Origin of the sequence: Streptomyces sp. SID5643 (assembly GCF_009872555.1) — a bacterium.
GTDB lineage: Bacteria > Actinomycetota > Actinomycetes > Streptomycetales > Streptomycetaceae > Streptomyces > Streptomyces iakyrus.
This window is the reverse complement of the sequence record NZ_WWIC01000228.1, coordinates 1-56,054: the sequence shown is the minus strand read 5'-3', so window position 1 is coordinate 56,054 and position 56,054 is coordinate 1. Positions and strand designations below refer to the sequence as shown.

General features: G+C 72.2%; 53 protein-coding genes and 1 pseudogene (1 of these 54 running past the window's edge). 26 read left to right on the top strand and 28 right to left on the bottom strand.

Going from position 1 to position 56,054, the window contains the following annotated elements; all coding sequences use genetic code 11:
- The 3 genes from GTY56_RS25940 to GTY56_RS25930 form a co-directional block, all read left to right on the top strand.
- A protein-coding gene (locus GTY56_RS25940; RefSeq protein ID WP_161367735.1) for a tetratricopeptide repeat protein crosses the window boundary here: on the top strand, positions 1-32 show its end. It extends 1,474 nt beyond the left edge of the window; the window shows 32 of its 1,506 coding nt (coding positions 1,475-1,506); the start codon falls outside the window, past its left edge; its stop codon occupies positions 30-32.
- Entirely contained in the window at positions 29-1,609 is a 1,581-nt protein-coding gene (locus GTY56_RS25935; protein ID WP_161367734.1) for a HoxN/HupN/NixA family nickel/cobalt transporter, read from the top strand. The genes GTY56_RS25940 and GTY56_RS25935 overlap by 4 nt, the downstream gene beginning before the upstream one ends.
- A gap of 114 nt (positions 1,610-1,723) precedes the next feature.
- Entirely contained in the window at positions 1,724-3,361 is a 1,638-nt protein-coding gene (locus tag GTY56_RS25930) for a serine/threonine-protein kinase (protein WP_346345578.1), read from the top strand.
- Positions 3,362-3,365: 4 nt separating this feature from the next.
- Here the strand turns inward: GTY56_RS25930 and GTY56_RS25925 are convergent, their stop codons facing one another.
- Positions 3,366-4,172 carry an SGNH/GDSL hydrolase family protein gene (locus GTY56_RS25925; protein WP_161367733.1) on the bottom strand — a complete coding sequence of 269 codons (807 nt, stop codon included), beginning with the start codon at positions 4,170-4,172 and terminating at the stop codon, positions 3,366-3,368.
- Positions 4,173-4,509: 337 nt separating this feature from the next.
- Here GTY56_RS25925 and GTY56_RS25920 point away from each other — a divergent pair, with 337 nt between their 5' ends.
- The 7 genes from GTY56_RS25920 (at position 4,510) to GTY56_RS25890 (ending at position 11,330) form a co-directional block, all read left to right on the top strand.
- Positions 4,510-5,715 (top strand): S8 family peptidase, encoded by a 1,206-nt coding sequence (locus GTY56_RS25920; protein ID WP_161367732.1) that lies wholly within the window; start codon positions 4,510-4,512, stop codon positions 5,713-5,715.
- 495 nt (positions 5,716-6,210) lie between these two features.
- A complete protein-coding gene (locus GTY56_RS25915) occupies positions 6,211-7,032 on the top strand; it encodes a glycosyltransferase family 2 protein (RefSeq protein WP_161367731.1) in 822 nt (273 codons plus the stop codon).
- Positions 7,029-8,027: a glycosyltransferase family 2 protein gene (locus tag GTY56_RS25910; RefSeq protein ID WP_161367730.1), complete on the top strand. Its 999-nt coding sequence runs from the start codon at positions 7,029-7,031 to the stop codon at positions 8,025-8,027. Before GTY56_RS25915 ends, GTY56_RS25910 begins: the two co-directional genes overlap by 4 nt.
- Positions 8,020-8,820: a polysaccharide deacetylase family protein gene (locus tag GTY56_RS25905; protein WP_524540146.1), complete on the top strand. Its 801-nt coding sequence runs from the start codon at positions 8,020-8,022 to the stop codon at positions 8,818-8,820. Before GTY56_RS25910 ends, GTY56_RS25905 begins: the two co-directional genes overlap by 8 nt.
- Before the next feature lie 75 nt (positions 8,821-8,895).
- Positions 8,896-9,990: a DUF5925 domain-containing protein gene (locus GTY56_RS25900; RefSeq protein ID WP_161367729.1), complete on the top strand. Its 1,095-nt coding sequence runs from the start codon at positions 8,896-8,898 to the stop codon at positions 9,988-9,990.
- Positions 9,991-10,106: 116 nt separating this feature from the next.
- A complete protein-coding gene (locus GTY56_RS25895; protein WP_161367728.1) occupies positions 10,107-10,502 on the top strand; it encodes a hypothetical protein in 396 nt (131 codons plus the stop codon).
- Between the two features lie 51 nt (positions 10,503-10,553).
- Positions 10,554-11,330 carry a DUF72 domain-containing protein gene (locus GTY56_RS25890; RefSeq protein WP_161367727.1) on the top strand — a complete coding sequence of 259 codons (777 nt, stop codon included), beginning with the start codon at positions 10,554-10,556 and terminating at the stop codon, positions 11,328-11,330.
- 7 nt (positions 11,331-11,337) lie between these two features.
- Here GTY56_RS25890 and GTY56_RS25885 read toward each other — a convergent pair whose 3' ends face one another.
- Positions 11,338-11,706: a GntR family transcriptional regulator gene (locus GTY56_RS25885; RefSeq protein ID WP_062925982.1), complete on the bottom strand. Its 369-nt coding sequence runs from the start codon at positions 11,704-11,706 to the stop codon at positions 11,338-11,340.
- A gap of 71 nt (positions 11,707-11,777) precedes the next feature.
- On the opposite strand from GTY56_RS25885, the gene GTY56_RS25880 reads away from it, so the two are divergent.
- Both GTY56_RS25880 and GTY56_RS25875 read left to right on the top strand, forming a co-directional pair.
- Positions 11,778-12,707 carry a GNAT family N-acetyltransferase gene (locus GTY56_RS25880; protein ID WP_161367726.1) on the top strand — a complete coding sequence of 310 codons (930 nt, stop codon included), beginning with the start codon at positions 11,778-11,780 and terminating at the stop codon, positions 12,705-12,707.
- The gene (locus tag GTY56_RS25875; RefSeq protein ID WP_161367725.1) at positions 12,688-13,188 is read left to right on the top strand and encodes a ribonuclease FAU-1 family protein; all 501 of its coding nucleotides are present in this window, start codon (positions 12,688-12,690) and stop codon (positions 13,186-13,188) included. The genes GTY56_RS25880 and GTY56_RS25875 overlap by 20 nt, the downstream gene beginning before the upstream one ends.
- On the opposite strand, the gene GTY56_RS25870 is transcribed toward GTY56_RS25875, so the two are convergent.
- Positions 13,147-13,779 (bottom strand): class I SAM-dependent methyltransferase, encoded by a 633-nt coding sequence (locus GTY56_RS25870; protein WP_161367724.1) that lies wholly within the window; start codon positions 13,777-13,779, stop codon positions 13,147-13,149. The genes GTY56_RS25875 and GTY56_RS25870 overlap by 42 nt on opposite strands.
- Positions 13,780-13,917: 138 nt before the next feature.
- On the opposite strand from GTY56_RS25870, the gene GTY56_RS41195 reads away from it, so the two are divergent.
- Positions 13,918-14,052 carry a hypothetical protein gene (locus GTY56_RS41195; RefSeq protein ID WP_107308287.1) on the top strand — a complete coding sequence of 45 codons (135 nt, stop codon included), beginning with the start codon at positions 13,918-13,920 and terminating at the stop codon, positions 14,050-14,052.
- A gap of 30 nt (positions 14,053-14,082) precedes the next feature.
- Here the strand turns inward: GTY56_RS41195 and GTY56_RS25865 are convergent, their stop codons facing one another.
- Complete coding sequence (locus tag GTY56_RS25865; protein WP_161367723.1) at positions 14,083-14,532, bottom strand: GNAT family N-acetyltransferase; 450 nt, start codon at positions 14,530-14,532, stop codon at positions 14,083-14,085.
- 181 nt (positions 14,533-14,713) lie between these two features.
- Between GTY56_RS25865 and GTY56_RS25860 the strand changes: the two genes are divergently transcribed.
- Entirely contained in the window at positions 14,714-15,721 is a 1,008-nt protein-coding gene (locus tag GTY56_RS25860) for a lytic polysaccharide monooxygenase (RefSeq protein ID WP_161367722.1), read from the top strand.
- A gap of 127 nt (positions 15,722-15,848) precedes the next feature.
- Here the strand turns inward: GTY56_RS25860 and GTY56_RS25855 are convergent, their stop codons facing one another.
- On the bottom strand, positions 15,849-16,709 hold the full coding sequence (locus GTY56_RS25855) for an esterase/lipase family protein (protein ID WP_161367721.1): 861 nt from the start codon (positions 16,707-16,709) through the stop codon (positions 15,849-15,851).
- A 171-nt stretch (positions 16,710-16,880) separates the two neighbouring features.
- Complete coding sequence (locus tag GTY56_RS25850) at positions 16,881-17,327, bottom strand: MarR family transcriptional regulator (RefSeq protein WP_161367720.1); 447 nt, start codon at positions 17,325-17,327, stop codon at positions 16,881-16,883.
- 78 nt (positions 17,328-17,405) lie between these two features.
- On the opposite strand from GTY56_RS25850, the gene GTY56_RS25845 reads away from it, so the two are divergent.
- On the top strand, positions 17,406-17,780 hold the full coding sequence (locus tag GTY56_RS25845) for a cupin domain-containing protein (RefSeq protein ID WP_161367719.1): 375 nt from the start codon (positions 17,406-17,408) through the stop codon (positions 17,778-17,780).
- Between the two features lie 18 nt (positions 17,781-17,798).
- Here the strand turns inward: GTY56_RS25845 and GTY56_RS25840 are convergent, their stop codons facing one another.
- Together GTY56_RS25840 and GTY56_RS25835 are read right to left on the bottom strand one after the other, a co-directional pair.
- A complete protein-coding gene (locus GTY56_RS25840) occupies positions 17,799-18,782 on the bottom strand; it encodes a DNA polymerase Y family protein (protein ID WP_161367718.1) in 984 nt (327 codons plus the stop codon).
- Complete coding sequence (locus GTY56_RS25835; RefSeq protein WP_161367717.1) at positions 18,779-22,273, bottom strand: DNA polymerase III subunit alpha; 3,495 nt, start codon at positions 22,271-22,273, stop codon at positions 18,779-18,781. Before GTY56_RS25835 ends, GTY56_RS25840 begins: the two co-directional genes overlap by 4 nt.
- A 153-nt stretch (positions 22,274-22,426) precedes the next feature.
- On the opposite strand from GTY56_RS25835, the gene GTY56_RS25830 reads away from it, so the two are divergent.
- Positions 22,427-23,446, top strand: a complete 1,020-nt coding sequence (locus GTY56_RS25830) for a DUF3533 domain-containing protein (protein ID WP_161367716.1) — start codon at positions 22,427-22,429, stop codon at positions 23,444-23,446.
- A 302-nt stretch (positions 23,447-23,748) separates the two neighbouring features.
- Here the strand turns inward: GTY56_RS25830 and GTY56_RS25825 are convergent, their stop codons facing one another.
- The 3 genes from GTY56_RS25825 to GTY56_RS25815 form a co-directional block, all read right to left on the bottom strand.
- Positions 23,749-24,831, bottom strand: coding sequence for a S1 family peptidase (locus GTY56_RS25825; protein ID WP_161367715.1), 1,083 nt, complete (start codon positions 24,829-24,831; stop codon positions 23,749-23,751).
- Positions 24,832-25,204: 373 nt separating this feature from the next.
- The gene (locus GTY56_RS25820) at positions 25,205-26,110 is read right to left on the bottom strand and encodes a S1 family peptidase (RefSeq protein ID WP_107458101.1); all 906 of its coding nucleotides are present in this window, start codon (positions 26,108-26,110) and stop codon (positions 25,205-25,207) included.
- Between the two features lie 210 nt (positions 26,111-26,320).
- Entirely contained in the window at positions 26,321-27,586 is a 1,266-nt protein-coding gene (locus GTY56_RS25815; protein ID WP_346345577.1) for a DUF5685 family protein, read from the bottom strand.
- A gap of 289 nt (positions 27,587-27,875) precedes the next feature.
- Here GTY56_RS25815 and GTY56_RS25810 point away from each other — a divergent pair, with 289 nt between their 5' ends.
- Complete coding sequence (locus GTY56_RS25810; protein WP_030850887.1) at positions 27,876-28,316, top strand: cell division protein SepF; 441 nt, start codon at positions 27,876-27,878, stop codon at positions 28,314-28,316.
- Between the two features lie 49 nt (positions 28,317-28,365).
- Here the strand turns inward: GTY56_RS25810 and GTY56_RS25805 are convergent, their stop codons facing one another.
- Both GTY56_RS25805 and GTY56_RS25800 read right to left on the bottom strand, forming a co-directional pair.
- Positions 28,366-29,556, bottom strand: a complete 1,191-nt coding sequence (locus GTY56_RS25805) for an acyl-CoA dehydrogenase family protein (RefSeq protein ID WP_161367714.1) — start codon at positions 29,554-29,556, stop codon at positions 28,366-28,368.
- 206 nt (positions 29,557-29,762) lie between these two features.
- Entirely contained in the window at positions 29,763-31,367 is a 1,605-nt protein-coding gene (locus GTY56_RS25800; protein ID WP_161367713.1) for an MFS transporter, read from the bottom strand.
- A gap of 263 nt (positions 31,368-31,630) precedes the next feature.
- Between GTY56_RS25800 and GTY56_RS25795 the strand changes: the two genes are divergently transcribed.
- A complete protein-coding gene (locus GTY56_RS25795) occupies positions 31,631-32,818 on the top strand; it encodes a mannosyltransferase family protein (protein ID WP_161367712.1) in 1,188 nt (395 codons plus the stop codon).
- Between the two features lie 227 nt (positions 32,819-33,045).
- Positions 33,046-34,029, top strand: coding sequence for a phosphatase PAP2 family protein (locus GTY56_RS25790; RefSeq protein WP_161367711.1), 984 nt, complete (start codon positions 33,046-33,048; stop codon positions 34,027-34,029).
- Positions 34,030-34,104: 75 nt separating this feature from the next.
- On the opposite strand, the gene GTY56_RS25785 is transcribed toward GTY56_RS25790, so the two are convergent.
- Positions 34,105-34,320 (bottom strand): I78 family peptidase inhibitor, encoded by a 216-nt coding sequence (locus GTY56_RS25785; RefSeq protein WP_161367710.1) that lies wholly within the window; start codon positions 34,318-34,320, stop codon positions 34,105-34,107.
- Between the two features lie 430 nt (positions 34,321-34,750).
- Between GTY56_RS25785 and ctaD the strand changes: the two are divergent.
- Positions 34,751-36,322 (top strand): annotated as a pseudogene (gene ctaD, locus GTY56_RS25780) (aa3-type cytochrome oxidase subunit I); the annotation flags it as partial.
- On the opposite strand, the gene GTY56_RS25775 reads toward ctaD, so the two are convergent.
- From GTY56_RS25775 to GTY56_RS25765, 3 genes are read right to left on the bottom strand one after another with little or no spacing between them, the layout of a single operon-like run.
- Positions 36,321-37,361, bottom strand: a complete 1,041-nt coding sequence (locus GTY56_RS25775) for a helix-turn-helix transcriptional regulator (protein ID WP_161367709.1) — start codon at positions 37,359-37,361, stop codon at positions 36,321-36,323. The pseudogene ctaD and the gene GTY56_RS25775 sit on opposite strands and share 2 nt — an antisense overlap.
- A gap of 38 nt (positions 37,362-37,399) precedes the next feature.
- On the bottom strand, positions 37,400-38,686 hold the full coding sequence (locus GTY56_RS25770; RefSeq protein ID WP_161367708.1) for an ABC transporter substrate-binding protein: 1,287 nt from the start codon (positions 38,684-38,686) through the stop codon (positions 37,400-37,402).
- The gene (locus GTY56_RS25765; protein ID WP_202510729.1) at positions 38,661-39,224 is read right to left on the bottom strand and encodes an MTB12 C-terminal domain-containing protein; all 564 of its coding nucleotides are present in this window, start codon (positions 39,222-39,224) and stop codon (positions 38,661-38,663) included. Before GTY56_RS25765 ends, GTY56_RS25770 begins: the two co-directional genes overlap by 26 nt.
- Before the next feature lie 145 nt (positions 39,225-39,369).
- On the opposite strand from GTY56_RS25765, the gene GTY56_RS25760 reads away from it, so the two are divergent.
- Genes GTY56_RS25760 through GTY56_RS25750 form a run of 3 tightly spaced genes read left to right on the top strand, consistent with a single transcriptional unit; the run spans position 39,370 to position 43,498 of the window.
- Complete coding sequence (locus tag GTY56_RS25760; protein ID WP_161367707.1) at positions 39,370-39,846, top strand: hypothetical protein; 477 nt, start codon at positions 39,370-39,372, stop codon at positions 39,844-39,846.
- Positions 39,846-42,860, top strand: coding sequence for an ABC transporter permease subunit (locus GTY56_RS25755; RefSeq protein WP_161367706.1), 3,015 nt, complete (start codon positions 39,846-39,848; stop codon positions 42,858-42,860). Before GTY56_RS25760 ends, GTY56_RS25755 begins: the two co-directional genes overlap by 1 nt.
- On the top strand, positions 42,857-43,498 hold the full coding sequence (locus tag GTY56_RS25750; RefSeq protein ID WP_161367705.1) for an ATP-binding cassette domain-containing protein: 642 nt from the start codon (positions 42,857-42,859) through the stop codon (positions 43,496-43,498). The genes GTY56_RS25755 and GTY56_RS25750 overlap by 4 nt, the downstream gene beginning before the upstream one ends.
- 72 nt (positions 43,499-43,570) lie before the next feature.
- Here the strand turns inward: GTY56_RS25750 and GTY56_RS25745 are convergent, their stop codons facing one another.
- On the bottom strand, positions 43,571-44,203 hold the full coding sequence (locus tag GTY56_RS25745; RefSeq protein ID WP_161367704.1) for a LysM peptidoglycan-binding domain-containing protein: 633 nt from the start codon (positions 44,201-44,203) through the stop codon (positions 43,571-43,573).
- A 543-nt stretch (positions 44,204-44,746) separates the two neighbouring features.
- Here GTY56_RS25745 and GTY56_RS25740 point away from each other — a divergent pair.
- Positions 44,747-45,544: a DUF8842 C-terminal domain-containing protein gene (locus GTY56_RS25740; RefSeq protein ID WP_161367703.1), complete on the top strand. Its 798-nt coding sequence runs from the start codon at positions 44,747-44,749 to the stop codon at positions 45,542-45,544.
- A gap of 85 nt (positions 45,545-45,629) precedes the next feature.
- A complete protein-coding gene (locus tag GTY56_RS25735) occupies positions 45,630-46,019 on the top strand; it encodes a hypothetical protein (RefSeq protein WP_161367702.1) in 390 nt (129 codons plus the stop codon).
- A 61-nt stretch (positions 46,020-46,080) separates the two neighbouring features.
- On the opposite strand, the gene der is transcribed toward GTY56_RS25735, so the two are convergent.
- The 5 genes from der to aroH form a co-directional block, all read right to left on the bottom strand.
- On the bottom strand, positions 46,081-47,574 hold the full coding sequence (gene der / locus GTY56_RS25730; protein WP_161367701.1) for a ribosome biogenesis GTPase Der: 1,494 nt from the start codon (positions 47,572-47,574) through the stop codon (positions 46,081-46,083).
- Positions 47,575-47,638: 64 nt separating this feature from the next.
- Positions 47,639-48,301 carry a 1-acyl-sn-glycerol-3-phosphate acyltransferase gene (locus GTY56_RS25725; RefSeq protein WP_161367700.1) on the bottom strand — a complete coding sequence of 221 codons (663 nt, stop codon included), beginning with the start codon at positions 48,299-48,301 and terminating at the stop codon, positions 47,639-47,641.
- A complete protein-coding gene (gene cmk, locus GTY56_RS25720; protein ID WP_524540145.1) occupies positions 48,298-48,960 on the bottom strand; it encodes a (d)CMP kinase in 663 nt (220 codons plus the stop codon). The genes GTY56_RS25725 and cmk overlap by 4 nt, the downstream gene beginning before the upstream one ends.
- A 134-nt stretch (positions 48,961-49,094) precedes the next feature.
- Entirely contained in the window at positions 49,095-50,180 is a 1,086-nt protein-coding gene (locus tag GTY56_RS25715; RefSeq protein ID WP_161367698.1) for a prephenate dehydrogenase, read from the bottom strand.
- Entirely contained in the window at positions 50,177-50,539 is a 363-nt protein-coding gene (aroH, locus tag GTY56_RS25710) for a chorismate mutase (RefSeq protein ID WP_161367697.1), read from the bottom strand. The genes GTY56_RS25715 and aroH overlap by 4 nt, the downstream gene beginning before the upstream one ends.
- Before the next feature lie 179 nt (positions 50,540-50,718).
- Between aroH and GTY56_RS25705 the strand changes: the two genes are divergently transcribed.
- Positions 50,719-51,159, top strand: a complete 441-nt coding sequence (locus tag GTY56_RS25705) for a Rieske (2Fe-2S) protein (RefSeq protein WP_161367696.1) — start codon at positions 50,719-50,721, stop codon at positions 51,157-51,159.
- 24 nt (positions 51,160-51,183) lie between these two features.
- On the opposite strand, the gene GTY56_RS25700 is transcribed toward GTY56_RS25705, so the two are convergent.
- The 5 genes from GTY56_RS25700 to GTY56_RS25680 all read right to left on the bottom strand — a co-directional run bounded on the left by GTY56_RS25700 (position 51,184) and on the right by GTY56_RS25680 (position 55,773).
- Positions 51,184-52,203: an ADP-ribosylglycohydrolase family protein gene (locus GTY56_RS25700; RefSeq protein WP_161367695.1), complete on the bottom strand. Its 1,020-nt coding sequence runs from the start codon at positions 52,201-52,203 to the stop codon at positions 51,184-51,186.
- On the bottom strand, positions 52,200-52,919 hold the full coding sequence (locus tag GTY56_RS25695) for an NUDIX hydrolase (RefSeq protein WP_161367694.1): 720 nt from the start codon (positions 52,917-52,919) through the stop codon (positions 52,200-52,202). Before GTY56_RS25695 ends, GTY56_RS25700 begins: the two co-directional genes overlap by 4 nt.
- Positions 52,920-52,982: 63 nt before the next feature.
- Positions 52,983-54,101, bottom strand: coding sequence for a pseudouridine synthase (locus GTY56_RS25690; RefSeq protein ID WP_161367693.1), 1,119 nt, complete (start codon positions 54,099-54,101; stop codon positions 52,983-52,985).
- Complete coding sequence (gene scpB / locus GTY56_RS25685; RefSeq protein ID WP_161367692.1) at positions 54,101-54,784, bottom strand: SMC-Scp complex subunit ScpB; 684 nt, start codon at positions 54,782-54,784, stop codon at positions 54,101-54,103. The genes GTY56_RS25690 and scpB overlap by 1 nt, the downstream gene beginning before the upstream one ends.
- Positions 54,781-55,773 (bottom strand): segregation and condensation protein A, encoded by a 993-nt coding sequence (locus GTY56_RS25680; protein WP_346345579.1) that lies wholly within the window; start codon positions 55,771-55,773, stop codon positions 54,781-54,783. Before GTY56_RS25680 ends, scpB begins: the two co-directional genes overlap by 4 nt.
- Positions 55,774-56,054 lie beyond the last annotated feature (281 nt).

The following is a 56,054-nucleotide window of genomic DNA, read 5'->3' as shown; positions in this document are numbered from 1 at the left end:
CCGCACTCAAGGACCTGGAGGGGAACCGGTGACCCTGCGCCGGCTGTTCGCGTCCGGCGCCGCCGTCCTCACGGCCGCCTGCGCGCTCACCCTGCTGCCCGCCGCCGCGGCGAGCGCCCACCCGCTCGGCAACTTCACGGTCAACCGCTACGACGGTCTGGTCGCCGCCCCCGGCGAGCTGCGGGTCCACCATGTCGAGGACCTCGCCGAGATCCCGGCGACCCAGGCGGGGCCGGACATCGAGCGGCTGGGCATCGCCCTGTGGGCGCGCGAGCGGTGCGCCACGGCCGCCGAGGACAGCCGGGCGACCGTCGACGGACGCGAGGTCGCCCTCACCGCCGGGCGCAGCAGGGCTCGCGTGCGGCCCGGGCAGGCGGGGCTCGACACCCTGCGGGTGGAGTGCGAGCTGACCGCTGCTCTGCCGGCGGGCGAGAAGACCGTGTCCCTCGGCTTCCGCGGTGCGGGGGCCTCCGGCGGCCCGGGCTGGCGGGAGATCACGGCGCGGGGCGACCGTATGACGCTCGCCGCCTCGGACGTGCCGGAGAAGTCGATATCGGCCGAGCTGACCCGCTACCCGGAGGAGTTGCTGTCCTCTCCGGCCGACACCGCGTCGGCCGCCCTGCGGGTGCGGCCCGGCGGCCCGGCCCTGGCCGGGGAGGAGTCGGACGCCCCCGCGGCCTCGGTGCTCCCGCGCGGCGCGGACCGCTGGACACGTGCCCTGGACGACCTGGTGGCCCGGCAGGACCTGAGCGCCGGTTTCGCCGCGCTGGCCCTGCTCATCGCCGTCGTCCTGGGGGCGATGCACGCGCTCGCCCCGGGCCACGGGAAGACCATCATGGCCGCCACGGCGGCGGCCCGGGGCGGGCAGGCCCGGATGAAGGACGTCCTGCCCATGGCCGCGTCGGTGACCGTCACGCACACCCTGGGCGTGGTCGCCCTGGGTCTCCTGGTCACGGCCGGCTCGGCGGCGGCGCCGTCGGTGATCGCCTGGCTCGGTGTCGCCAGCGGCATCCTGGTGACCCTGGCGGGCGCGAGCCTGCTCCGCCGTGCCCTGCGCAACCGCGCACACAGCCACCACGCGCACAGCCACCACCCGCACGGCCACCATCACGGCCACGGAGACCACCCCCACGACCACGACCACCACGGCAAGCACGACCACGACCACGACCACGACCACCCGCACGATCACACCCACCCCCACGCCCACCCCCACACGATCGAGCACACCCACGGGGGTTTCACCCACAGCCACCCCGTCGCGCCCACCCTGCGCGGCACGATCCTCATGGGCTTCGCGGGCGGGCTCGTGCCCAGCCCGTCCGCCGTGGTGGTGCTGGTCGGTGCCGCGGCCCTCGGGCAGGCCTGGTTCGGGCTGCTGCTGGTCGTCGCCTATGGCGTCGGACTGGCGCTCACCCTCACGGCCGCCGGGTATGCCGTCGTGAAGGCGGGCAGCGGCATGACCAGGCTCCTGGACCGGCGCCCCCGCTGGACGGTGGGCCCGACGGCGGCCCTGGTGCGCCGGACCGCTCCGCTCGGGTCGGCCTTCGCCGTGGTGCTTCTCGGAGCCGGACTGGTGTTCAAGGGGGCGGCATCCGCACTCGGCTGAGTTACGTTCGTGAGGCGTCGGACGTCAGGAGAGAAGCGGACGTCGTGAGGAAATCCGACCTCGTGGGGAAGACACACCCCATGGAGATTTCGCCCGGCAGCGAATGGGGGCGCCGTGTTCGAAGAACCGGGCCATGAGCGTGTGATCGCGGGCCGCTACCGGCTGCTGGCACCGCTCGGCGAGGGCGGCATGGGAACGGTGTGGCGCGCCCGCGACGAGGTGCTGCACCGCGAGGTGGCCGTCAAGGAGGTACGCGCCCCGTCCGGCCTCGCGGGGGACGACGTGCAGCGGATGTACGCCCGGCTGGAGCGTGAGGCGTGGGCCGCGGCCCGGGTCGCGAACCACAACGTGGTGACCGTGTACGACGTGGCGACGGACGACGACCGGCCGTGGATCGTCATGGAACTGGTCCGCGGACTCTCCCTGGCGGAGGTCCTGGACGCCGAAGGCCCGATGGCCCCTCAGCGTGCGGCGCACATAGGCGCCGAGGTGCTGTCGGCGTTGCGGGCGGCGCACGAGGCCGGGGTGCTGCACCGGGACGTCAAGCCGGCCAACGTGCTGATCTCGAACGACGGCCGGATCGTGCTCACGGACTTCGGCATCGCCATGGTCGAGGGCAGCTCGGCGCTGACCATGACCGGGGAGGTCATCGGCTCTCCGGAGTTCCTCGCCCCGGAACGGGCGCTCGGCCGCACACCGGGCCCGGAGTCGGACCTGTGGTCGCTCGGGGTGCTGCTGTACGCGGCGGTCGAGGGTCACTCCCCCTTCCGTCACGACACCCCGCTGAGCACTCTGCGGGCGATCGTCGACGAGGAGTTGCCGCCGCCGTACCGGGCGGGCCCGCTCGCCCCGGTGATCGAGGGGCTGCTGCGCAAGGACCCCGAGCAGCGGCTGCCGCCCGAGCGGGCCGAGCAGGATCTGCGGGCCGTGGCGGCGGGCGGCTCGCCGGGCCCCGGCCCGACACGGGCGGTGGCGTTCCCGCCGACCGTCGCCGGCCATCCCGCGCCCGCTCCCACACCCCCGCTGCCGTTCCCCGGCCCGTCGGCGGCCTCCGGGTCGACCACCACCACGGCGGGCACCGGCCCGGACCGCGACCGCAGGGCCGGGCGGGTGCTGGTCGCCGGTGTGATCGCGCTGGCGCTCGCGGTCGGCGGTCTGACGTACGCGCTGCTCGACAACGGGGACGGTTCCGACGGCAACGACCAGGGGGCCGGGGACGCCACGCCCACGGCGACCAAGAGTCCGCCGGAGGACACCGCGACCGAGAAGTCCAGCCCGTCGCCGACCCCGAGCGAGAGCAAGGAGAGCAGTCCGCCGCCGCAGTCGGTGCGGGTCGCCCTGGAGGGCCGGCGCACGGACTACGCGGGCTCCTGTCCGCCGCCGAACGCCCAGGCGCCGGAGTTCACGGCGACGCTGACGGTGGGGCGGCTGCCGGCCGAGGTGAGCTACCGCTGGGTGACGCGGGACGGCCAGGTGCTGGACGGGGGCTGGAAGACGCTGTCGTTCGCGGAGGGCGGTGGCCGCTCGAAGCGGGACACGGTGCGGGTGACGACCCAGGCGGAGACCGGGACGTTCGAGAACGAGATCAGCGTCGAGGTGCGGGAGCCGGTGCGGACGACGTCCGACTCGGTGCCGTTCTCGGTGACGTGCGAGACGGAGACCCCGACGGGCGGGGCCTCCCCTTCTCCTTCCGGCACGGACCCGGGCACGGACCCGGAATCGGACCCGGAATCGAATGCGGACTCCGGCTGAGCGGTCAGTCGTTGCTGTTGAGCACGGGGAGATAGCCGCCCGACTGGCCGGGTGCCTTCGGGTGGTACGACTCGCCGATGTTGAGCCAGTTGACGCTGTGCAGCCAGGAGTCGCCGGAGCAGATCTCGTGGCCGGTGAACGTGGGGCGGACGTCGCCGAAGACGAAGCCGTGGTCCGCCGTGCGCTTGGCGATGGCGGTGTTGAGGTGGTCGGAGGCGTCGTTGATGGCCTTGCGCTTGGTCTCGGACAGACCGAGGCAGGTGGCGCCGAGCTTGTAGAAGCGGGGGTAGCCGAGGACCACGACCCGGGCGGCGGGGGCCTTGGAGCGGATGGCCGAATACACGCCGTCGAGCTTGCCGGGGAGCGTGGAGTCGACGTACGCCCGGGCGGTGTTGATGCGGGAGACGCAGGCGCTGTCGGACTGGGTGACACAGGTCGTCATGACGTCGGCGAATCCGGCGTCGTTGCCGCCGACGCTGATCGAGACGAGGGCGGTGGAGGCGCTGAGCGGAGTGAGCTGATTCGCGAGAACATCACCCGTTCGGGCGCCCGAACAGGCGGTGAAGGCGAAGGTCGAGGGTGAGTTGGCGGCGGCCCAGAGGTAGGGATAGGCCTTCGTGCTGCGCTTGCAGTCGCCGCTGGAACTGATGTAGCTGCCGGCTCCGACTCCCGAGGAATAGGAGTCACCGAGCGCCACGTAGCCGCCAGTTGCGGCGAGTGAGGACGCCTGCGCCGTCGCCGCCCCGGTGAGGGCGGTGCCGACGGCGAGGAGGAGCGAGCTCACGAGGACGACAAGTCGGGAACGTCTCATGGAACCTCCCTTTAGCAGGATCTCTGCCATAACCGTGGTAGCAGCTACGCGTGTTGACAGGAAGTGTCCATGCCAAGTCTTTTCGGTTCATCCGCGGATACTCGGCACGTTCCCCACGCCTTGTGTTACGCGCCGGGCCTCTCTTGTTACGTGCCCATGACAGGTTTGTTGACGGATGCTCAACTCTCTTGTTCTACGCCGGTAGTTGGTCGACGCTTTACTCCGGCCGGGAGCGGAACGCGACGCTCCCCGGTCCGTGTGCGCGAGCTCGCGCACACCCCCCACAGGACGCGCGCCCCACCCAGGCGCGTGCCGCCTAGAGGAGGACTCCCTCGTAATGGCACAACTGCGTAGCAAGAGACTCGGGTTCGCCGCACTCACCTCGCTGGCGACCGCCGCCCTCGTGGGCGGGCTCACCGCCCTCCCCGCCCAGGCCGCACCCGCCGAGGGCCGGGTGCTCGCCGCGGACTCACCGACCGCGATCAAGGACAGCTATCTGGTCACGCTCAAGAAGAGCGCCGGCCTGAAGGCCGCCTCGGCCGCGGGCAAGGGGCTGGTGAAGGAGTACGGCGGCTCGGTCGACAAGACGTTCGGCAAGGCGCTGAACGGCTACTCCGCCACCCTCTCCGCCACCGAGGCACGGCGGCTCGCCGCCGACCCGGCGGTGGCCTCCGTCGAGCAGAACCAGCGCGTCGGCCTCGCCGCCACCCAGACCAACGCCCCCTGGGGCCTGGACCGCATCGACCAGGCGTCGCTGCCGCTGTCCGGCACCTACACCTACCCGGACAGCGCGGGCAGCGGCGTGACGGTCTACGTCATCGACACCGGCGTGCGCATCACCCACCAGCAGATCAGCGGCCGTGCCTCGCACGGCTACGACGCGGTCGACGGTGACACCGACGCCTCCGACGGCAACGGCCACGGCACCCATGTGGCCACCACCATCGCGGGCTCGACGTACGGCGTCGCCAAGAAGGCGAAGATCGTGGGCGTGCGGGTGCTGAACAACAGCGGCTCGGGCACCACGGCCGGGGTGATCGCCGGCATCGACTGGGTGACGAAGAACCACTCCGGCCCCTCGGTGGCCAACATGTCGCTCGGCGGCGGCGCCTCCGCCACCCTGGACACGGCCGTGCGCAACTCCATAGCCGCCGGCGTCACGTACGCCGTCGCCGCGGGCAACAGCAGCACCACCGCCTCCTCGTCCTCCCCGGCCCGGGTCGCCGAGGCGATCACGGTCGGCGCCACCACCAGCACGGACGCCAAGGCGAGCTACTCCAACTACGGCTCTGTGCTGGACATCTTCGCGCCCGGCTCCTCCATCACGGCCGGCTGGCACACCGGCGACACCGCGACCAACACCATCTCCGGCACCTCGATGGCGACCCCGCACGTGGCGGGGGCGGCGGCGGTCTACCTGGCGGGCCACACCTCGTCCACCCCGGCCCAGGTCGCCACGGCCCTGGTGAACGGCGCCGTCACCGGCAAGGTCACCAGCGCGGGTTCCGGCTCGCCGAACCGGCTGCTGCAACTCGTGCAGTGATCGCGGACCGCGGCGGCACCTGAACATGCGTTCCCCGGAGGCCCTGATCGCCTCCGGGGAACGCATGTTTATGCGAAGGGAACGTGCAACTTGCGTCGCACAAGGCGCCTGCCGCAACGACCAAACCAACAAAAACGTGAGGGGCCGTTCCAGGTCTTGCCATACGGGTTCAATCGTCAATACCGTCATACATCTCACCCGCACCGGTCCGTCAGTACGCGGCTCTAGGGGAGGGCTCAAGGACCGCGACGAACCGGCGCGGGGCGCGGTAGGGGGGTGCCGTGCTCGGTGATCTCACTGTCTCCGGGCCGTGCCGCGCGGTCGGCTGCCGTTTTTCGCCGCCGGCCAGCTTTGCCAGCTCACCCGGCGTGCCGGAGCTTCATCCCGGCAGGCCTCGCCATCTCGGCGTGCCTCGGGTGAGAACCCCCCTTTCGAACCGGACTGGATCCGGACTGCCCTGGGGGGGCGGTCCACCGGACGAGAGGGACCAGACTCATGAGCTCAGTTCTGCAGCCGGCCGCGACGGACCCGCATCCGCCGACCGCCGGGAAGTACCGGCCCGTCTCCTCGCACCTGGCCATAGCCCCGCCGGTGAGCGTGGTCATCCCCGCGATGAACGAGGCGGAGAACCTTCCGTACGTCTTCAAGACCCTGCCCGACTGGATCCACGAAGTGGTTCTGGTCGACGGCAACTCCACCGACAACACCGTCGAGGTGGCCCGTGAGCTGTGGCCCGAGGTGAAGGTCGTCGAACAGCGCGGCAAGGGCAAGGGCGACGCCCTGATCACCGGGTTCCAGGCCTGCACCGGCGACATCATCGTGATGGTCGACGCGGACGGCTCGGCCGACGGGGGCGAGATCCTCAGCTACGTCTCCGCCCTGGTCTCCGGAGCGGACTTCGCCAAGGGCTCCCGCTTCGCCAACGGCGGCGGCACCGACGACATGACCTTCATCCGCAAGCTGGGCAACTGGGCGCTCTGCACGGTCGTCAACCGCAAGTTCGGCGCCCGCTACACCGACCTGTGCTACGGCTACAACGCGTTCTGGCGGCACTGCCTCGACAAGATCGACCTGGACTGCACCGGCTTCGAGGTCGAGACCCTGATGAACATCCGGGTCGTCAAGGCCGGGCTCAAGGTGCAGGAGATCCCGAGCCACGAGTACCTGCGCATCCACGGCGTCAGCAATCTGCGAGCCGTGCGGGACGGGCTGCGCGTGCTCCGGGTGATCCTTCAGGAGCGCTCCAACCGCCGCGTCCTGCGCCGCCGTTCGCCCCGGTCGTCGATGCCGGCCGCGATGCGGGGAGAGGTGTCTTGAGCGGTCCCGGCATCTCCGTCGTGATCTGCGCGTACACCGAGGACCGCTGGGAGGACATCCTCGCGGCGGTCTCCTCGGTCCGCGCGCAGTCGCGGCCGGCCCTGGAGACGCTGCTGGTCGTCGATCACAACGAGACGCTCCGGGAGCGGCTCGCCAAGGAGTACAAGGAGTCCTCCGAGGGGTCCGAGGTACGGGTGCTCGCCAACGCGGGCCCCCGTGGCCTGTCGGCCGGGCGCAACACCGGCATCGCCGCGGCCCGCGGTGAGGTCGTGGCCTTCCTCGACGACGACGCCGTGGCCGAGCGCGACTGGCTGCGGCATTTCGCCGAGGCCTACACCGACGACCGGGTGATGGCGGTCGGCGGACGCACGGTCCCGGTCTGGGCGTCGGGGCGGCGCCCGCACTGGTTCCCGGAGGAGTTCGACTGGGTGGTGGGCTGCACGTACCGGGGCCTGCCGCGCGGCCGGGTCCGGGTGCGCAACGTGCTCGGCGGCAACGCCTCGTTCCGCCGCAGCGCCTTCGACGCGGCGGGCGGTTTCGCCACCGGCATCGGCCGGGACGGCGACAAACGCCCGCTGGGCTGCGAGGAGACGGAACTGTGCATCCGCCTCAGCCGCGCCCGGCCCGACGCGGTCCTGCTGATCGACGACCGGGCGGTGATCCACCACCGGGTGCCCGAGGTCCGCGAACACTTCCGCTACTTCCGCACCCGCACCTACGCCGAGGGCCTCTCCAAGGCGCTGGTGGCGCGGAGCGTCGGCGCCGGGAAGGGACTGGAGTCGGAGCGCCGGTACGCCACGCGCGTGCTGCCGGCCGGGGTGGCGCGGGGAGTGCGGGACGCCCTGCTGGCCCGGCCGGGCGGGGCGGCGCGGGCCGGCGCGATCATGGCCGGGGTGCTGACGGCGGCCGGCGGTTACGTCGTCGGCAGCGTCCGGGCGCGCCGGGGCGGGACCACGTTCCGGGTGCCCCGGATGGAGGTGGCGGCCCGTGAGTGACGTCCGCGTCCCGATCCTCATGTACCACGCGGTGGCGACCGACCCGAACGAGGCGACCCGCGCCCTGTCGGTGACCCCGGAGGCGTTCGCCGAGCAGATGGCGGTGCTCGCCGACCGGGGGTTCACCCCGGTCACCACGGCCGCCCTGGCGGCGTGCTGGCGGTCCGGCCGGCCGCTGCCCGGCCGGCCGGTCCTCATCACCTTCGACGACGGCTACGAGGGTGTGCACCGGCACGCCCTGCCCGCGCTCGCCAAGCACGGTTTCCCCGCCACCCTGTTCGTCTCGACGGGGTGGCTCAGGGGGCCGTACGACACCGGGGGCGGCCTGGACACCATGCTGGACTGGGACCAGGTCCGCGAACTCGCGGCGCAGGGTGTGGAGATCGGCGGGCACAGCCACAGCCACCCGCAGCTCGACCAGGTCTCCGACGCCACGCTGCGGTTCGAGCTGATCCACTGCAAGGAGATCGTCTCGGACCAGCTGGGCACCGTACCGGCCTCGTTCGCCTACCCCTACGGCTACTCCAGCCGCCGGGTCCGGCAGGCGGTGCGCGAGACGGGCTACGCCCAGGCCCTCGCCGTCGGCAACGGCCTCGCGCGGCGCGCGCAGGGGCCGTACGCGCTGCGGCGGGTGACGGTGCGCCGCAGCACGGGCATCGAGGAGTTCGAGCGGGTCGTCGAGGGCCGCGCGGTCGCCCGTACGTTCGCCGGGGACCGCGCCCTGACCAAGGGGTACGCCGTCGTACGCAGGGTTCGGCGGACTCGTCGGCTGGTCGCCCGCTCCGGGGGCTGACCTGCGCGGGGGCGACATGCCGCGTGCACCGGGAAACCGGGTGCACGCGGCCTCCCCGTGCCGGATCATGGCGGCATGTCTGGAAACCCGCACGAGGCGCTGCCGATCCGGCTCAACGTCGACGACTCCGACTCCCCGTCCGACGTCGTCGACGCGCTGTTCCTCGGCCGCTTCGCGACGGGCGAGCAGCCGTACTCCCACGCGGTGAACATCGACCGCGTGCGGTCCGGGGCGACGCTGATGCCGTCCGGCGCCCGGGTGCTGCGCGTCGCCCGGGACGACGACCGCAGCGCGACCCTCGCCGAGGGTGACGGCTGGACGCTGCTGGTCTCCCGCTGGAACCGCGGCGCCGACGTCACGGTGACCGCGACGAGCGAGGAGCTCGCGAAGAAGATCCTCGACCAGGCCACGGACGGCGCGGCGGACGAGCCCGAACCGCAGCCGGAGAACGTCACGATGGGCTTCTGGTACGTCTCCCCGCGCCGCGGCCCGCACCGCACCACCCGGCAGATCGCGGCGGGCACCTGGGAGGAGGTCCGGCCCAACTACACCGCGCCGGTGGCGGACGCGATGGACCGCCTGATGAAGACGACCCCCGAGGACATCGCGGGCCGGCTCCTGCTGCTGCACGGCCCGCCGGGCACCGGCAAGACGTCGGCACTGCGGACCCTGGCCCGCTCCTGGCGCGACTGGTGCCAGGTGGACTGCGTCCTGGACCCCGAGCGGCTCTTCTCCGACGTCGGCTACCTCATGGACATCGCCATCGGCGAAGAGGACGCGACGGGCAAAGGCCGCTGGCGGCTGCTGCTCCTGGAGGACTGCGACGAGCTGATCCGCGGCGAGGCCAAGCACACGGCGGGCCAGGCGCTTTCGAGGCTGCTGAACCTGACGGACGGACTGCTCGGCCAGGGCCGCAACGTCCTGGTCGGCGTGACGACCAACGAGGATCTGGAGCGCCTGCATCCCGCCGTGGTCCGGCCCGGCCGCTGCCTCGCCCGGATCGAGGTCGGTCCGCTGACCCGGCGCGAGGCGGTGAACTGGCTGGGCCAGGAGGACGGCGTCGGCCGCGAGGGCGCGACGCTGGCGGAGCTGTACGCGCTGCGCCGGGGCACGTCCCCGACGTCTCTGCCGGAGCCGCGCGGGGGCGTCGACGCGGGGCTGTATCTGTAGCGGGACCACCACCCGTCGGGGTCCCTCACAACCGCTTCTCACCTCCCTGTTACCCGGGCGTGCCAAGGTGTGCCGCGGAGCGACGCCGCGCTCCGCACGGACCAGGGAGGCCTCCGATGGCGCACACGGCGCGCACCGTGTTCAGCGAACCCGCCCACCGCGTCGCGCGCTGGGTCCTGCCCGTCGTGCTCGGTGGCCTCTACGGCAACTGGGTCGCGGTGAACCGGCGGCACGGCGGCCCGATCACCGGGGCGGACGTGGCGGCGGGGGTGTGGAGCGCGGTCGCCTTCACGGCGCTCTGCATCGCCGTGCTCCAGGTCGTCCGGCGTCTCAGGCGTGATCTGCACGCCCTGCACGCCCTGCTGCGGGCCGCCTTCGCCGGTGTCGCACTGGGCTTCCTCCACAGCCAGACCGGGGACGACATCCGGCCCGTGGTCATCACGGCGCTGCTGGTCACGGCGGCCCTCTTTCTGCTGCTGTTCTACCGCTTCCACACGCGCGCCGACGCGTAGCCGCCGGCCGCCCCGGCCGCCCTCCGGAGTCTGCGGTGCTTTGATAGGGATATGACCCTGTTCGTCGGCACGTCCGGGTGGCAGTACAAGGACTGGCGGGACGTCCTGTACCCGTCCGGGCTGCCGATGCGGCTCTGGCTGGAGGAGTATGCCGGGCAGTTCGCCACCGTCGAGATCAACAACGCCTTCTACCGGTTGCCGGCCCGGGAGACCTTCGAGGACTGGCGGGGGCGTGTGCCGGGGGACTTCGTCGTCGCGGTCAAGGCGAGCCGCTACCTGACCCACATCAAGCGGCTCAAGGAGCCCGAGGAGCCGGTGCACCGCCTGATGAGCCACGCGGCCGGCCTCGGTGACCGTCTCGGCCCGGTCCTGCTCCAGCTCCCGCCCACCCTGCGCGCCGACCCGGGCCTGCTGGACGCGTGCCTGGCCTGCTTCCCGGCCCCGACCCGGGTGGCGGTCGAGCCGCGCCACGACTCCTGGTGGACACCGGAGGTCCGCCGCGTCCTGGAGTCCCGGCGCGCCGCCCTGTGCTGGGCCGACGTCCTGGCCCGCCCGGCCACGCCGCTGTGGCGCACCACCGACTGGGGCTACGTCCGCTTCCACCAGGGCCGCGCCCGGCCCTGGCCCCGCTACGGCCGCCGTTCGCTGGCCACCTGGCTCGACCGCATCGCCACGACCTGGCCCGACGGCGAGGACGTCTACGCGTACTTCAACAACGACCCGGGCGGCGCGGCGGTGGAGGACGCGATGGCGTTCGCACGGACGGGCAGGTCGGCGGGGCTGGACGTCACGCGGACTCCGGAACGCCTGGCGCAACCCTCCGGTTAGAGCCGGCCTACTCCCCGTACGCCGCCCGCAGGGCGTCCCGTACCGCGGCGAGCGCGACGTCCTCGCCCAGCCCGAGCCTCCTGGCCCGCTCCACATAGGCCTGCGCGGCCGATGCCAGTTCGCGGTCCGCAGCCGAGCCGGCGGCGGCCACGAACGTGCCGTTGCGGCCCCGCGTCTCGATCACGCCGTCCGCCTCCAGCGCCCGGTACGCCTTGGCGACCGTGTTCGCGGCGAGCCCCAGCGACTCGGCCAGTCCCCGCACGGTCGGCAGCCGGTAGCCCACCGGCAGCGCACCCGACCGGGCCTGCTCGGAGATCCGCGCCCGCACCTGCTCGTACGGCGGGGCGCTGTCATCGATGTCGATCTTCAAGGTCACAGCCCGATTGTCGCGCACCCGACGGAAAATGAGAGGCAGCCCTGACGGGTCCACGCGTAGCGTGCGTCCCCATGACCGTGATCGTGCGCGACCTGCGCCCCGATGTCCGAGCCGACGCCCAGGGGTTCTCCGACACCCGTCGCCTCGCCCTTCCGTACATGCTCTCCACCCCGGAATCCGTGGTGCACACCCTGACGCACGCGCACCCGGACGCCCACTTCGGGCAGCTCGTCGCCGAGGAGGACGGCGAGATCATCGGCACGGCCCAGATCAGCGTCGCGCACGAAAGCCCGGAGCCCGGCCAGGGGTCCGCCAACATCTATGTGCGCCCCGGCCACACGGGCCGCGGCGCCGGCTCGCTCCTGCTGCGCACCGCGGAGGAGCGCCTGGGGCGGCTGGGCGTCACCAAGCTGTTCACCTGGGTGCTGGACGAGCCGGACAACCACGCCTTCGCCGAGCGGCACGGCTTCCGGGCCAGCCGTTCCGCCTGGTTCCTGCGCCTGGCTCTGGCGGACGGCAGCCTGCCGCCCCGCCAGGACCTGCCGGCGGGCGTCGAGCTGCGCACGGCCGCCGACTTCGCGGACGACCCGCGTCCCGTGTTCGAGCTGGACGCGGAAGCCTCGTCGGACGAACCGAGCGACGTCGAGGTGGAGCTGACGGACTACGAGGCCTGGATCGAGGAGACCTGGAAGCAGCCGCTCCTGGACCACGAGCTGACCACGATCGCGGTCGTGGACGGACGCCTCGCCGCCTTCACCGCGGCCTACACCGACGGCGGCTCCCGTTACGCCACCGCCATGACGGGCACCGCCCGCGCGTTCCGGGGCCGGGGCCTGGCCAAGCTCGCCAAGAACGACTCCCTGCACCGCGCCCGCGCCGCGGGGTACACGGAGGCGTTCACCGGAAACGACACCGGAAACGAGCCGATGATCGCCATCAACAAGTGGTTCGGCTACGAGATCTGCGCGAAGGAAGTGCGCTATGTCCGAGAACTCGCCTGACCGGCCCCCGCAGCTGGAGGTCGTGCTCGTCAAGGCGGGCCGTACGAAGATCCGTTACACCGGCGAGCTGCTGTCGGACGACGGCACCCGGGTCGCGGTCCGCGCCCCGTGGGCGGGCTCCGGCGTCCGCGACTTCGGCTTCGTCCGCTTCGAGTCCGGGGACGTCTTCACGGAGTACTACTGGCGCGACCGCTGGTACGCGGTCAAGGAGGTCCGCTCCGCCACGGGCGCGCTGAAGGGCTGGTACTGCGACATCACCCGCCCCGCCGTGCGCTCCGGGCCGGAACTGGTCGTGGAGGATCTGGACCTGGACCTGTGGCGCTCGGCGGACGGCTCGGACGTACGCCGTCTGGACGAGGACGAGTTCGCCGAGAGCGGCCTGACCGAGACGGACCCGGAGGCGGCACGGGCCGCCCTGGCCGCGCTCGACGAGCTGGAGTCACTCGCCGGCGGCGGGGACTTCGCCGCGCTCCTGTCCTGACGTCCTGACCTGGGCGATCACCGCGTACCGCTCGTCCGTCACCTCCTTGCCCCACAGCGACGGATCGCCCGACAGCCGCTCCAGGCGCGTCTGCCCGGCGATCGGAGCGAGGAGGCCGGTGAGCCGCTCCGCCGGTATGCCGACGGGGACGGTGCTTCCCCACACACCCTCGACCAGCACCAGCCGCCCGCCCGGCCGCAACAGCCCGCCCCAGTACCTCAGGGCGCGGCCGGGGTCGGGCAGGGCCCACAGGACGTGCCGGACGAGCACGGCGTCGAAGCGCTGCTCCCCGACCGGCGGTGCCGCGGCGTCACCGACGAGGAACACCGCGTCACGCCCGGCGAGTTTCTCCCTGGCCAGCGTGACCATCGCCGCCGAGAGGTCCACGCCCGTCACCCGGTGTCCCTGCTCGGAGGCGAGGAGCGACAGGCTGCCGGTACCGCACCCGAGGTCGAGGACGTCCCCCGCCCGGGCGGGCAGCCAGTCGCGCAGTCGCCCGGCCCAGGCCCGGCGCACCTCGGGATCACGCAGGCCGTGGTCCGGCTCCTCGTCGAAGGAGGCTGCCGCGGCGTCCCAGTCCACGTTCGTCATGGCCCCAGAGTGACACCCGCCACTGACACCCGAATCGTGACTGCCGCCACTGACAGACCAGGAGCGATGAGGAACTCTCCCCCGAAAGGTCTACCTCCGTGAGAACGCGGAACCCGGTAGACCCTTAAGGAGGCAGCCATGCGCCGTGTGACCGTGCAGAAGCCCCTGAAGAAGACGGATGTCCGCCGGGTCCGCGACGAGGCCGACGAGCGCCCCGCCGGGCGCCCCGAAGTCCGCAAGGACATCGCCCGCACCTGGTGGCCGGACGCCTGAGCGGCCGGTGCCGGTCATGAGACGCACGCCTCAGCGCAGCCGCTTGCGGTGGTGGACGCGGTCGTAGGGCCCGTCCACACGCCGTTCCACGAGTTCGTAGCCGTATCTCGGACAGATCTTCTGGTTCTCCCACATCAGCGCGTTCGTGTAGAGCCGGACCTCGGGCAGGCCCAGCGCCCGCGCGTGTGCGTCCACGAACCGGAGCAGCCGCCGCCCCACTCCCCCGCCGTGCGCGGTGGGGTGGACGGCGATGGTGTCGAGGAAGAGGTGGTCCGCGAACGCCTCGACCACGACGAGTCCGGTCACGGGATCGCCCGTCACGAACACCTTGCCCGCGGCCACGTTCGCCGCGTGGTCCTCCTCCATGGGCTGCGGCACCTGCCCGATGCGCTCGACGTAGGGGCGGAAGGCCGCGTCGACGACGTCCGCGACGACCGGTACGTCGGCGGCCCCGGCCGGCCGGATCTCCTCGTCTGCCATGCCGCGACGGTACCTACCTGATGCCAGTCCGAACACTCCCTTAAGCGGGCCATAAGGATCTCCTCCACCCGCCCTCAGCAGGCGATTTCACGGTTTCCAGGGGCTAGCTTCGGAGCACCCCACGGGATCCGGCCCACCCGGGCCCGGACCTGTCCCACGCACCGCTTCGAGGAGTTCCCGCATGCCCGCACGCCGCACAGCAGCCACCGTCGCCGCTCTCGGCAGCCTCCCGCTCGCCGTGACGGCGCTGACCGCCGCCCCGGCCGCCGCGCACGGCTCGATGGGCGACCCGGTCAGCCGCGTCTCGCAGTGCTACGCGGAGGGTCCCGAGAGCCCGAAGTCGGCCGCGTGCAAGGCGGCGGTGACGGCGGGCGGCACCCAGGCCCTCTACGACTGGAACGGCATCCGCATCGGCGACGCGGGCGGCCGGCACCAGCAGCTCATCCCGGACGGCAAGCTGTGCAGCGCGAACAACGAGCAGTTCAAGGGCCTCGACCTGGCCCGGGCCGACTGGCCCGCGACCAGCGTGAGCAGCGGCTCGCACACCTTCAAGTACCGTGTGACGGCCCCTCACAAGGGCACGTTCAAGGTCTACATCACCAAGCCCGGCTACGACCCGGCCAAGCCGCTCGCCTGGAAGGACCTCGACCTGGCGAAGCCGGTCGCGACGTCCACCGACCCGGCCGCAGCCGGTGGCTTCTACACCTTCTCCGGCACCCTGCCCCAGCGCTCCGGCAAGCACCTGCTGTACGCGGTCTGGCAGCGGTCGGACAGCCCGGAGGCGTTCTACTCCTGCTCGGACGTCAGCTTCGGCGGCGGTGGCGGCGCGGCGGGAGGTGCGGCCCCGGCCCCGGCCCCGACCGCCTCCGCCCCGACCAAGGAGCAGATCGAGCAGGGCAACGACAAGTCCACGATCGAGCACCACGGGCACGGCGACGACGACCCCAGCACCTCGGCGGAGCCGGCCGCGGCCCCGCGCAAGAGCACGGCGGACCGGCCGAAGGCCGCCGCGGCCGCGCCCAACCGGCCGAAGGCGGCCGGTGCCACCGGGAACCTCGCCGAGACCGGCGGCGACAGCAGCACCACGTACCTCGCGATCGGCGGCGCGGCCACGCTGGCGCTCGGCTCGGCGGCCCTGTTCCTGTCGGCCCGGCGCCGGACGGTGAGTGGCGGGCGGCACGGCGGCTGATCCCTGCCGCCCCATGATCCGGGGCCTGTCCGGCGGCTCAGGCCGGACAGGCCCCGAAACGTTTCCGTGACTCGTGTCAGCGGATGACAAGCACCCATGAGCGACACGTGTCAAAAGGTGACACGTGTCATTCGAAAGCCGAAGCGCAGGTCGTCGCTTTGGCCCGCGCCGGGTCCAGGGCGTTGGCCACCTCATGGAAGGCGACCCGGTCGAGCAGCCCGACGGCCACGTGCTCGGACAGGTCGACGGGGCACAGGTCCTGGAGCAGGACGTTGCGCACGCCGGGCCCGGTCAGGTACTGGCTGCGCCACGGCGTGACGACCTCGTCGTACCGCGTGGCGATGACGGTGTAGCGCACGCCGGGCACGGTGTCGCCGCCCGCGTTGAGCTTGGCGAGGAAGGCGGAGCCGGTCACCTGGTCGGCGAGGGCGGGGGTGTTCTTCGACAGCAGGTCCGCGGCGCCCGGGAAGTACGGCAGCAGGTGGGTGAAGCCGTTCAGGTCGGTGCCGTGGTTGCTGGGCGCGATGCCGACCAGGGCGTTCACCTTGGCGGCTCCGCCGAGGAACTTCAGGTAGTAGCGGGGCATCATGCCGCCCTGCGAGTGCCCGACGACGTCGGTCTCGGCGGCACCGGTGGCCGCGAGCACCTTGTCGACGAAGCCCTTCAGCTGACCGGCGGACTTCTCGACGGGTCCGAGGCCGTGGAAGAAGGGGACCCCTTCGAGCTGCCCGTAGTCGAGGGAGAAGACGCAGTAGCCGCGGACCTTCAGGTAGGGGGCGAGGCCCAGCCAGTTGTCGACGGAGTTCCCGAGGGTGCCGTGGACCAGGACGACGGGGCGGGGGTGGGCGGCGGACGGCTTGCAGGAGTAGTCGTTCCAGCCGGAACTCGGGGCGCCGGCGGCCTGAGCGGTGGTGGCGGGGACGGTGACGGCCGCGGCGGTCAGCAGCAGGGCGGCCAGGGGTCTGAGCACTCGTTTCCAGGGCAGCATCGGGTGATCTCCTTGCGACTCAAGGGGGATGCGACGGCACTGGGCCCTGTGATCCGGATCACGAGGATGCTGTTCACTCGTCAAGTTACGGGCGGGTAGTCAAACTGGGAAGTTACGCGTCAGTAAAAACTTGCAGCGGTAACCGGCGCCCCCGCCCCGGCTGAAACCCCCTCACCAGGCGGGCCGGATGGGCCCGTCCGGAGCGATCCGCAGCAACTGCCGTCCCAGCGAACGCACCTCACGCTCCCCCAGCAGGTCCCCCCACTCCCGGACGGCTTCCGCGGCCGCCTCCTCCGCGGCGCGCGTACACCCCCACCCCCGCTCGGTCAGCACGACCAGACGCGCCCGCGCGTCCTCGGGATGCGGCCGCCGCTCGGCATACCCCTTGCGCACCAGTTCGTCGACGAGCTGGCTCGCGGCCTGCTTGGTCACCCCGAGATGGACGGCGAGGTCGGTGACCGTCGCGCCGTCCGGGGCGAGCCGGGCGAAGGCGAAGCCGTGCGCGGGCCGCACCCCTTCGAAGCCCCGGGCGAGGACGCCCTCGTTGATGCGTTGCGTGAGCCCACCCGCGACGGCGAGCAGGGCGGCGGACAGGGCCATGGCCTCGGAGTTCTGCACGCATGCATTGAAACACCCTTGACGCACTGGTCAAGCTGCTTGACCATATAGTCAAGCAGCTTGACCACTGGAGGCCTCATGCCCATCGTCCGATCATCCGAAGCCGTCACCCACGAGATCCACGGCGCCCGATTCGTCTCGTACGCCACCCCGAACAGCGGCAGCAAGGAGCTGTGCGCCTGGCGCGGCGAGATCCCGGCCGGCCTCAAGGCGCCCGCACACACGGTCAGCAGGGAGGAGATCTTCCATCTGGTCGACGGCGAACTGCTGATCACCCTCGACGGCCGCACCGAGCGGATCGCCGCGGGCGACACGGTGATCATCAACCCCGGTGCCACCCTGACCGTCGAGAACCCGACCGACCGGACCGCGTACTCCTGGGTCACCACCTCGATCGGCCTGGAGGCACGGCTGGCCGACGGCACCCGCATCGCGCCGCCGTGGGCCAACTGACGCGTCACGGGCGGGGATCTACGCCGCCCGCCCTCCTAGCCCCCCGGGCATCACCGCCCGCGGTCCGAACTTCGCCCGGGCCTGGTCCGCGATCTCCTCGATACGGCGGACCTTCTCGTCCACCGGGTCGAAGGTCAGCTGGTGGGAGGCCTGGTCGGCGGGGTCGAGCCCCTCGGCGCGCAGGGCGATCGCGCGGACCCGGGCGCGTTGCAGTCCGAGCGCCTCGTACAGGCCGTACGCGGTCCGGGTCAGCGCCGGAGAGTGTGCCGTCGGCTCGGTCAGGGTGCGACTGCGAGTGGTGGCGGACCGGTCGGCGTAGCGCACGGTCAGGGTGAGCGTGCGGCAGACCTTCTCCAGGGCCCGCAGCCGGGCGCCGAGCTCCTCGGCGGCCGACAGCAGCGCCCGGCGGTGCCGGTCCGGGTCCAGCTCGTCGCGCCCGAAGGGGCGTTCCGCCGCGAGGGACCGGGAGACGGCGTTCGGCACGACCCGGCCCCGGTCGACGCCGTTCGCCTTCTCGCGCAGCTCGCGGCCGGCCTTGGCGCCGATCAGCCGTTGCAGGGTGGACAGCGGTGCGGTGGCGACCCGGCCGAGGGTGTCGAGGCCGTAGTCGCCCAGCGTGCGGGCGGTCGCGGTACCCACACCGGGCAGCGCGGCGACGGGTTTGTCCGCGAGGAACTCCGCGATGGCGCCCTGCTCCTCGGGCACCGTACGCGTCGCCCCGGGCGCGGCGCCGTCCAGCGCCATCCGGGCCAGCATCGGACCGGGGCCGGCCCCGATGACACAGTCGACGCCGTGGAGCGCGAGCGAGCGCACCCGGATCACCGAGGCCAGTTCGACGGCGTCCCGCCCGAAGTACCGCTCGGCGCCGCGCAGGTCGGCCAGCGCCCCGTCCGGCGGCAGGGCCTGGACGACAGGGGTGAACTCCTCCAGCATCCCGAGCAGGTGGGGCAGCTCCGCCCCGCCCGTCGGAGGCAGCTGGAAACGTACGCAGAGGATGGTCATCCCGCACTCCCCGGACTCTGGTGCCACAACTTTCTTCCGACCGCCGCGGGCCCTTCCCCCGCGGGACGCAGATCGGCCCAGGGGTGCATCTCGTACCCCGTGGCCATGCGGATCTTCCGCTGCTCCATCGGGTCCTGGGCCGCGGAACCCGTCGGCGCGGGCACCCCTTCCGAGCCGGCGAGCCGCCGGCGCGCCGCCCCGTCACCGTCGTCGCCGGACCCACCGGGATCACCGCCGCCGGCCAGCCGGGCCGCGACCCCCTCCAGCCCTTCCTCCCGGCGTACGTCCAGCAGGTCCGCGAGGTTCCAGGCGGCGGCGCCCACCACGCTGAGGCTGCGCGGACCACGGCGCTGCACCACCCCGCGCACCAGCAGCAGCCAGGAGTGGAAGACGGTGTGGGCACAGGCGTCGTGGGAGTCGTCGAAGAAGGCGAGGTCCACCAGGCCCGTGCCGTCGTCCAGGGTGGAGAAGATGACGCGCTTGCCGGACCGGATCGGCGGTGTCTGGGTGGCCGCCTTGGCGCCCGCGACCAGCACCGTCTCCCCGTGCCGGGCCTCGCGCAGCCGCCGCGCCGACACCACGCCGAGCTCGTCGAGGAACGTCCGGTGATCGTCCATCAGGTTCCGCGAGGCGTCCATGGACAGCACGCCCAGTTCGGCGCTGAGCCGCTCCGAGGAGGTGAGGTCGGGCAGTCCGGCCGGTGCGGTCTCGCGCCCCCCGGCCAGCGGGAGCTGGCCGCCGCCCCCGCCCCGGGCGCCCCGGTGCAGCTCGGTCAGATGCAGTTGCAGATCGCGGCGGTTGGCACCGAACGCGTCCAGTGCCCCCACCTGCGCGAGCCGCTGGGCCAGCGGACGGCTGGGCCGGCCCCGCTCCCAGAAGTCGACCAGCGAGGCGTACGGCTGGCCCTCGGCGATCCCCGCCGCTTCGGCCTCGCTGATGCCGTGGACATCGGAGAGGGCCAGCCTGAGCCCCCATTTACCGGACACCAGTTCGATACGGTGTGCGACTCCCGACGCGTTCACGTCCAGCGGCAGCACCGGCACCCCCCGTCGCCGCGCGTCCGCCAGCAGCAGCCGCTTCGGGTACATGCCGGGGTCGTGCGTGAGCAGTCCCGCGTAGAAGGCGGCCGGGTGATGCGTTTTCAGCCACGCCGACTGGTACGTCGGCACGGCGAAGGCGACCGCGTGCGCCTTGCAGAAGCCGTACGACCCGAAGGCCTCGACGATCTCCCAGGTCCGCTGAATCGTTTCCGCGTCATAGCCGTTCACCGCCGCGTGCTGTGCGAACCACACCTTGATCCGCTGCTGCGACTCCGGATCCGACAGCCCGCGCCGCACCCGGTCGGCCTCGCCGCGCCCGCAGCCGGTCATGATGTCGACGATGTCGATGATCTGCTCGTGGAAGACGACGACCCCGTAGGTCTCCTTCAGCGGCCCCTCCAGATCGGGGTGCGGATACCGGACCGGCGCCCGACCGTGCCGCGCCTCGATGAACGGCCGCACCATGTCGGCGGCGACCGGCCCGGGCCGGAACAGCGAGATGTCGACGACGAGGTCGTGGAACGTGGCCGGCTGGAGCCGCCCGACCAGATCCCGCTGCCCGGGCGACTCGATCTGGAAGCACCCGAGCGTCTCGGTGGACTGGATCAGCCGATACGTCTGCGGATCCCCCGGTGCCAGGGAGTCCAGATCGACCCTCGCCCCCGACACCCGCTCCACTTCCTCCACCGCGTGCGCCATGGCCGACTGCATCCGCACGCCCAGCACGTCGAGCTTCAGCAGCCCGAGGTCCTCGACGTCGTCCTTGTCGAACTGCGACATCGGAAAGCCCTCGCCGCTGGTCGGCATGACCGGCGTACGCGCGAGCAGCGAGGCATCCGACAGCAGCACCCCGCACGGGTGCATGGCCACCCCGCGCGGCAGCGCGTCCAGCCCCTCGACCAGCTCCCACAGCTTCCCGTACTTCTCCTTCTCGCCCGCCAGCGCGCGTAGCTCGGGCAGTTCCTCCAGCGCCGCGCGGGCGTCGCGCGCCCGGATATGGGGAAAGGACTTGGCCACCCGGTCGATCTCGGCCGGGTCCATGGACAGGGCGGCCCCCACGTCCCGGATCGCGTGCCGCACGCGATACGTCTCCGGCATCGCGACCGTCGCGACCCGCTCGGTGCCGAACCGGTCGATGATCGCCCGGTAGACCTCCAGCCGTCGCGCGGACTCCACGTCGATGTCGATGTCGGGCAGTACGACCCGCTCCTTCGACAGGAACCGCTCCATCAGCAGCCGGTGCTCGATGGGATCGGCGTGCGCGATACCGAGCAGATGGTTGACGAGCGACCCGGCCCCGGACCCCCGGGCGGCGACCCGGACACCCATCTTCCGTACGTCCTCCACCACTTGGGAGACGGTCAGGAAGTAGGAGGCGAAACCGTGGTGGGCGATGATGTCCAGCTCGTGGTGCATCCGCTCCCAGTACTCCCGCCGCCGGTCGTATCCGCGCAGCACCATCCCCGCCGCCGCCCGTGAGGCCAGGGCCCGCTGGGCGGTCCGGCGCCCGGCGCCGACCAGATGCGGCTCGGGGAAGTGGACGGTGCCGATCCCCAGATCGTCCTCGGGATCGACCAGGCACGCGGCGGCCGTGGCCTGCGTCTGCTCCACCAGCCGGTGGGCGGTCTCCCGCCGGAACCCCGCGGCCTCCACGATCCGCTCCGCCGCAGCGAGCATGTCGCCGGCGCCCTTGAGCCAGGCCTCACCGGAGTCCAGCCCCTTGGCCGGGTCGATGGGCACCAGCAGCCGGGCGGCGTCCAGAACGTCGGCGACCGGCCCGAGACCCGGGTCGGCGTACCGCACGGCGTTGGTGAGCACGGGCCGGATCCGCTGTTCGGCGGCGAACCCGACGGTCCGGGCGGCCAGCCGCAGCGACCCCGGCCCCGTGCCTTCCCGGCCGTGCCAGACGGCTTCCAGCCGCAGGGCGTCGCCGTAGACGTCACGCCAGGGCGCGAGCAGTCGCGCCGCACGGTCGGGCCGCCCCGCGGTCAGGGCGCGCCCGACGTCCGATCCGGGCCCGAGCAGCACGGTCAGCCCCTCGGCGTGATTGCGCTCCCAGGGCAGCAGGGGCGTCCCCTCCCCCTCCTGGGCGGCCGAGACGAGCCGGCACAGGTCCGCCCATCCCCGGGCGCCGTCCCGGGCAAGAAAGGTCACGCGGGGAGCCGACTCGTCGACAAAGGCGCCACCCCGCACCGGGGTCCGGCGCCGCCCCCGCCGCTCGGACCCGGGCTCCGCACCGGCCACGGCCAGATCGGCCCCGAACAGCGGCCGGACCCCCGCCTTCCCGCAGGCTTTCGAGAACCGGACAGCGCCGGCGAGCGTGTCGCGGTCGGTCAGCGCCAGGGCGTCCATACCCCGCTCGGAGGCACGCTCGGCCAGCCGCTCCGGGTGCGAGGCTCCATAGCGCAACGAGAATCCGGAGACGGTGTGCAGATGCGTGAACCCCGGCACACGCACCTCCCGCACTTGTGAGCCACACCAGCTCTCGAACATCTGTTCCCAGCTACCTCACCCCACCATACCCCCATCCTCGAATGTATGTGCGACATCCGTTCGGCCCCGCCCCACCTGCGGAAACACCCCAAAACCCCCGACCGTGGAGGCATGCCGCACAGCTCGTTCCGCACGGAGGTGAGAGACGCCGTCACCCCGCGGGCCACCCTGCTCATCGTCGGCGTGATCGCACTCCAGCTGCTGTTCATCGCCTCGTACGTGGGAGCACTGCACGACCCGAAACCCAAGGACGTCCCCTTCGGCGTGGTCGCCCCACAGGCCGCCGCGGGCCAGGCGGTCACCCGGCTGGAACGACTGCCCGGCTCACCCCTGGACCCCCGCGCCCTGCCCGACGAGGCCACGGCCAGGACCCAGCTCACCCACCGCGACATCGACGCGGTCCTGATCATCGACCCCCGGGGCAGCACCGACACCCTCCTGGTCGCCTCCGGGGGCGGCCGGATCCTCTCCACCACGCTGACGGCCCTGGTCACCAACCTGGAGAAGTCCGAGCGGCGCACCATCCGAACGGTCGACGTGATCCCATCCGCACCCCACGACCCCAACGGACTCTCGTCCTTCTACCTGGTGATCGGCTGGTGCGTGGGCGGCTACCTGGGCGCCGCGGCCCTGGCCATCAGCGCCGGGGCGAAACCCTCCAACCCCTCCCGCGCCGCGATCCGGCTGGCGGTCATGGCCCTGGTCGCCCTCACCGGCGGTCTCGGCGGAGCCCTCATCGCCGGCCCGGCCCTGGACGCCCTGCCGGGCAGCACCGCGGCCCTCTGGGGCCTGGGCACCCTGATCATCTTCGCCGTGGGCGCGGCCACCCTCGCGTTGCAGGGCCTCTTCGGCACGATCGGCATCGGCCTGGTCATCCTGCTGGTGGTCATCCTCGGCAACCCCAGCGCGGGCGGCGCGCTGCCCCCACCCCTCCTCCCGCCCTTCTGGAAGGCGATCGGCCCGGCCCTCCCCCCGGGCGCCGGCACCTGGTCGACCCGCTCCATCGCCTACTTCGACACCAACGCGATGACGACGCCGCTCCTGGTCCTGTCGGCGTGGGCGGTGGCGGGAACGGCGATCACCCTGGCGGCAGCGACCGTACGCAAGCGGGCGGAGACGACCGCACCCTGACCACACCCCACCCGCACTCGCCGCCCGGCGCGAAGGACCGGGAGACGGGCTGCGCCACCACAGCCGGCCCGCACCCGCGTACGGCGAGAAGGGGCCGTGTCGGGGGTGTCCGCCCGCAGCGGTTGTCGCGTCGACGCACAGCCGGTCGGCGTGCAGGCCCATCACGACGTTCGAGGACGGACACCCCCCGCGCGGCCCCGACCCACCACCCAGCGGCACGCGAGAACGCGCACCCCCACCCGGCGAGACGGCACGCAAAAGCCCCGCCCCTCGCACAAGGGGCGGGACTTCACACACACTCGTCAGCCGATCTGCGTCCCGGTCGCGGACAGCGCCTCGGTCACCGGCTGGAAGAACGTCTCCCCGCCCGAGGTGCAGTCACCGCTGCCGCCGGACGTGAGCCCGACCGCCTTGTCGCCCGAGAACAGCGACCCGCCACTGTCACCCGGCTCCGCGCACACGTCGGTCTGGATCAGCCCGTTCACGATGTCGCCGTTGCCGTAGTTCACCGTGGCGTCCAGCCCGGTGACCTTGCCCTCGTGCACCTGCGTGGTCGACCCGCTCCGGGTGACCGCCATGCCGACGGTCGCGTCCGCGGCGCCCGAGATCTTCTGGGTGGAGCCGTTGTAGAGGTTCACCTCACTCGGGTGAGCGACCTCCGCGGTGTACTTGACCAGCCCGTAGTCGTTGTCCGGGAAGCTGGAGTCCGCGTTCGTGCCGAGCTCCTTGCCACTGGAGTCCGACCAGGTGGAGATGCCCTCGGTGCAGTGACCGGCGGTCAGGAAGAACGGCTCGCCGCCCTTGACCACGTTGAAGCCCAGCGAGCAGCGCCCGCTGCCGTCGGTGATCGCGTCACCACCGGCGATGAAGGGCTTGTACTCCCCCTTCGAGCGCTTCAGTTCGGCCTTCGCCCCGAGCCCGTCCACGACCTTCGTCAGCTTCGCCCACTCGGCCTCGGAGACCGTACGGTCGGCGGTCACCACGACCTTGTTGGTAGTGGGGTCGGTCACCCAGGCGGTGCCCGGGATCGTGGCGTCCTGCTTCAGCGTGCTGCGGGCGCTCTTGAGTTCGGCGAGGGAGTTCGCCACGACTCTCGCCTTGGCGCCGGCCTTCTCGACGGCCTGCGCGGCGGCCTCGTCGAGCACGTTCACCACGAGGGCCTTGCTCTTCGTGTCGTAGTACGTCCCGGCCGCGTCGCCGCCCAGGTCCTCGGCCAGCGTCGAGGCGAGCTTTCCGGCCGCGGCGACCGACAGGGTCCGGGGTGCGGACGCCTCAGGGGTCTCACTGGCGTTCGCGGTCTGGAACGTCACTCCCGCGGCGACCAGCGCGGCGATGCCCGCGCCTGCCACGGCTGCACGCCGCTTGGGTATGCGTCGGTGCTTCAACTTCTGTCCTCCTGTGGGGGGTCGGCACGAGAGGTTGTGGGGACCTCACGAGCCGGAAGGCTTCGTTGACGAGCGCCTACTATTCCGAGGACAACGGGGAGCACACAAGGGTGAGTTCGAGACGCGCGTAGACAGCGCTTCGCACGCCCCCTCATTTTGACCGTCCACGATCAAATCGGACCAACTCCCGCGCATTCACACTGCAAACATTACGCGTGAGTAATGTGTGCCCACTCTGTGAGGTCTGCCCATGGCTGAATTTCGCCCCTCCGGCGCCGGGTTGCGCAGGAGACCCGCACCCAGCACGAAGCCCCCGCACGCGATGCGTGCGGGGGCGTGAAGTGCTGCGGAGCCGCGAACTGCCGTCGGTGGCCTAGTAGACGCTGACGCCGTAGGCGCTCAGGGCCTCCGTGACGGGCTGGAAGAACGTCGTGCCGCCGGAGGAGCAGTTGCCGCTGCCGCCGGAGGTCAGGCCGTAGGCGACCCCGTTGCTGCCGTAGAGCGAACCGCCGGAGTCACCGGGCTCGGCGCAGACAGTGGTCTGGATCAGGCCGGAGACGATGTCGCCGCCGCCGTAGTTGACGGTGGCGTTGAGGGCGGTGACCCGGCCGCTGTGCGTACCGGTGGTGGAGCCGTCACGGATGACGGTGGTGCCCACGCTCGGGGTGGCCGCACGCGTGATGTCCACGCCGTTGGCCGTGCCGGGACGGCTGACGGACCCGCTGTAGCGCACGAGGCCGTAGTCGTTGCCCGGGAAGCTGGAGCCGGCGGTCGAGCCGATGACCGTGGTGCGGCCGGAGTTGGAGTACCAGGTGCCCGCGCCGTCGGTGCAGTGACCGGCGGTCAGGAAGTACTCGGTGCCGTTGCTGGCACGGACGTTGAAGCCGAGGGAGCAGCGCCAGCTACTCGCATAGATGGCGTCGCCGCCCTGGATGAGCTTGTTGAACTTGCCGGGGGTGCGCTTGATCGTGAGCGCGTCGGCGTTGCCGCCGGCCTGCTGCTTGATCTTCGCTATCTCGGCCTGGGTGACCGTGCTGTCCACGGTCAGGAGCACGCGGTTGGTCTTGCTGTCGACGGCCCAGGCGGTGCCCGGGATGTCGGCCTTCAGCAGCGAGCCGCTGGCGCTCTTGAGCTCGGCGGCGCTGAAGGTGGTGGGGGCGTCGGATGCGTTCGCGCTGGGGATCGCGATCGCTGCGGCGGCAACGAGGCCGGTGGAAACGGCGATCAGCCGGGTCCGTCTCGAAATGCCACTGCGCGGGGTGGTGCGCTTGATCCTCACTTTTCGTTCCTCCACAAAGGAAGTAGGGGGCCCTCGTGGGGTTTCGGGCCCGTGAGGCGCAGCCCTGGACCGGCTGTTCGGATTCCGAACACGCCGTGCCCCTGACAAGCGCTGAGGGGGAGTATTCGGCCGAACGGCCGGTCGGCGCAAGAGTGCCTTTCGGACTTCAACCTCTGAGCGCTCTTCACGAGCCGCCCGGCCGTGGCCGGGTCAGCCGTCGCAGGGGCAGCAGCAATCGCACCCGTCGCAGTCGCAGTCCCGGCAGACACCCTCGCGCTTCTTACGGGACCACGGCCCCTCGTACTCCTTGGCGCAGCACAGCTTGCAGGTGCAGCACAGGAGCCAGAACATTCCGCAGCCGGCCCAGAACCCACGCCGTCGGGACGGCTGGGGCACCGGCGCGCCACCGCCGTACGCACCACCCCCGAACCCGCCGCCCCCGAAGCCGCCACCGCCGTACGCGCCTCCGCCGGCGTACGGATTCCCGCCACCGCCCGCGTACGGGTGGTGCGGGGAGCCGTAGGGCCCCTGCGGCGGCTGTCCGTGGGGTCCCTGCGGCGGCTGCCCGTGGGGTCCCTGCTGTCCGTAAGGTCCGCCGCCCTGGTGGGAGGCGCACACCGGCACCGTGCCGAACGCCCGGTCCACCGAGCGCCGCAGTTCGTGCACGAGCAGCAGATGGACGAGCCCGGCATCGGTGAACTCGGCGTCGCGCAGCGCAAGCCGCACGCCGTGCACCGCGTCGTCGGCGAGCCGCCGGACCTCCGCCAGGGAGGTGCCGGTCGCGGCGATCGGGTTCCAGGCGCCTGACGCGACGTCAGTGTGCAGGTCCTCCACGGCGTCCAGGAGGTGCGCGAGGCGCCCGAAGAGCCGTCCGGCCTCGGCGAGGGGCGCGGCGTTGTGCGGCCGGCCCGCGAGGACAGCGGTGTGCGCGAAGGCCGCGGCGGTCGCGGTCTCGGTCGGTTCGGTGACGGTCAGGAGCGGCGTCCCGGGGCCGGCCAGCGCTTCGATCCCGGCCTGCCGGTCCACGGCGTCGACCAGGAGCGCGGTGTCGAATCCCACAGCGGTGCCGCTCCGGGCGCCCGCTGTGTCCCAGCTCGCGGCGACCCGGCGCGCCGCACGCGCCACCGGCCTGCGGGCCAACAACCCGTCACCGTCCGTGACGTGGTCACGGACCTTCGCCGAGGCCAGCACGAGGGAAACGGCCGCCGCGAGCCGGGCCCCCTCGCCGTGCGCGACGGAGGCGGTGCGCATGCCGCGCAGCGGGCACGGTCCGGCCGTACGCCGGCCGGACCCGTCGCTCTCCGACTGAGCCTCCGTCAGAACCGAGACAAGAAGCCCGTCATAATTGGTGACTATTCGGGCGAACTGCCCGTGGTCACCCCGTAGGGCGAGGCAGAGCCCGCACAAATGCGCCATCCACTGACTTGCGAGCTTCTCCCCGAGCCGGTGTCTACAGGGCCTGACGATTCCGAACACAACGCTCCCCCGAGGTGTGTGACGACGTTGAGCTGCGGCATCGTATCGGCTGCGGCATTCACCCGTACGCCCCGGCGTCACCCGTACGCCGAGAAGAATCATATTTCACTCACAGTCAGCAGCCGTTTGGGAAACGGCCCTTGGGACACACGGACTCTCGACGGATTCGCTGTGCACCAGTACCGTCACAAACCCCCCGTGCGGCGTCTATCCACTTGGCGCGCCATCCGCATCATGGACGACCATAGGGATGCGGAAAGCAGAAAGACCGCTGTGAGAGGAGGCGTCCATGGGATCGGTACGCAAGGCAAGTGCCTGGCTTGGCCTCGTCGACGACAACGAAGACGAGCGTTACTACGACGACGACGACTACTCCGACGGGAACGAGCCCGGGGAGGCCTGGGTCACCGATCCGCGTGTCAAGGTGGCCTCGGACGTCGCCGAGGAGAAGGGCCGCCGCATCGGCACGGTGACCCCGGACAGCTTCCGGGACGCGCGCGCCATCGGCGAGCTGTTCCGCGAGGGCGTGCCGGTCATCATGAACCTCACGGCCATGGAGGCGTCCGACGCCAAGCGCGTGGTCGACTTCGCGGCCGGGCTGATCTTCGGCCTGCGCGGTTCGATCGAGAGAGTGTCGACCCGCGTGTTCCTGCTGACCCCCGCCAACACGGAGATCGTCAACGGCGACCCGGCCGGGCACCGGACGGACGGATTCTTCAACCAGAGCTGAGGCAGGGCCGCTCACCGGCCCTGCCCCCGCGCAGGGTTACCGGACCGGCCTACCGGAAGGCATCGAGTCCGGTGAGCGCCTTGCCCAGCACGAGCTGGTGCATCTCGACGGTGCCTTCGTAGGTGAGCACCGACTCGAGGTTGGTCGCGTGCCGCATCACGGGATATTCGAGCGAGATCCCGTTGGCCCCGAGAATCGTCCGGGCCGTGCGGCAGATCTCGATCGCCTCCCGGACGTTGTTGAGCTTGCCGAAGCTGACCTGCTCGGGGCGCAGGCGACCGGCGTCCATACGCCGCCCCAGGTGATGGGCGAGCAGAATCCCCTTGTGCAGTTCGACCGCCATGTCGGCGAGTTTGGCCTGGGTGAGCTGGAAGCCGCCGATGGGCCGCCCGAACTGCTCCCGCGACTTCGCGTACTCGACGGCGGCCTCGAAACTGCTGCGGGCCGCGCCCATGGCGCCCCAGACGATTCCGTACCGGGCGTGCGACAGACAGCTGAGGGGGCCGCGCAGTCCTGCGCCCTCCGGGAGGACGGCTTCGGCGGGCAGCCGCACGTCGTCCAGTACGAGCTCGCTGGTGACCGAGGCCCTGAGGGACCACTTGTGCTTGATCTCGGGAGCGGAGAACCCGGCGCTGTCGGTGGGCACCACGAAGCCGCGCATCCCGTCCTCGGTCTGCGCCCATACGACGGCGACACCGGCGACCGACCCGTTGGTGATCCACATCTTGCGGCCGTTGAGAATCCAGTCGGAGCCGTCGCGCTTGGCGTAGGTGCGCAGGGAGGCGGGGTCGGAGCCGTGGTCGGGCTCGGTGAGTCCGAAGCAGCCGATCACCTCGCCGGCGGCCATCCGCGGCAGCCACTGCTGCTTCTGCTCCTCGCTGCCGAAGCGGTGGATGGCGTACATGGCGAGGGAGCCCTGCACGGAGACGAGGGAACGGATGCCGGAGTCGGCGGCCTCCAGCTCCAGGCAGGCGAGCCCGTACTGCACGGCGGACGCACCGGCACACCCGTACCCGTCCAGGGACATCCCGAGGGCTCCGATGCCGCCGAGCTCCCTGGCCAGCTCCCGAATGACCGGCAGCTCCCCCTTCTCGTACCACTCGGCGACATGGGGCAGCACCCGGTCCGCGGCCCAGGCCCGCACGGTGTCCCTGATCCCGAGGTCCTCCGGCTCCAGGAGGTCGTCCAGGCCGAGAGGGTCGGCGGGATCGAAAGGAGGCAGCTTGGATGAACCGGACATGATCGACACCCTCCGAAGCTCTTTAACTAGCACCGCTAGCCAGACGCTACGGCTTCGACCCACCGACGCACCACCCGTACCTGCCGACTGAGAGCCCGGCGTCGCGGCGGGGCCCTCACACCGCCCGTGGCGGTGGGGCGAAAGGTGCAGTCGCCCGGGGACCCTCACCCCTCAGCCACAGGCGGTGCGTGAGCGGGCGAAGGGGGTCACACCGAGACGCGGGACTCCGCCGAGTCCCTGGGGGCGGGCAGTTCCACCGCCTCCGAGGGCTCGCACTGCATGACCCGCGGCAACCGCAACGCCATCACGGCCCCCAGGAGCAACAGACCTGCGCTCACCAGCAGCGTGACATGCAGCCCGTGCACGAAGGCGTCCCGGGCGGCATGCCGCAGAGCGGCACCGGCCGACCCGCCCAGCTGCGCGGCCACCTCGTACGCCTCCCCCAGCGAATGGCTCGCCGACTCGGACGCCGACGCCGGGACCCCCGGCACGCCCGACAGCCCGGGCGCGTACGCGGCGTTCATCACCGTGCCGAGCAGCGCGATCCCGATCCCCGCCCCGAGCTGGTACGACGTCTCCCCGATCGCCGCCGCCCCGCCGGCCTGCTCCTGCGGTGCCTCGCTCAGCATCGACTCGTACGCCCCGAACAGCGTCGTCTCCAGGCCGAAGCCGAGCAGCACGAACCCGCTCAGCATCAGCGCACAGTCGTCCGTCCGGCCCAGCGCCGTCAGCAGCACCACCGCGAACGCCGTGAGGCAGAACCCGGCGCACACCATCCGCCGCGGCCCGAACCGCCGCAGCATCCGCGCCCCGGCCAGCCCGGCCGCCATGGCCGCGAACGTCAGCGGCAGCAGCCGCAGCCCCGTCTCCAGCGGCGACAGCCCGAGCACCAGCTGCAGGTACTGCGCCGCGATCAGTTCCAGCCCGACCAGCGCGAGCATCGCCAGCACGATGCACCCGACGGACGTACTGAACGCCGGCCGCGCGAACATCTTGAGGTCGACCAGCGGATACTTCCGCCGCCGCTGCCGCCGTACGAAGCCGGCCAGCAGCGCGGCGCCCACCACCAGCGACGGCACGGTGAGCAGGCTGCCCAGCGACTCCCCGCTGCCGAGTCGCTTCACGCCCAGCACGACACCGAACAGCCCGGCCGCCGCCATCAGTGCACCGACCACGTCCCAGGGGCCCTTGCCGTCCCCCTTCGACTCGGGCAGCAGCAGTCGCCCCACCGGGAGGCTGACCAGCATCAACGGAATGTTGACGAGGAACACCGAGCCCCACCAGAAGTGCTCCAGCAGGAAGCCGCCCAGCAGCGGACCGACCGCCGCGCCTACCGCGGCCACAGCGCTCCAGATGCCGATGGCGAGCGCCCGCTCACGCCGGTCCGGGAAGACCTGCCGCAGGATCGACAGGGTCGCGGGCATGATCATCGCGCCGCCCACGCCGAGCAGCGCCCGCGCCACGATCAGCAGAGGGGCGCTGTCGGCCAGGGCCGCGAGGCCGGAGGCCACGCCGAACAGCGTGTAGCCGAGGAGCAGCACTCTCCGGCGGCCGACGCGGTCGCCCAGTGTGCCGAACAGGATCAGCAGCGAGGCGCAGACCAGTGGGTAGACGTCGACGATCCAGAGCAGTTCCATCCCGCCGGGCTTCAGGTCCTCGGTGACGGCGGGGACCGCCACGTGCAGCACGGTGGCGTCGACGGCGACCAGCAGCAGGCTGACGCAGAGGACGACGAGGACCACCCAGCGGTTGGCACCGGCCCCGGCCGCCCTACGGCGCAGCGCAGTGGCGGCCGTGGTCGTCCCGGACATGTACGTACCTCCCAGATGTTCCCTCGCGATCGGCGGGCTCACGGGGTGGGGGACGCCCCCGCGACTCGGCCGGAGAGGAGCGGTAATCTCCGGCCCGCGCAAACGAAAAGCGAGTGACACGTCAGAGTACGCGAGTCCCCGGCGGAGACCAGTGGCGGACCTCTCACACCTCCGGCGGACAGCTGTGGCGTACGCCACTCTCTCCTTGATGGTTCACGCCCCGGTCGGCCGGGCGGTTCCGGCCCGGGTCGATAATCGGGCCCGTGACCGATCTTGAGACGCGCGCGGCCCCGCCCCGCGCCGGGGCGCTGCGCCGGGCGGTCCCGGCGCTCGCCGGCTACGCGGCCGTCCGCGCCCTGGGCCTGCTCGCCCTGTTCCTGTGGAGCGCGGCGCGGGACAAGAGCGCGTACACGCTGCTGACCGCCCGCTGGGACGCGCTCTGGTACGTCAGGGTCGCCGAGCTGGGCTACGGCTACGAGGTGCGGCTGGCGAACGGGGACCTGCACTCGAACCTGGCGTTCTTCCCGCTGCTGCCGTGGCTGGAGCGGCTGGTGGCGGCGGTGTCGCCGCTGTCGTACGCGGACGGGGGGTTCCTGGTCAGCCTCGTCGCCTCGCTCGCCGCGGCCTGGGGGATCTTCGCGGTGGCGGACCATGTGTACGGCCGCCGGGCCGGGGTGTGCGCGGTGCTGCTGTGGGCCGTTCTTCCGGTCGGGATCGTGCAGTCGATGGCGTACAGCGAGTCCCTCTTCACTGCGCTCGCGGCCTGGGCGCTGTACGCGGTGCTGACCGGCCGCTGGGTGACGGCCGGCGCACTGGCCCTGTTCGCCGGGCTGACCCGCCCGGTGGGGCTGGCCGTGGTGGCGGCCGTGTGGGTGGCGGCGGTGGCCTCCTTCGTACGGGACCGGAGTGCGCCCGGTCAGGGCGACCCGCACGTCACGGCCGAGCCCGCGACCCGGGTCCGGCGCGTCCTCGGCATGGCCCTGGCCCCCCTCGGCACCGCCGGCTACGTGCTCTGGGTCGGCCACCGCACCGGCAAGGGCCCGCTGGGCTACCTGGACGTCCAGGCCGGATGGCGCAACGGCTTCGACGGCGGCTACGCCTTCGCCCGGTTCGTCGCCGAGAAGTTCGCGTCGTTCCCGGCGGCCCTGGCCGGTGCGGGGCTCGTCGCCGGGGTCGCGTCAGTCGTCTGGCTGTATGCGACCGGAGTACGTCAGCGCCAGCCGCTGCCGCTGCTGGTCTACACCGGGGTCGTGACCGCGCTCGCCCTGTGCGCGTCGAGCTACTTCGGCTCGAAACCGCGCCTGCTGCTGCCCGCCTTCCCGCTGCTGCTGCCGCTCGCGCTGGCCCTGGCCAAGGCGCGTCCGCGCAGGTCAGCGGCCATCCTGGGGACCGTCGCGGTGGCCTCGGCGGTGTACGGGGCGTTCTGGCTGAACGGCCCCGGTCCCCCCTGACCCACTGTGAGCGCAGGGGGAATTCCGCACCATGCCCCGGTGAACGAATTCAAAAGCGCACTAAAACCCGCATCTGGAATGATCAAAGGAATTGAAGGTCACAGCGGCCGACGATTACAGATTCGCTGGAAATAAACCCCCTCCTGAGAGGAATCCCACATCACATCGTCATCACAAAGCCGTTGATTCGCCCGGGATCCGAGCTCACTCGCTGTAACGTCGATTGGGTGCGTACCGAACCGAAGCTCACCCGTCTGGACCGGGTGTTCGCCCGGCTGGACCGTGAGCCGGAACGACCGGCCCACATCGATGTGCCGAAGATGAGCAGGCACCGCATCGTGCTCTTCGCGGGAACCCTGGCCTTCTACGGCGCGATCGTGTGGGCCGTGGTGATCACGTCCTGGCTGGTCCGGCTCGACTGGCAGGTCATGTTCTTCCGCCCGTACCAGCAGTGGTCGGAGATCCACTGGTTCGTCGACTACTACGTGGTCCTCGGCCAGCGCGGCCCGACCGCCGTGATGGTCGCGGCCTGGCTGGGCTGGCGCTCCTGGCGGCAGCACACCCTGCGGCCGCTGCTCGCGCTCGGCGTCTCACTGCTGCTGCTGAACATCACGGTCGGCGCCGCCAAATACGGCATGGGCCGCCTGGGCCCGCACTACGCGACCGTGATCGGCTCGAACGAGATGTGGCGCGGCGGCGATATATTTCCGAGCGGTCACACCGCCAACGGCGTGGTGACCTGGGGGATCCTGGCCTACCTGGCCTCCTCCGCGAGAGCGCAGCGCTGGCTGTCCGCCGTGTCCGCGGTGACCTCGCTCGGCGTCGGGATGGCCACCGTCTACCTGGGTACGCACTGGCTGAGCGATGTGCTTCTCGGCTGGACCGCGGGTCTGCTGATCCTGCTCGGCCTGCCGTGGTGCGAGCCGCTGATCGCCCGTGCCGAGACCGCGATCTTCGACCGGCGCGACCGGCTGCGGGCCCGCAGGCGCCGTACAGCGGCCGGCACTCCCGTCGTGATCACGCCCCTGCCCGCCGACCGGGAGGACGTGGCGGCCCGGGCGTCCCGGGCCCCGGTCTACCTGGCGCCGGGCCCGCACACGGCCCGCTCGGAACGCACACCGATCACCCCCGCCGGCAGCCGGCGCCCTCAGCACCCGGAGCGTCACCCACGCGGTTCGGCCTCGTCGGCCCGCCCGCTGACAGGCGGCTGACCACGGCAGGTGCGCACCCCTTCCGGCAGCGCGAAGGCCCCGGTTCCGTTCCGGAACCGGGGCCTTCGCCGGGTCTCAGCCCTTCCAGGCCCGCGCCACGCGGCCGCCCTTGACCTCGAAGTTCAACCGTCCCACGCGGTACTCCATCGTGATGATCGCGCCCGGCGGCAGCGAGCGCACCGTCGGCCAGCCTCGCTCCCGCGCGAGCCGTTCGGCCCGGCCGGCCTCCAGGCCGACATAGGTGTCCGGGCTGTCGTCGGGTTCGGCGGAAGGTGTCGGAGTGGGTGCCATGCCGCCACGCTATGCGCCGGCCGCGGGCCGCGGAAGTCCGGGCCCGGGACCCCGGTCCCTGTCCGCCCCCCGTCACGCTTCTGTCACAAGATCACGACAGGCGTTTCCGGAGCTGTCCGTCACACGGACGAGCGGTTCCGTACGCCTTCCGCAGGCATTCGATCGGAATTCCCGCGTGTCACATGAGCTCATGGAAAAGCCCGGCGGAAAGTGCCGGGTGAAGTGCCTCCGGGGCTCCGTTCCTTTCCCGTGCGGCACCGGCCCGGCGGAGTCGGCGGGGCACGGGAAATGCATGGCTTCGGCATACAGAGGCCGATACGCCCCCTGTCGGAGCGCGTGGTGACGCGAGCATCATGGCGTGAGCTCGCGGGTACGTGAGGCGCGGGCTGCGGCGGGCCCGGTGCGCGATCAGCGAAGGGGCGAGCGAGCGATGGGGACGCAGACCGTACAGGCGGCGGCGCCGTCCGAGCCGCGGACGCGGCACGGGCGGGTGGTGGTCGACTGGCTGACGACGACGGACCACAAGAAGATCGGCCATCTCTACCTGATCACGTCGTTCCTGTTCTTCATGGTCGCCGGAGCGATGGCGCTGCTGATGCGCGCCGAACTGGCCCGCCCCGGTCTGCAGATCATCGACAACGAGCAGTTCAACCAGGCGTTCACGCTGCACGGCACGATCATGCTGCTGCTGTTCGCGACGCCGACCTTCGCGGGCTTCGCCAACGAGCTGATGCCGTTGCAGATCGGCGCGCCCGACGTGGCCTTCCCACGGCTGAACATGTTCTCGTACTGGCTGTTCCTGTTCGGCGGGCTGATCGTGCTCGGCTCGCTGCTGGTGCCCTCCGGGCCGGCGGACTTCGGCTGGACCGCCTACGCGCCGCTCAACAGCGCGGAACGCTCGCCGGGGATCGGGGCGGATCTGTGGATCATGGGGCTGGCGCTGTCGGGCTTCGGCACGATCCTCGGCGCGGTCAACTTCATCACCACCATCATCGGGATGCGTGCCCCGGGCATGACGATGTTCCGGATGCCGATCTTCGTGTGGAACACCCTGTTCACGTCGATCCTGATCCTGATGGCGTTCCCGGTGCTCGCGGCGGCGCTGCTGGTGCTGGAGGCGGACCGGCGGTTCGGCTCGCAGGTGTTCGACGCGGCCAACGGCGGGGCGATCCTGTGGCAGCACCTGTTCTGGTTCTTCGGCCATCCCGAGGTGTACATCATCGCGCTGCCGTTCTTCGGCATCATCACGGAGATCATCCCGGTCTTCAGCCGCAAGCCGTTGTTCGGCTATCTGACGCTGGTCGGGGCGACGATGGCGATCACCGGCCTGTCGATGATCGTGTGGGCACACCACATGTTCGCCACCGGTGCGGTGCTGTTGCCGTTCTTCTCCTTCATGAGCTTCCTGATCGCGGTGCCGACGGGGGTGAAGTTCTTCAACTGGGCCGGCACCATGCTGAAGGGCTCCCTGTCCTTCGAGACGCCGATGCTGTGGGCGACCGGCTTCCTCGTGACGTTCCTGTTCGGCGGCCTGACCGGGGTGATCCTGGCTTCGCCGCCGCTGGACTTCCACGTGACGGACACGTACTTCGTGGTGGCGCACTTCCACTACGTCGTCTTCGGCACCGTCGTCTTCGCGATCTTCGCCGGGTTCTTCTTCTGGTGGCCGAAGTTCACCGGGAAGATGCTCGACGAGCGGCTCGGCAAGATCCAGTTCTGGGTGCTCTTCGTCGGCTTCCACACCACGTTCCTGGTGCAGCACTGGCTGGGCGCCGAGGGCATGCCCCGCCGGTACGCGGACTACCTCGCGGCGGACGGCTTCACCGCGCTCAACACGGTGTCGACGATCGGCGCGTTCCTGCTCGGCATGTCGACGCTGCCCTTCCTCTACAACGTGTGGAAGACGGCCAAGTACGGCGAGAAGGTCCAGGTGGACGACCCCTGGGGCTTCGGCCGTTCCCTGGAGTGGGCGACCTCGTGCCCGCCGCCGCGGCACAACTTCACGACGCTGCCCCGGATCCGCTCCGAGTCGCCGGCGTTCGACCTGCACCACCCGGAGTACGCGGCGGTGACTGCGCAGCCCGAGCCAGAGCGCCATCAAGCCGGTCCCGAGTCGTCCTGATCGCCTCGATGAGCCCGTCCGGCTCCAGCACCTCGAAGTCGAAGCCCAGCATCACCACGTGGATGACCATCACATCGAGGCTGCCGGCGCCGCAGCGCAGCAGGCAGGTGTTCTCGCTCTCCGCCTCCAGCACTCCGGCGGAGGGCGAGATGTGTCCGGCCGCTTCCTCCAGGGGCACCAGGAGCCGCACGAGGGCATGGGCGGCGTACGCGCGCGTGGAGACGCCCTGGGAGACGTAGGCGGCGAGGTCCTCGGCGGGCGGCTTGCGCGGGGTGAAGCGCGGGCCGTGCGGCGGTCTGGGCGTGACGCGGTCCACCCGGAACGTGCGCCAGTCGTCCCGGTCGAGGTCCCAGGCGACCAGGTACCAGCGGCGCTCGGTGCACACCAGGCGGTGCGGTTCGACCGTGCGGCGGCTGGGGGTGCCGTCGTGGCCGCGGTACTCGAAGCGCAGCCGTTCGGCGTCCCGGCACAGGTGGGCGAGCTCGGTGAGCACGGCCGGGTCGACCGAGGAGGGCAGCGTGCTGCGCAGCATCGGCACGGTGAAGGCGTTCAGGGCGCCCACCCGGCGGCGCAGCCGGCTCGGCAGCACCTGCTCCAGCTTGGCGAGGGCCCGTACCGAGGTCTCGCCGATGCCGTCGATGCCCTGCCCGGCGGCGGTGCGCAGCCCGACCGCAACGGCGACCGCCTCGTCGTCGTCCAGGAGCAGCGGCGGCAGTTCGGCGCCCGCGCCCAGCTGGTAGCCACCGCCGGTGCCGGGGCTGGCGTTGACCGGGTAGCCCAGTTCGCGCAGCCGGTCGACGTCCCGGCGCAGGGTGCGGGCGCTGACGCCGAGCCGTCCGGCCAGGTCGGCGCCGGACCACTCGCGGTGGGCCTGGAGCAGGGACAGCAGACGCAGCAGACGGGCCGAGGTCTCCAACATGGGACGAGTCTGCCAGGCCTTGCGGACAACCACTGTCCTCAAGGCGCGTAGGCCAGTTGCGGGACGGTGAAGCAGGTGCGGTTCATGTCCCCCTGGCCCACCCAGCCCTTGCCGTCCCGCCAGCGGGCCACCGACAGGCAGGTTCTGCTGCTCCTCGGCGGCTCGGGCAGGCGCTCGAAGCGGACGGGGAGCAGCAGTCCTCCGGCGGTGTAACCCTGGCTGCGGTTCATGAAGGCGTCGACGCACGCGCGCGTGACGCCCGTGTCCGCGCAGGACTTCGCCGCGTCCGTGAACCAGCGCGCGGCCGCCCATCCCTCCAGCTGCCACTGGGAGTGCGTCTTCAGGTCCTTCGTCGCCTCGCGGAACTCCCGTACGGCCGCGTTGCCGGTGTCCTCGAAGTTGCGGCTGGCGCCGGTCGCCCACAGGACGTTGCGGCAGCGCGGGGCGTCCTTGTAGTCCTCGGCGACGGTGGACGTCCAGTTCTGCACGTTGGTCACCTTGGCGGTGACGTCGGCGCCGGCCTCGTCCATGGCCTGGCAGAGCCGGGCGTTGCCGTGCCCGTCGATCGCGTCGAACACCAGATCGGCGCCCTGCTCCTTCAGATCGGCGGCGACGGCGCGGAAGTTCGGCAGGGCGAAGTCGACCTGCTCGGTGACGACCTCGTAGCCCTCGGCGCGCAGGCCCCGCTCGACGAGCCGGGCGTAGGCGGCCGAGGCGGACTGGTTGTAGGAGACGACGGCGGCGGTGCGGGCGCCGTGCTCGCGTTTGAAGTAGCGGTAGACCTCGGTGCCGCCGTACAGCTTCCCGTCCCAGCCGGGGGTGCCGTCACGGGGCGCGAGACTGCCGTAGATGCCGTAGAGGTGGGGGAAGGTGTCGTAGGCGGTGCCGATGGGCTGGCCGCCGATGTCGGGCACGCGCGCGCGGGAGACGCGGGAGGCCCCCGCGTAGTCGAGCGCGGTGGTGGCGACCAGGGCGACGACCTGGTCCTCCTCGACGAGTTGGTGCACGCACTCGTTGTTGCCGACGCCGCTGCCGCCGTCGTCGCACGTGCGCACCTCGACCCGGCGGCCGTCGATGCCCCCGTGCGCGTTGAGCCGGTCGAAGAAGGCCTTGGCGCCGTCACGCGGGCCGGTGAAGGTGCTGCCGCCGACCGGGCTGGTGGCGCTCGTGATGATGCCGACCCGCAGGGGCGCGGCGTCACGGGGCGCGGGGGTGCGGTCGTCGTGGTCGAAGTCGCTCTCCGGGAGCCGGCTGCCGCAGGCCGCGCTCAGGGCGAACAGCAGCGCCGCGGCCAGAGCCTCAGCAGCCCGGGATCGGTGACGCATTGCCGCTCAGTTGCACCAGCGCGCACAGCGTCTTGGCGGACACCTTCCAGGTGCCGTCCTGCTCGACGGCGCTTCCGGAGGCGTCGGGCAGGGCGGTGGCGCCCTTCAGGGTGAGCGTGTACGTCACGTCCGCCCCGGTCGCCGAGGTGAACTCGATCCTGGTGACCTTCGCCTGGACCTGCCCGCCGCGTTCGTCACCGCTGAAGGCCTGGAGGACCGGGCCCATCCGGTCGCCGTTCTCCAGGACGGCCTGCTTCTCCTCGGTCGAGGTCTTCGGGTCGAAGAACTTCTGCCAGTTCTGCCGGATCTCCGCCTCCGCCGCTGCCCGGTCCGCCGGTGCGGAGGCCGGGGCGCTCGTGGTCCGCTCCGGGGTCGGGGCCGGGGGCGTGGACTCGCTGCCGCCGCCGCTGTCGTCGCTGCATGCCGCCAGGGCCGGGGCGAGGGCCAGGACCAGGGCCGCGGCGATCGCCGTACCCCGTCCCGCGGTGCGTGGACCCCCCGTCGCGTTCCCCCGCTCGAGGTCGCTGCCGAGAACCATCTGGCTCACCACCGGGTGTCGGTCCGGGCCGTGTGCGCCCGGTGCTTTCAGGGTCAGCTTCCACAGGGCATAGTGCAAGCGATCGGCGGACTTGAACAGGCAGCCCGACGCACGCACAGCCGAATCCGATGTGTGGGAGCCAGAGATGCGGACCAGCCGACTGCGGAGCGTGCATCCCGTCCTGTGGGCGGGATGGGCCGCCCTGGCCGCCGGCGCGGTGCTGTGCGTCGTCGGCTGGTACGGGGTCTCCGGCGAGCGTTACGCCGAACGGCAGCTGCCCTACCTCGCCTCCTGCTCGATCCCCGGTGCCGCGCTGATCGTCGCCGGGGCGGTGCTGCTCGCCCGGGGCCGGGAGTCGATCGCCGCCGCGCGCGTGCAGGAGCTGTACCACCTGCTGGTGGCGGCGGAGCCGGACGAGCCGGAGGGGTCCGGCCGGGTCGCGCTCGCGCCGCTCGCGGTCAGCGGCGACCTGCTGATGGTGCCGGGCGGCACACTGTGGCACCGCGCGGACTGCCCGCTGGTCGCGGGCAAGGCGGAGGCTGTCCCGGTGGACTCCGGGCTGGTGGCGAGCGGTGGGCTGGACCCCTGCCCGATCTGCGAGCCGGCCGAAGAAGCCGACTGATGTCGTCGCTGACGTACGACCTCACCCTCGCCGGGCTCTCGGTGGGGAGCGCGGCGGCGCTGACCGGGATCGGCCTGATCGTGACGTACCGCGCGACGGGTGTGCTGAACTTCGCCCACGGTGCGATCGCGATGGTGTGCGCGTACGTGCTGCGGCAGTGCGTGGTCGAGTGGGGCTGGCCGCTGTGGCTCGGTGCGGTGGTGACGCTGCTGGTGCTGGCCCCGGGACTGGGGGTGGTGCTGGAGCGGTTCGTGTTCCGGCCCCTGGCGGTCCTGGGCGGTGACCCGGCGCAGACGCTGGTGGCGTCCATCGGGGTGTTCGTGCTGCTGGTGGGCGGGGCGGCGCTGCTGTGGGGGCAGGGGGCTCGGGACGACGCCCCGGTGCTGGTGCCGGACGAGCCGTGGGGGCAGCTGACGGTGGTGCTGGTGCTGGCCGCGGGGGTCGCGGTGGTGGTCCGCCGGACGCGGTTCGGGCGGGAGCTGCGGGCCGTGGTCGACGACCGGCGGCTGGCCGAGCTGGGCGGCATCGACGCGGACCGGGTCGCGGCCACGGGCTGGGCGTTCGGCTCGTTCACGGCCGGTCTGACGGGGGTGCTGCTGGCGCCGTACGTGCGGCTCGACCCGTACGGTCTCTCGCTGCTCGTGATGGAGGTCGTGGCGGTGGCGGTGGCCGCGCGGATGCGGAGCCTGCCGGTCGCGGTGGTGGTGGCGCTGGGCATCGGGGTGGCGCAGAGCCAGCTGACGCGGCTGCACCCGGCGGGCTGGGCCGAGCCGCTCCTCCAGGCGGTGGGCACGAACCTGTTCGTCGTCGCGCTGCTGGTCGCGGCGTTGGTCCTGCCGGGCGTCGGGGAGCGGGACGCGCTGCCCCGCACGGCCACGGCCCGCGCGGCGACCCCGCCGGGCGCCTGGCTCGTGGTGCTCTTGCTGTTCCTGCTGCCGCTGGGTCTCGCGGGCCAGGATCTGCACACCTCGGTCCAGGTGCCGGCGCTGGCCGTGATCCTGCTGTCCCTGGTGGTCGTCACCGGGCGCGGCGGCCAGATGTCCCTGGGGCAGGCGGCGTACGCGGGCCTGGGCGCCCTGTTCACGGCGCTGCTGGCGGCGGGCCGCTTCCCGGGGCTGCCCGCCCTGCCGGAGCTGGCGGCCCTCGGGGTGTCGGTGGTCCTGGTGGCGCCGCTCGGCCTGCTGACGGGCTGGCCGGCGATCGGCCGCCGGGGCCTGGCGCTGGCGCTGGCGACGTTCGCGGTCGGCGTGGGGGTGAGCCGCTTCGTCTTCGCCCAGCCGTACGCCACGGCGGGCCTCACGCTCGGCCGCCCGGCGGGCTTCGACGGGGACCGGGCGTACTACGTCCTGGAGCTGCTCCTGCTGGCGGGCGCGCTGCTGGTCACGCACGCGCTGCGCCGGGGGCGGACGGGCCGGGCCCTCGCCGCCATGCGGGATCACGAGCGGGGCGCGCAGGCGGCGGGCGTCCGGGTGCCGTCCCTCAAGCTGCTGGCCTTCGTCGCGGGCGCCGCGCTGGCCGCGCTGGGCGGCGGCATGCTCGGCATGGGCCTGCGCGCCTTCGACGCCGCCGCCTACGACCCCGTGCGCGGCCTGCTGTGGTTCGCCGCGGTGGTGGTGCTGGGCGCCGACAGCACGCTCGGTGCCCTCGCGGCAGCGGCTCTCCTGGTCGGGCTGGACGCGGGCACCCGGGGCGGCGTCGCGGCGGCCCTGATCGGTGTCCTGGCGGTCCTGGTGGGCCGCTTCCCGGGCGGTCCGTACGAGGCCCTGCGCACGGTCACGGAACGCCTCCGGCCGCGCAGCAACCCGGCTCTGACTCCGGCGGGCGCCCGGGCCCACCGGCTCCTGCGCCCCGCGGAACCCCGGAAGGCTGCGAGGGCCCCGGTACCGACCGGTGCGACGCGCGTGGCACACAGGGCAGGAGCACCCGCCCGGCGCGAGCAGCCCGACGGCACCGGCCACCCGCAACCCGGCCCGCCGGGCGGGGCCGTCCCCGACGTGCCGAGCGACGGCGACGGGCCGCCGACCACCCGGCCGGAGGTTGCACCTGAGACGCCCGCCGGAACCACCCCGGCCACCCGGCCCGAGACGAGCCCCGCCCCCTCCAGGGCCACACAGCCGAAGGCACCGCCCGAGGCCTCCCCAACCACCCGACCCGAAGATGCCCCCGGGGCACCGCCCGGACCCTCCCCCGCCACCCGGCCCAAGGCGACCCGCGAGCCCTCCCCAGGCCCCCGGCCGGATCCGGCCCCGGCCCCTTCCCCGGGCACCCGGCCGCCCGCCGCGACGCCACCGGGAGACACCCCGCCGTCCCCGGCCGCCGCTCCCCTCCTCACCGCCCGCCGTCTCCGGGCCCACTACGGCGGCTTCACCGCCCTCGACGGGGTGGATCTGGAGCTCTACCCCGGGCGGATCACCGCGGTCGTCGGGCCCAACGGGGCCGGGAAGAGCACCCTGTTCCACTGTCTGGCAGGGACGCTGCCGCCCGCGCGAGGGACCGTGCTGCTCGGCGGGCGGGACATCACCGCGCTGCCCGCCCATGCCCGGGCCCGGCTCGGTGTCGCACGGACGTTCCAGCAACTGGCTGTCTTCCCGTCGCTGACCGTGGCCGAGAACGTCCGCGTCGGCGCGGAACAGGGCGGGGTGACCGACCCGGGCGCCGTGGAGCGCGCCCTCAGGCTGCTCGGACTCGACGGCCCCCTGCGCGCACGGCCCGCCGCCGGGCTGCCCACCGGGACGCTGCGCCGGGTCGAACTGGCCCGGGCCCTCGCGGGAAGCCCCCGCGTCCTGCTCCTCGACGAGCCCGCCGCCGGACTCGACACCGCCGAAGTGACCGCCCTGGCCCGGGTCCTGAGGGCCCTGGCCGCCGACGGCACGGCCCTCCTCGTCGTCGAGCACGACCTGGACCTGGTGGCAGGTCTCGCCGACGTCGTGCACGTGATGACCGCGGGCCGGATCGTCGCCTCCGGCCCGCCCGGACGTGTGCTGGACGCCCTGGAACCGGGGGTCGGCCGATGACGACCGTCTCCCTGCGCCACGCACGTGTGCGCTACGGCCCCCTGGAAGCGCTGCACGGCATCACCCTCGCCGCCCCCGGCCCGGGCCTCACCGTGCTGGTCGGCCGCAACGGGTCCGGCCGCAGCACCGCCCTGCGCGCCCTGGCCGGCACCGTGCCCCTGTCGGGCGGCGCGGTGGTGTGGGACGGCACGGACGTGACCCGCCTCCCGGCGTACGAACGGGCCCGGCGGGGGCTGTGCCTGGTGCCGGAGCGGCAGGCCGTGTTCGGTTCGCTCACCGTGCGCGAGAACCTCGCACTCGCCGCGCGCGACCACACCCCGGCCCTCGACGCCTACCCGCAGCTGCGGCCCCTGCTGGAGCGGCACGCCGGCACCCTCTCGGGCGGGGAGCAGCGCATGCTCGCCCTCTCCCGGGCCCTGCTCACCCGCGCGCGCGTGGTGCTCGTCGACGAGCCCGCCCAGGGCATGTCGCCCTCGGTCGCGGCCCGGACGTACGAGCTGCTGGGTGCGCTGGACGCGTGCGTGGTGGTCGCCGAGCAGCGGCTGCCGCCCGCCCTGCGGGACCGGTCCGCGATCGTCTACGAACTGCGCCGCGGGACCGTCGTGTTCGCCGGACAGGCAGGCGAGCTCTCGGGCTGATGGCGGGCGCCGAGGCCCTGTCCGGTCGGCCGACCGGACAGGGCCCGTGTCCCGGCGGGGCGGAGCAGCGTCTCAGAACGTCAGGCGCAGTCCGGGCACGATCACGTCGGGGTTCCCGCCGATGGCGGCCTTGTTGGCGGCGTAGAGGCGCTGCCAGGTGGTCCCGTGCCGGGCTGCGACACCGCTGAGCGTGTCGCCCCGGCGGACGGTGTAGTCACCGCGGGAGGAGCCGCGGTCCGCGTGTTCCGTGGAACGGGCCGGCGCCTTCGGCGGTTTCGCCGGGGTCGGCGCGGTGGAGGTGACCGGGTCGGCGGCGGGTGCGTCACCGCTCGCCCCGGCGCGTGCCGAGCAGGTCGGCCAGGCGCCCCATCCTTGGGCGCGCTGGACCTTGGTGGCGACGGCGATCTGCTGGGACCGGCTCGCCCGGTCGGCGGTGGGCGCGTAGGCCGTGCCGCCGTAGGCGTTCCAGGTGGAGGGGGCGAACTGGAGTCCGCCGTAGTAGCCGTTGCCGGTGTTGATGTGCCAGTTGCCGCCGCTCTCGCACTGGGCGATGCGGTCCCACACTCCGCTGTCGGCCGCCGCGGCGTTCCCGGTCGCGGCGAGCAGTCCGAGGGGCGCGAGCAGTGCCGCCCCGGCGAGGACCGCCGTCGTACGGACCTGGCTCTTCCGAGCGTCGGGGCGAGAGGAATCGGCACAATCGGACATGTAGGTCCCTTTCGAAACACCCGGGATCCCCCAAGGCGGAGCGCCGCTCCCGCGCCATGGGGCGCGAGGGCCGCGCTCACCCCGTCCACCGGAGCGGTGCCGCGCCCGGTTCCTGGGAACCGGGCGACCGGTGGACGTACCCGAGCGGTGCTCGTTGCACACGGCGGAGGAATCTAAGGAGGACGGCGGCCGGCATCAACCAGTCGCCCGTCCGGGCAGGCCAGTTCGCCAGTACCCCGGGTAACGGCCATTTCCGGACACCCACTTCATTCGCGGATTTCCGGATTTGTTCACCAACTCCCCCGACACGGTGTGACCCACTTCACCATTTCAACGCCCTTTATCTGTCACCGAGTTGACGGTGAGTGCGCGATTCCGCGCGAAGCGTGACCCTGCGCGCTGGTTGGTTCGATTCCGTTCGCCCTGGGGCGTGACTCCCGCCACAGATCGCCCGTTGTCTTCTTCATGAGCCGGGACCGACCCGGACCACGGGCCGGGAGCCACCCGGCTTTGCCACGCACCGCATCCCCGAGGGAGCCACCCGTGCCGCGCATGCTCGACGTCAGCGACGAGGTACGCGCCGAGATCGGCGACGAAGAAGCCGACCGCCTGCTCGCCGGAGAGACCGCCCCGGGCAGTTACGACTGCACGTCCTGCCGCACACCGGGCGACTCCGAGCAGGAGCGCACCAGCACCGTTCTGTTCATCGGTGACGAGACCGCCGTCCTCGCCTTCGCCCACTCCGGCTGTCTGCCCTCGCAGGTCGTGCAGGTCACCGAGGAGCAGCTGCGGGGCGCCGTCAAGTCCATCGCCGGCGACACCGTCGACCTGGAGCCCGACAGGGTGGTGCCCGACAAGGCGGTGCCCGAACAGGCGGTGCTGGGTGTGACCAGCGGACTCGTCCTGATCGGCGGGGAGCTCCACCCGGCCCTGGTGGTGGAGCCGACCGGGCCCATCGCCCGGCCCGGCACGGCCGGCACCGGCGACGACTTCCTGCCCCTGCTCATCGAGCAGGGCTTCATGCCGCTGTCGGAGCTGTCGGCGGTACCCCCGGTGCTGCACGGCTGGTCGGTGCTGCTCGCCGTGGGCCGGCTGCACGCGGTGCTCCAGCCGGGCAGCAACGGCGGCCAGCCGGTGGCCTGGTGGCAGGCACACCAGCCGCTCCAGGTGACCGACGGCTGGCGCGCGGCGGCCAACAAGCACCAGCAGGTGCTGATGTTCGCAGCGCCAGCCGGCTCGATCGGCCGCCAGCCGCGCGAGGACCTGCTCCGGGACGCGCTGGACAAGGCGGCGGCGAACGGACAGCTGGTCGGCTCGGCGCTGCCGCTGGCCGGCACCTGAGCCTCCCGTCACCCGAGCACGCCGCAGACCCGCGAAAGCCGTACCCGGGCCGCATCCCTTGACCCGCGGGGTCGTTTGGACATACGTGCACGCATACGACGTTCCCCGCCGCCAGTCCTTCTCGCCGATCCCGTCCGCGCGATCGGCTCAGGACTCCCAGGGCGGCCCATCGGCCACGCCGATCTACGACGCGCTCTACGCCGAGTACGTCAAGTCCTTCCGCGCACTGCCCGGCGACCGCAGCGGCGAGGAGAAGCTGGGATTCACCGCCTTCGGGAACACGCCGCACGGTGCGGGCTCGTACGCAGGGGCGTACGGCAGCTCCTACAGTGCCTACAGCGCGGGCGCCCAGAGCGCCCGTCATGCCGCCGGGCAGCAGCCGCAGTGGCAGCGCGTCGGGACCGTCGCCTCACCCGGCACGGGGATGCACCACGTACCGGCCGCGCTGCCACCGGGGCGGCGCGGCGGCGTCTGAGCGAGCACCGGACACCGGAAAGGGCGGCCCCGATCGGGGCCGCCCTTTCCGGTGTCGCGTGCTACTTCTTCTTGCCGCGCTTCTCGCGCACCCGAACGGAGATGTGGATCGGCGTCCCGTCGAAGCCGAACTCCTCGCGCAGCCGGCGCTCGATGAAGCGCCGGTAGCCCGCCTCGATGAATCCGGAGGCGAACAGCACGAACCGCGGCGGCTTGGTGCCCGCCTGCGTACCGAACAGGATGCGCGGCTGCTTGCCGCCCCGGACCGGGTGCGGGTGGGCGGCGACCAGCTCACCGAGGAAGGCGTTCAGCCGGCCCGTCGGTACCCGGGTCTCCCAGCCCGCCAGGGCCATCTCGATCGCCGGGACCAGCTTCTCCATGTGCCGTCCGGTGCGCGCCGAGACGTTGACCCGTGGTGCCCACGCCACCTGGCCGAGCTCGGTCTCGATCTCCCGCTCCAGGTAGTAGCGACGCTCCTCGTCGAGGGTGTCCCACTTGTTGTACGCCATGACGATCGCGCGGCCCGCCTCGACGGCCATGGTGACGATCCGCTGGTCCTGCACCGAGATGGACTCGGAGCCGTCGATCAGGATGACCGCGACCTCCGCCTTCTCGACGGCGGCCGCCGTGCGCAGCGAGGCGTAGTAGTCGGCGCCCTGCTGGAGGTGGACCCGCTTGCGGATGCCCGCGGTGTCGACGAACTTCCAGGTGACACCGCCGAGTTCGATCAGCTCGTCGACCGGGTCGCGGGTGGTGCCCGCCAGCTCGTTGACGACCACGCGCTCCTCACCCGCCACCTTGTTCAGCAGCGAGGACTTGCCGACGTTGGGGCGCCCGATCAGGGCGATGCGGCGCGGACCGCCGATGCCGCCCCCGCCGAACGTCTGGCGCGGCGCCTCGGGGAGCACCTCCAGGACCTGGTCGAGCATGTCGCCGGTGCCGCGGCCGTGCAGCGCGGAGACCGGGTGCGGCTCCCCCAGGCCCAGCGACCACAGGTAGGCCGCGTCGGCCTCGCCGCTCGGGCCGTCCACCTTGTTGGCGCACAGCACGACCGGCTTGCCGGCCTTGCGCAGCAGCCGGACGACGGCCTCGTCGGTGTCGGTGGCGCCGACCTTGGCGTCGACGACGAAGACGACCGCGTCGGCGGCCTCGATGGCGTACTCGGCCTGGGCGGCCACGGAGGCGTCGATACCGAGGACGTCCTGCTCCCAGCCGCCGGTGTCGACGACCTTGAAGCGGCGGCCCGCCCACTCGGCCTCGTAGGTCACACGGTCGCGGGTGACGCCGGGCTTGTCCTCGACGACGGCCTCGCGGCGCCCGATGATGCGGTTCACCAGAGTCGACTTGCCGACGTTGGGGCGGCCGACGACGGCGAGGACGGGCAGCGGGCCGTGCCCGGCCGCCTCGATGGCACCTTCGACGTCTTCGAGGTCGAAGCCCTCCTCGGCGGCGAGCTCCATGAACTCCGCGTACTCGGCGTCGCCGAGCGCCCCGTGGTCGTGCTCGTAAGCGCCCTCGGAGGCGTCCGAGCCGTCGGGCTGGATGTGGTCGTTCATGAAGTCCGTACCTCGTCGTTCATCGTGGTGGTCGGTGGAGTGCCCGCTGTTGCGGGCTGATCCACTACTCAAGTGTCGCCCGGCGCCCGGTGAGGCGCCTGGCGTTTTCCAGGTGGGCCGCGAGCTGCTTCTGGATGCGCCCGGTCGCCTCGTCCAGCGCCTTGCGCGTCCGGCGACCGCTGCCGTCGCCCGCCTCGAAGGGCTCGCCGAAGACGACGTCGACACGGGAGCGCAGCGGAGGCAGCGCCTTTATCAACCGTCCGGGCTTGTCGGAACTTCCCAGCACGGCCACCGGGACGATCGGGGCGCCGCTGCGCACCGCGAAGTACGCGAGGCCGGCGCGCAGCGAGGCGAAGTCGCCCTCGCCCCGGGTGCCCTCCGGGAAGATGCCGAGCACGCCGCCGCCCGCCAGGACGCCCAGCGCGTTGGTGATCGCCGTGCGGTCGGTGGTGTCACGGTCGACCTTCACCTGCCCGATGCCGAGCAGGAAGGGGTCCAGCGGCCCGATGAACGCTTCCTTCTTGATCAGGAAGTGCGTCGGCCGGGGCGCCACGCCCATGACCATCGGGCCGTCGATGTTGTGGGAGTGGTTGACCGCGAGGATCACCGGCCCGCTCGCGGGCACCCGCCAGGCGCCGAGCACGCGCGGCCTCCACAGCCCGTACATCAGGCCGACGCCGATGCGCCGCCCGACCTCGGCACCCCGCGCCGAAGGCAGATCGGTCACTTTCCGGCCCGCTTCTCCTCGACGAGGGTGACGACGCACTCGATGACCTGGGCCAGCGTGAGCTCGGTGGTGTCCACCTCGACGGCGTCGTCCGCCTTGGCGAGCGGGGAGGTCTTGCGGCTGGAGTCGGCGGCGTCCCGCTTGATGAGGGCCTCGCGGGTGGAGTGGACGTCGGAGCCCTTCAGCTCACCGCTGCGGCGGGCGGCGCGCGCCTCCGGGGAGGCGGTGAGGAAGATCTTGAGGTCGGCGTCGGGCAGCACCGTGGTGCCGATGTCCCGGCCCTCGACGACGATGCCCTGCTCCGCGGAGGCCGCGATCGAGCGCTGCAGCTCGGTGATCCGGGCGCGCACCTCGGGCACCGCGCTGACCGCGCTGACCTTGGAGGAGACCTCCTGGGTGCGGATCGGGCCGGCCACGTCCACGCCGTCGACCGTGATGGTCGGGTCCTGCGGGTCGGTGCCGGAGACGATCTCGGGCTTGCCCGCAGCGGCGGCGACGGCGGAGGGGTCGTCTATGTCGATGCCGTTGCTCACCATCCACCAGGTGATCGCCCGGTACTGGGCGCCGGTGTCCAGGTAGCTCAGCCCGAGCTGGGCCGCCACGGCCTTCGAGGTGCTCGACTTGCCGGTGCCGGCGGGGCCGTCGATGGCGACAATCACTGGCGTGGCGCTTTCCACAGTGGGGACCTTCCTGAACCGGGCTCGGCGGGGTGAGGGCGCGACTGCCCCGCACAAGGTTACTGGGTTCGCGTCACTCGTCCGGCCGCGCGTCGGCCGGCCCCGCCCGGCACGCCCTACTGCCGGAGCGCCCAGCCCCGTTCCCGCAGCGCGGAGCTCAGCACCGGGGCCGCCTTGGGCTCCACCATCAGCTGCACGAGACCGGCCTGCTGCCCTGTGGCGTGCTCGATCCGCACGTCCTCGATGTTGACCCCGGCCAGACCCGCGTCGGCGAAGATCCGGGCCAGCTGTCCCGGCTGGTCGTCGATGAGCACGGCCACGACCTCGTAGGCCCGTGGTGCGGACCCGTGCTTGCCCGGGACGCGGACCTGCCCGGCGTTGCCGCGCCGCAGCACGTCCTCGATCCCGCCGGCGCCCTCGCGGCGCTCGTGGTCGTCGGAGGACTGAAGGGCGCGCAGGGCGCGGACGGTCTCCTCCAGGTCGGCGGCGACGTCCGTGAGCAGGTCGGCGACCGGCGCGGGGTTCGCGGAGAGGATGTCGATCCACATCCGGGGGTCGGCGGCGGCGATCCTCGTCACATCGCGGATGCCCTGCCCGCACAGTCGTACGGCGGACTCCTCGGCGTTCTCCAGCCGGGCGGCGACCAGGCTGGAGACCAGGTGGGGCATGTGGGAGACGAGGGCCACGGCCCGGTCGTGGGCGTCGGCGTCCATGACGACCGGCACGGCCCGGCAGTACGAGATCAGTTCCAGGGCGAGGTTCAGCACCTCGGTGTCGGTGTCCCGGGTCGGGGTCAGCACCCAGGGGCGGCCTTCGAAGAGCTCCGCGGTCGCGGCCAGCGGGCCGGACTTCTCCCGGCCCGACATGGGGTGCGAGCCGATGTACGCCGACAGGTCGAGGCCGTGCGCCTCCAGCTCGCGGCGCGGCCCGCCCTTGACGCTGGCGACGTCGAGGTAGCCGCGCCCCGCACCGCGGCGGATGGCGTCGGTGAGCACGTCCGCCACGTGCGCGGGCGGGGCGGCGACGATCACGAGGTCGACGGGCCCCTCCGGTGCCTCGTCCGTGCCGGCGCCGAGCGCGGCCGCCGTACGGGCCTGCTCCGGGTCCGGGTCGGCGAGGTGCACGGTCACGCCCCGCTGGGACAGGGCCAGTGCGGCGGACGTGCCGATGAGGCCGGTGCCGATGACGAGTGCGGTCCTCACTGGGCGATGTCCTTGCGCAGGGCGGCCGCGGCGCCGAGGTAGACGTGGGCGATGTCGGCGCGGGGCCGGTCCGACTCGATGTGTGCGAGGACCCGGACGACACGCGGCATGGCGCCTTCGATGTCGAGTTCCTGGGCGCAGATCAGCGGCACGTCGACGATGCCCAGCTTGCGGGCGGCCGCCGCCGGGAAGTCGCTGTGCAGGTCGGGCGTGGCGGTGAACCAGATGCTGATCAGGTCGTCGGTGGCGAGATCGTTGCGCTCGAGGATCTCCGTGAGCAGGGATCCGACCTGCTCGTCCATGTGCCCGGCCTCGTCCCGTTCGAGTTGGACGGCGCCCCGGACCGCTCGTACCGCCACGGCGATGCTCCTTGTTGACGTGCGTGTCGCTCTACCTCCGACCAGCCTAGTCAGCCCGCGCGGGCCCGGTGTACGGCGCCCACCGGCCGAGACGACGGGATGGAGGTCTTTGGGTGGGTTCGGTGCCAAGATGATGCACATCCCGATTTACTCCTCTTTGGCACTTCCGGAGTGACGACATGACCCACGAGACGACGCGCCGCACGGTTCTCCTCGCGACGGGTGCGACGGGCGCGGCGGCGCTCGTCGCGGCCTGCGGCGGGGGCGGCGACGACAACGGTGCCGAGTCGACGAGCTCCCCCACCGGCCAGGACGCGACGAGCGCCCCCGCCGGCGGGGTCCTGGCCAACATCGACGAGATCCCGGTCGGCGGCGGCAGGATCTTCAAGGACGAGGAAGTCGTCGTGACCCAGCCGGAGCAGGGTCGGTTCAAGGCGTTCTCGGCGATCTGCACCCACCAGCGCTGCCTGGTGTCCACCGTCTCCGACGGCACGATCAACTGCCCCTGTCACGGCAGTAAGTTCCAGATCGCCGACGGCGCGGTGTCCCAGGGCCCGGCGACCCGGCCGCTGCCCGCCGAGCAGATCACCGTCGAGGGAAACGCGATTCGCATGGCGTGAGGGCCCGCGACCGGCCCGCCGGTGTCACGCGTCCCACAGCGCCCCGAGGGTGAGCAGGTCACTCCGGTACTCGACACGGTCGGCCCATGCGGTGGGCCAGGCGTCCGCGCCCCGGTAGGCGCCCGCGAAGGCACCCGTCAGGCAGGCGATCGAGTCCGAGTCGCCGACGGTGCAGGCGGCGCGGCGCAGGGCCGTGACCGGTTCGTCGACGAAGAGCAGGAAGCACAGCAGCCCCGTCGCCAGGGCCTCCTCGGCGATCCAGCCCTCGCCGGTGGCCAGACACGGGTCGGTCTCCGGCGAGACGGAGCGCACGGCGTGCCGGAGCCGTTCGAGGGCCTCCAGGCACTCGTCCCAGCCGCGCGCGATGAACCGCTCGGGGCTCGCGTCCCCGGCCCGCCGCCACAGGTCGCCGAGCCAGCGCTCGTGGTAGCGGCCGCGGTTCTCCAGGGCGTACGAGCGGAGCAGACCGATCAGCCCGGTCGGCTCGGCGCCCTGCGCGAGCAGACGCACGGCGTGCGCGGTGAGGTCGGAGGCCGCGAGCGCGGTGGGATGCCCGTGGGTGAGGGCGGACTGCAACTGGGCGGCGCCCGCGCGCTGTTCGTCACTGAGGCCGGGCACGAGGCCCAGGGGCGCGACGCGCATGTTGGCGCCGCAGCCCTTGGAGTCGATCTGACTGGCGTCCTGCCAGGGGCGCGATTCATCCTTCAGCAGGGAGCAGGCCTTCATGCAGGTGCGGCCCGGAGCCCGGTTGTTCTCAGGGGACTGGTACCAGTTCACGAACTCCTCACGCAGGGGCCTGGCCAGTCGCAGCGGCGTGAGCAGCCCCCGGTCCATCGCCGTCCGCACCGCCCGCCCGAGCGCCAGTGTCATCTGGGTGTCGTCCGAGACGGTGGCGCGCTTCGGCAGCTCCATCTGCCGCCAGGGTCCCCACTCGGCGAGGATCGAGGGAACGTCACTGAACTCGGTCGGATACCCCAGCGCATCCCCGAGGGCCAGGCCCGTGAGCGCTCCGGTGGCGGCTTGCTTGTGGACGAGCGTGGTCATGCGGGGCGTCCTTCCCGGGTGGGCCGGAGGAGAGGCGGGTGGAGGGCGGTGGCGGTCCCCGCGCGGTACAGGGCGGCGGGTTTGCCGCGGCCGCCGGTCAGTCGCGCGGCGCCCGGGACGGCTTCGACGAAGCCGGGTGTGGCGAGCACCTTGCGCCGGAAGTTGGGCCGGTCCAGCTCGGTGCCCCACACGGTCTCGTAGACCTGCTGGAGCTCGCCGAGGGTGAACTCGGGCAGGCAGAAGGCGGTGGCGAGGCAGGTGTACTCGAACTTGGCGCCGACGCGGTCGTGGGCGTCGGCCAGGATGCGGTCGTGGTCGAAGGCGAGCGGACCCGCCTCGCCGTGGGGCACCCAGTCGGCCCGGGTCGCGTCGCTGCCGCCGCGCACCTCGGGTGCATCGGGCAGCAGGGCGGCGAAGGCGACCGACACGACCCGCATCCGGGGGTCGCGGCCGGGCTCGCTGTACGTCCGCAGCTGCTCCAGGTGCAGCCCCGAGACGTCGGACAGACCGGTCTCCTCGGCGAGTTCACGCCGGGCGGCCGTCTCCGCGGACTCGTCCCGCCGCAGGAATCCGCCGGGCAGGGCCCGGCGCCCGGCGTACGGCTCCTGCCCGCGCTCGACGAGCAGCACGTGCAGCGCGCCCTCACGGAGGGTGAACACGGCCAGATCGACGGTGACGGCGAAGGGTTCGTGGGCGTACTTGTCGTAACCGTCCATGCAGCAGCACCCCCTTTTATAGTCAGCACGACTATAAAAGGGGGTGCCGGTCACTCACAAGGTCTAGAGGTCGACCTCCTGCATCAGCATCCCGACCTCGGTGTTGGACAGCCGCCGCAGCCAGCCCGACTTCTGGTCGCCCAGAGTGATCGGCCCGAAGGCGACCCGGACCAGCTTGTCGACCGGGAAGCCGGCCTCCGCCAGCATCCGGCGCACGATGTGCTTGCGGCCCTCGTGGAGGGTGACCTCGACGAGGTAGTTCTTGCCGGTCTGCTGGACGACCCGGAAGTGGTCCGCGCGGGCGTAGCCGTCCTCCAGCTGGATGCCGTCCTTGAGCTGCTTGCCCAGGTCGCGCGGGATGGGACCGACGATGTGCGCGAGGTAGGTCTTCTTCACGCCGTACTTCGGGTGGGTCAGCCGGTGAGCCAGCTCGCCGTGGTTGGTGAGCAGGATGACGCCCTCGGTCTCGGTGTCGAGCCGGCCGACGTGGAAGAGCCGGGTCTCCCGGTTGGTGACGTAGTCACCGAGGCACTGCCGGCCCTCCGGGTCCTCCATCGTCGAGACGACACCGGCGGGCTTGTTCAGCGAGAAGAACTGGAAGCGCTGCGTGGCGACGGTCAGCCCGTCGACCTTGATCTCGTCCTTCTCGGGGTCGACGCGCCGCCCCTGCTCCAGGACGATCTCGCCGTTGATCTCGACCCGGGCCTCCTCGATCAGCTCCTCGCAGGCCCGCCGGGAGCCGAAGCCGGCGCGTGCGAGGACCTTCTGAAGCCGCTCGCCCTCCTGCTCGGCGCCGGGGAAGGTCTTGGGGAGCTTGACCTCCTTCTTCCCGGCGTACCGGTCGCGGTTGCGCTCCTCGACCTGCGCCTCGTACTCGCGCGGGCGCGCCGGGGCCGTACGTCCCTGCTTCCGGGGCTGCTTGGGCCCGCCCTTGGCACCGCCGCGCGCGGCACCGCCACGCCCGGCCTTGGGGCCGTCCTTCGTCGCCCCGGGGCCCACGTCGTAGCGGCGCTCCTCGGGGCGCGGCTTCTTGGGACGGCCACTGCCCTGCTTGTCGTCGCGGTCGTTGCCGGCGCCGCGGAAGTTGCCGCGCCCACCACCACTCCCGCCGCGGCCGCCGCTGTTGCCACCACGGCTCCCGCCGTTGTTTCCGCTGCTGTTCCTGCCGCTGCTGCTTCGCATCAAAGTTCCGTCTGGTCGTCTTCGTCGTGGGTCCCCGGGCTCACCGGGCGGCCCGGCGCGTCGTCAGGCGCGTCCGGGTCGAACGACGGTACGCCTTCCTGGGTCTCGGCCTCGATCGCCTCCGCCTCCGGGAGGAAGGGCGCGAGCTCCGGGAGCTCGTCCAGACCGCGCAGGCCCATCCGCTCCAGGAAGTAGTTCGTCGTCCTGTACAGGATCGCACCTGTTTCGGGTTCCGTGCCCGCCTCCTCTATCAGACCGCGCTGGAGGAGGGTGCGCATGACACCGTCGCAGTTGACTCCGCGGACGGCCGAGACCCGGCTGCGGCTGACCGGCTGCCGGTAGGCGACGACGGCCAGGGTCTCCAGGGCGGCCTGGGTGAGGCGGGCCTGCTGGCCGTCCAGGACGAAGCGCTCGACGGCCGGCGCGAAGGCGGCCCGGGTGTAGAAACGCCAGCCGTTCGCGACGTACCGCAGCTCGAAGCCGCGACCCTGGACGGTGTACTCGTCGGCCAGCTCGCGCAGCGCGTCCGCGATCTGGCGCTTCGGCCGCTCCAGTATCTTCGCCAGGTGGTCCTCGGTCGCGGGCTCGTCCACGACCATGAGGACGGCCTCCAGGGCGGGCTTGAGGTCGAGACCGGCGACGGCACTCGGCCCGGCCGGCAGGTCGGTCGTTCGCTCGCTCACGCCTTCTTCTCCTCCTTCGGCGGCTCGGGCGGCCGGTCGAACTCGTCGGTGACGGTCGGTGTCTCGTCCCCGTCGCCCCCGGTCCACCGCACGAGCAGCTCCCCGAGCGCGGTCTCCTGGTCCAGCGCGACGGCCTTCTCGCGGTACAGCTCCAGCAGGGCGAGGAACCTCGCCACGACGGTCAGGGTGTCGTCGGTGTCCTCCACGAGGGCGCGGAAGCTCGCCTCGCCGAGCTCCCGGAGCCGGGCCACGACGATCTGCGCCTGCTCCTGCACGCTGACCAGCGGGGCGTGGATGTGGTCGACGTAGACCTGCGGCTTGGGCTTGGGCTGCATCGCCTTGACGGCGAGCCTGGCGAATCCTTCCGCCCCGATGCTGATGACGACGTCGGGCAACAGCTCGGCGTGGTGTGCTTCGAGCCCGACGGTACGGGGGTAGCGCCGGGCCTCGTCGTCGAGGCGCCCGCTGAAGATGTCGGCGATCTGCTTGTACGCGCGGTACTGGAGCAGCCGGGCGAACAGCAGGTCCCGCGCTTCGAGCAGCGCGAGATCGCCCTCGTCCTCCACCTCGGCGGCGGGCAGCAGCCGTGCGGCCTTCAGGTCGAGCAGGGTCGCGGCGACGACCAGGAACTCGGTCGTCTCGTCCAGGTCCCAGTCCGGCCCCATCGCCCGGATGTGGGCCATGAACTCGTCGGTCACCTTCGACAGCGCGACTTCGGTGACGTCCATCTTGTGCCGCGAGATCAACTGCAACAGCAGATCGAAGGGCCCTTCGAAGTTGGCAAGCCGAACCTTGAAGACCCCGTGGTCCGCCACCGCCCCGCCGTCACCGCCCGGGCCGGGCGCGGAAAACCCCTCGGCCCAGGCCGCCACATCCGCGGGCAGCGTCTCGGCACCGGTCCCGCTCACCTCCCCCAGGCCCCCGGGCCCGGCCGCACCCGAAGGCGGCGCGAGGGGCTCGGTCCCGACCGTGGCCCCGGGACCCGGCACGCCCCCGGGCGGCGCCACCGGCTCGGAGACCGTGATCTTCGAGGAATCATCCGGCGAAGCCGCGGACCCGGCGCTGCGCGGCGAGTAATCCGGCTCGACCCCCGGCCCACCCGCGCCCGCAGGCCGCGCCACGGCCTCAGCCACATCCGCGACCGACTCCGCCGGACCCGACGCGTCCACAGGCGGTGCCATGGCCCCACCCGCGCCCGCAGACCGCGCAGGCGGCGCCACCGGCCCGGCCGCCTCCGCAGGCCGCGCAACCGGCCCTGCCGTGTCCACCG

Bases quoted from the DNA above. Each gene is read 5' to 3' on its own strand.
- GTY56_RS25925 (WP_161367733.1), bottom strand. From the start codon at position 4,172: ATGAGACGTTCCCGACTTGTCGTCCTCGTGAGCTCGCTCCTCCTCGCC.
- GTY56_RS25920 (WP_161367732.1), top strand. From the start codon at position 4,510: ATGGCACAACTGCGTAGCAAGAGACTCGGGTTCGCCGCACTCACCTCG.
- GTY56_RS25915 (WP_161367731.1), top strand. From the start codon at position 6,211: ATGAGCTCAGTTCTGCAGCCGGCCGCGACGGACCCGCATCCGCCGACC.
- GTY56_RS25900 (WP_161367729.1), top strand. From the start codon at position 8,896: ATGTCTGGAAACCCGCACGAGGCGCTGCCGATCCGGCTCAACGTCGAC.
- GTY56_RS25895 (WP_161367728.1), top strand. From the start codon at position 10,107: ATGGCGCACACGGCGCGCACCGTGTTCAGCGAACCCGCCCACCGCGTC.
- GTY56_RS25890 (WP_161367727.1), top strand. From the start codon at position 10,554: ATGACCCTGTTCGTCGGCACGTCCGGGTGGCAGTACAAGGACTGGCGG.
- GTY56_RS25880 (WP_161367726.1), top strand. From the start codon at position 11,778: ATGACCGTGATCGTGCGCGACCTGCGCCCCGATGTCCGAGCCGACGCC.
- GTY56_RS25875 (WP_161367725.1), top strand. From the start codon at position 12,688: ATGTCCGAGAACTCGCCTGACCGGCCCCCGCAGCTGGAGGTCGTGCTC.
- GTY56_RS25870 (WP_161367724.1), bottom strand. From the start codon at position 13,779: ATGACGAACGTGGACTGGGACGCCGCGGCAGCCTCCTTCGACGAGGAG.
- GTY56_RS41195 (WP_107308287.1), top strand. From the start codon at position 13,918: ATGCGCCGTGTGACCGTGCAGAAGCCCCTGAAGAAGACGGATGTCCGC.
- GTY56_RS25865 (WP_161367723.1), bottom strand. From the start codon at position 14,532: ATGGCAGACGAGGAGATCCGGCCGGCCGGGGCCGCCGACGTACCGGTC.
- GTY56_RS25860 (WP_161367722.1), top strand. From the start codon at position 14,714: ATGCCCGCACGCCGCACAGCAGCCACCGTCGCCGCTCTCGGCAGCCTC.
- GTY56_RS25855 (WP_161367721.1), bottom strand. From the start codon at position 16,709: ATGCTGCCCTGGAAACGAGTGCTCAGACCCCTGGCCGCCCTGCTGCTG.
- GTY56_RS25845 (WP_161367719.1), top strand. From the start codon at position 17,406: ATGCCCATCGTCCGATCATCCGAAGCCGTCACCCACGAGATCCACGGC.
- GTY56_RS25840 (WP_161367718.1), bottom strand. From the start codon at position 18,782: ATGACCATCCTCTGCGTACGTTTCCAGCTGCCTCCGACGGGCGGGGCG.
- GTY56_RS25830 (WP_161367716.1), top strand. From the start codon at position 22,427: ATGCCGCACAGCTCGTTCCGCACGGAGGTGAGAGACGCCGTCACCCCG.
- GTY56_RS25810 (WP_030850887.1), top strand. From the start codon at position 27,876: ATGGGATCGGTACGCAAGGCAAGTGCCTGGCTTGGCCTCGTCGACGAC.
- GTY56_RS25805 (WP_161367714.1), bottom strand. From the start codon at position 29,556: ATGTCCGGTTCATCCAAGCTGCCTCCTTTCGATCCCGCCGACCCTCTC.
- GTY56_RS25800 (WP_161367713.1), bottom strand. From the start codon at position 31,367: ATGTCCGGGACGACCACGGCCGCCACTGCGCTGCGCCGTAGGGCGGCC.
- GTY56_RS25785 (WP_161367710.1), bottom strand. From the start codon at position 34,320: ATGGCACCCACTCCGACACCTTCCGCCGAACCCGACGACAGCCCGGAC.
- GTY56_RS25775 (WP_161367709.1), bottom strand. From the start codon at position 37,361: ATGTTGGAGACCTCGGCCCGTCTGCTGCGTCTGCTGTCCCTGCTCCAG.
- GTY56_RS25770 (WP_161367708.1), bottom strand. From the start codon at position 38,686: ATGCGTCACCGATCCCGGGCTGCTGAGGCTCTGGCCGCGGCGCTGCTG.
- GTY56_RS25765 (WP_202510729.1), bottom strand. From the start codon at position 39,224: ATGGTTCTCGGCAGCGACCTCGAGCGGGGGAACGCGACGGGGGGTCCA.
- GTY56_RS25760 (WP_161367707.1), top strand. From the start codon at position 39,370: ATGCGGACCAGCCGACTGCGGAGCGTGCATCCCGTCCTGTGGGCGGGA.
- GTY56_RS25755 (WP_161367706.1), top strand. From the start codon at position 39,846: ATGTCGTCGCTGACGTACGACCTCACCCTCGCCGGGCTCTCGGTGGGG.
- GTY56_RS25750 (WP_161367705.1), top strand. From the start codon at position 42,857: ATGACGACCGTCTCCCTGCGCCACGCACGTGTGCGCTACGGCCCCCTG.
- GTY56_RS25745 (WP_161367704.1), bottom strand. From the start codon at position 44,203: ATGTCCGATTGTGCCGATTCCTCTCGCCCCGACGCTCGGAAGAGCCAG.
- der (WP_161367701.1), bottom strand. From the start codon at position 47,574: ATGAACGACCACATCCAGCCCGACGGCTCGGACGCCTCCGAGGGCGCT.
- GTY56_RS25705 (WP_161367696.1), top strand. From the start codon at position 50,719: ATGACCCACGAGACGACGCGCCGCACGGTTCTCCTCGCGACGGGTGCG.
- GTY56_RS25700 (WP_161367695.1), bottom strand. From the start codon at position 52,203: ATGACCACGCTCGTCCACAAGCAAGCCGCCACCGGAGCGCTCACGGGC.
- GTY56_RS25695 (WP_161367694.1), bottom strand. From the start codon at position 52,919: ATGGACGGTTACGACAAGTACGCCCACGAACCCTTCGCCGTCACCGTC.
- GTY56_RS25690 (WP_161367693.1), bottom strand. From the start codon at position 54,101: ATGCGAAGCAGCAGCGGCAGGAACAGCAGCGGAAACAACGGCGGGAGC.